The sequence below is a fragment of the Kitasatospora sp. GP82 genome (assembly GCF_029892105.1).
In the GTDB taxonomy this organism is placed as follows: Bacteria; Actinomycetota; Actinomycetes; order Streptomycetales; family Streptomycetaceae; genus Kitasatospora.
Genome location: NZ_JARZAJ010000033.1, coordinates 1 through 57,671 on the forward strand (window position 1 = coordinate 1; position 57,671 = coordinate 57,671).

Below are 57,671 nucleotides of genomic sequence, written 5' to 3' on the forward strand. Positions count from 1 at the left end.
TGACTTTTGGCACGCTGTTGAGTTCTCAAGGAACGGACGCTTCCTTCGAGCCGCCTTCCAGCGGGCCCTCCGGGCGCTTCGTTCTTTCGTGTTTCAAGCTTATCAGATGTTTTCCGCTCCGTTTCCGGCTCCGGATTTCATCCGATTTGCTTCTGCCTTTCGGCGCTCCCGAACTCTAGCAGAGTTTTTCCGGCTCGCTTTCCGCTCCCGAATTTCGTTCGAGAACTTACGGCGGCCCGTGGGGCAACCCGGAGAACATTACGCACCGGGCTGCCCCACGTCAAACCGAGGCGGCGAACCGAGCCGGACGCGAGGCTCAGACCTCGACGACGACCGGCAGGATCATCGGCCGGCGGCGGTAGTTGTCCGCCACCCACTTGCCGATCGTGCGCCGGACCAGCTGCTGGACCTGGCGCACCTCCAGCACTCCGTCGTTCGCCGACTTCGTCAGCGCCTCCTCCAGCTTGGACACGACAGGGACGAACGCGCTGTCGTCGATGCCGGAGCCGCGGGCCTGGATGGTCGGGCCGCTGACGATCTTGCCGCTGCTGGAGTCGACCACCACGAAGACCGAGATGAAGCCCTCCTCGCCGAGGATGCGGCGGTCCTTGAGCGAGGCCTCGGTGATGTCGCCGACCGACGAGCCGTCGACGTAGACGTAGCCCGCCTGGACCTTGCCGACGATCTTGGCGACGCCGTCCTCCAGGTCCACGACCACACCGTCCTCGGCGATGACGGTGCGCTCGCGCGGGATACCCGTCAGGATGCCGAGGTCGGCCGCCGCCCGCAGGTGGCGCCATTCGCCGTGGACCGGCATCAGGTTGCGCGGCCGGCAGATGTTGAAGAAGTACAGCAGCTCGCCGGCCGAGGCGTGGCCGGAGACGTGCACCTTGGCATTGCCCTTGTGGACGACCTTCGCGCCCCACCGGGTCAGACCGTTGATGACCCGGTAGACGGCGTTCTCGTTGCCGGGGATCAGCGAGGACGCGAGCACGACGGTGTCGCCCTCGACGATCCGGATCTGGTGCTCGCGGTTGGCCATCCGGGAGAGGGCCGCCATCGGCTCGCCCTGGGAGCCGGTGCAGATGAGCACCACCTCCTTGTCCGGGAGGTCGTCCAGGGTCTTCACGTCAACGATCAGGTTGCCCGGGACCTTCAGATAGCCCAGGTCCCGCGCGATGCCCATGTTGCGGACCATCGAGCGGCCCACGAACGCGACCTTGCGCTTGTACTCGTGAGCGGCGTCCAGCACCTGCTGGATGCGGTGCACATGGCTGGCGAAGGAGGCGACGATGATACGGCGATCGGCGTTCGCGAAGACATTGCGCAGAGCCGCCGAGATGTCACGCTCGTGCGGGATGAACCCGGGGACCTCGGCGTTGGTGGAGTCCACCAGCAGCAGGTCCATGCCCTCCTCGGCCAGCTTGGCGAAGGTCGGCAGGTCGGTGAGGCGACCGTCGAGCGGCAGCTGGTCCATCTTGAAGTCACCGGTGGCGACGACCATGCCGGCCGGGGTGCGGACGGCCACCGCGAGGGCGTCCGGGATGGAGTGGTTGACCGCGATGAACTCGCAGTCGAACGGGCCGATCCGCTCGCGCTGGCCCTCCACGACCTCCAGCACGTACGGGCGGATCCGGTGCTCGGCAAGCTTGGCCTCGATCAGGGCGAGGGTCAGCTTCGAACCGATCAGCGGGATGTCCGGGTTCTCCCGGAGCAGGTACGGGACGGCGCCGATGTGGTCCTCGTGCCCGTGGGTCAGCACGATGCCGTCGATCTTGTCCAGGCGGTCCCGGATGGACGTGAAGTCCGGCAGGATCAGGTCGACACCGGGCTGCTCGTCCTCGGGGAAGAGGACGCCGCAGTCGACGATGAGCAGGCGGCCGCCGTACTCGAAGACCGTCATGTTGCGGCCGATCTCACCGAGGCCGCCGAGCGGAGTGATACGGAGGGCGCCCTCCTTCAGGGCTGGTGGCGCGCCGAGTTCGGGGTGCGGGTGGCTCAAAAGACTCTCCTCACGACGCACGCCATATGCCCGGGGGTCATCCCCCTCAAGACATATGGCGTGCATACTTCGATGGTTTCCTACATTTCAGGTCCTGGTGCTCTCACGCCTTCGTCCGGTCCAGCGGCGAGCTCGCGAGGAGCCCGGCGAGCCGGGGCGCGCACGTCTGTGTCTGCTACAGGTGTACCCCGCCGGCGGCGAGATCCAGCCTCAGTCGGGCAATCTCCTCCGGTGTGGCGGAGACCAGCGGGAGCCGCAGCGGCCCGGCCGGGTGGCCCTGGAGGTTGAGTGCCGCCTTGCTGAGGATGACGCCCTGGGTACGGAACATGCCAGTGAATACCGGCAGCAGATTCTGGTGGATGGCGGTGGCCTTGGCGACCTCGCCCGCCAGATAGGCGTCGATCATGGTGCGCAGCTCGGCGGCGACCACATGGCCGACCACGCTGACCACACCGACGGCGCCCACCGAAAGCAGCGGCAGGTTGAGGATGTCGTCCCCGGAGTACCAGGCCAGGCCACTGCGGGCGATGGCCCAGGAGGCGGCACCGAGGTCGCCCTTGGCGTCCTTGTTGGCGACTATCCTCGGGTGCTCGCCGAGCCGGACCAGTGTCTCCGTGCTGAGCGCGACACCGGAGCGGCCGGGGATGTCGTACAGCATCACCGGCAGCTCGGTGGCGTCGGCAATGGTGACGTTGTGCTGGTACAGGCCCTCCTGCGGGGGCTTGCTGTAGTACGGCGTGACGACCAGCAGGCCGTGGGCACCGGCCGCCTCGGCCTGGCGGGCGAGCTCGACGCTGTGGTGGGTGTCGTTGGTGCCGACGCCCGCGACGACGTGCGCCCGGTCTCCTACCGCCTCCACCACGGCGCGAACCAGCTGGGCCTTCTCGGCGTCGGAGGTGGTCGGGGACTCGCCGGTGGTGCCGTTGAGCACCAGGCCGTCGTTGCCGGAGTCCACGAGGTGCGCGGCCAGGCGCTGTGCGCCGTCGAGGTCGAGACCGCCGTCTGCGGTGAACGGGGTCACCATCGCGGTCAGGACCCGGCCGAAGGGAGTCTGAGGGGTGGAGGTCGGAGCCATGCGTCCAAAACTACTCGTAGGCGGCCGGAGGGTTACCAGGCCGGTCCAGGGTTCGGACAGGTGGTGCCGCGGCGGGAGCCGGGCGGACGAGTTGCGGACGGGCGGGCACCGGGCCCGAGCATGGGACCCCGGTGCTGCATGCTCGGGGGTTCATGCAGCACCGGAATCCGTGGCTTCGAGCCTAGGGAGCGCCCGGGACAGCCGCAATCCGGACGGGCCCGGCGACCCGCCCATATGCATATCCGCCCAGGTCAGGGCGCGACACGGCCATGAGTGTTGAAGGCCGCATGGGTGAGCGGCATGAGCTTGGCCCACTCCGCCTCCATCTGCTCGCCGACCATCTCGATCTCGCGCTGCGGGAAGGAGGGAACCGCGGAGTTCTCCTTCTTGGTGCGCAGCGAGAGGAAGTGCATCAGCGAGCGCGCGTTGCAGGTCGCGTACATCGAGGAGAAGAGACCGACCGGCAGCACCGCACGGGCCACCTCACGGGCGACACCCGCTTCCAGCATCTCCCGGTACGCCTCGTAGGAGGCCCGGTACGAGGACTCCATCGCCTCGGTGGTCACCTTGTGCTGCTCGGGCGTGCCCTCGACGAACTCGTACTTGCCGGGGCGGCCCTGCTGGATCAGCTTGCGGTCCTCGGCGGGGACGTAGAAGACCGGCTGCAACTCGCGGTAGCGACCGGACTCCTCGTTGTACGACCAGCCGCTGCGGTGCCGGTGGAACTCGCGGAAGACGAAGATCGGCGCACTGATGAAGAAGGTCATCGAGTTGTGCTCGAAGGGGGTGCCGTGGCGGTCCCGCATCAGGAAGTTGATCAGTCCCTTGGACTTCTCCGGGTCCTGCTGGAGCGCCTCCAGGGACTGCTCACCGGCGGTGGAGACCCGCGCTGCCCAGATCACGTCCGAGTCGGCCGCGGCACTGCGCACCAGCTCGACGCTGACGTCGCCACGGAACTGCGGGGCCAGACCCGCTTCGTCGGTCACGCGAAGATCCTCCTGAGATGAACTGAGTTGAGCCATTGATGACGGCGACAGCCTAGCCCGCCGCCACCGGGTCGGAAGCCTCGCGCGAGCCCGCCGCGTCGTGCAGCTTGATGGCGTGCTGCATCGCCTTGCGGGCGCGCGGTACGTCGCCCGCGTCCGCGTACGCGACGGCGAGGCGGAAGAAGACCCGCCAGTCCCCGGGCGCCGCCTCGGCCTCCGCCTTGCGGCGGGCGAAGACCTCGTCGGCCGAGGCCCGGTCGATCCGGCCCCCCGAGGTGCGCCTGAGCTCGTCCACCGGCAGCCCGCCCTCGGCCTCCAGCTCGCGGGCCAGCCGCTCGCTGGCCCGGCCGAAGCGGATGGTCTGGCGCAGGAACCAGACGCCGATCGCCGGGATGACGAAGGCGCAGAGGCCGATGCCGATGCCGAGCGGCTTGCCGGTGGCGATCAGCTGGACGCCCTCGCCGACGCAGACCACGGCGACCAGCAGCAGAACGCCGGAGAGTACGAAGAAACCGGTGCGTGAGGTCATCGACGGCTCACAGGTCCAGGAAGTGTTCGAGGCCGAAGGTGAGGCCCGGGTGGTCCGCCACCTTGCGCACGCCGAGCAGGATGCCCGGCATGAAGCAGCTGTGGTGCAGCGAGTCGTGACGGATCGTCAGCGTCTCGCCGGTGTCACCGAACAGCACCTCCTGGTGGGCCAGCAGCCCGCGCAGCCGGACGGCGTGCACCGGCACCCCGTCCACGTCCGCGCCGCGCGCGCCCTCCAGAGCGTGGGTCGTCGGGTCCTGCTGCGGCTCCCGGCCGGCCGCCGTGCGGGCGGCGGCGATCAGCTGGGCGGTGCGGGTGGCGGTGCCGGAGGGAGCGTCGGCCTTGCGGTCGTGGTGCAGCTCGACGATCTCGACCGACTCGAAGTACTTGGCCGCCGCCTGCGCGAACTGCATTCCGAGGACGGCACCGATGGAGAAGTTCGGCGCGATCAGCAGACCCGTCCCCGGGCTTGCCGCCAGCCAGCCGCGGACGGTGGCCAGGCGCTCGTCCGTCCATCCGGTGGTGCCGGTGACGACATGGATGCCGTTGCGGAGGCAGTGGTCGAGGTTGCCCATCACCGAGTCGGGGTGGGTGAGTTCGACGGCGACCTGGACACCGGCCGCGTCGAGCTCCTCCAGCTTGGAGTCGCGGCCCAGGGTCGCGACCAGTTCCAGGTCGGCGGCGGCTTCGACAGCCTTGACGGCCTCCGAGCCGATCCGTCCTCCGGCTCCGATCACGGCAACGCGCAGCGTCATCTCAAGTCACCCTCTCAGTCCAGCAGGTCGGTCAGTGCAACAGGTCGGCGAGCGCGGCGGCCCGCTTGTCGCTGATCGGGCCGATCAGGGCGAGCGAGGGCCGGTACGCACCCAGCACATCACGCGCCACCGCCTGGACGTCCTCCAGGGTGACGGCCGCTATCTTCGCCAGCATCTCGTCCACCGACAGGTGGTGGCCGTAGCAGAGTTCGGCCTTGCCGATCCTGTTCATCAGCGAACCGGTGTCCTCCATGCCCAGCACGGTGGAACCGGAGATCTGCCCGATCGCACGGTGCAGCTCCTCGGCGGTGATGCCCTCCTCCACCACCTTGGCGAGCTCGGCGCGGCAGATCCTGAGCACCTCCTCGGCCCGCTTGGGCTGGCATCCGGCGTAGATGCCGAACAGGCCGCTGTCCGCGTACGAGGAGGAGTACGAGTACACCGAGTACGCCAGGCCGCGCTTCTCGCGGATCTCCTGGAAGAGCCGCGAGCTCATACCGCCGCCGAGGGCCGCGTTCAGCACGCCCAGCGCCCAGCGGCGCTCGTCGTGCCGGGGGATGCCCGGCAGACCGAGGACCAGGTGGGCCTGCTCGGTCGGGCGGTTGAGGACCTCGATCTTCCCCGCGGTGCGCAGCGCCTTGACGGCCTTGGGCAGCTCGGCCGGGTGACCGGTGGACTTGGCCAGCACCGGGGCGAAGGCACGCTCGACCAGCCGGACGACCTTCTTGTGGTCGAGGTTCCCCGCTGCCGCGACGACCAGCTGCTCGGGCTTGTAGCGACGGTGGAAGAAGCCCGCGATCTGGTCGCGGCTGAGGTTCTTCACGGTCTCCTGGGTGCCCAGGATGGGTCGGCCGAGCGGCGAGGACCCGTAGATGACCTTGGCGAAGAGGTCGTGCACCACGTCACCCGGGTCGTCCTCGGCCATCGCCATCTCCTCGAGGATGACGCCGCGTTCGGCTTCCACGTCCTCGGGGCGGATCAGCGATCCGGTGACCATGTCGCAGACCACGTCGATGGCCAGCGGCAGGTCGGTGTCGAGCACCCGCGCGTAGTAGCAGGTGTTCTCCTTGGCGGTGAAGGCGTTCATCTCACCACCGACGGCGTCCAGGGCGGACGAGATGTCCAGCGCGCTGCGCCGGGCGGTGCCCTTGAAGAGCAGGTGCTCCAGGTAGTGGGTGGCGCCGTTCAGCACCGGGGTCTCGTCCCGGGAACCGACGCCGACCCAGATGCCGAAGGTCGCGGAGCGGACCGTCGGCAGGGTCTCGGTGACGACCCTCAGGCCGCCGGGAAGAACGGTACGGCGTACCGTGCCGGCGCCGTCGACGCCCTTGAGCAGGGTTCGAGTGGTGCCGGGACGCTGAGTCGCCGCCGGGACCTGGGCGGACGGCCGGGCGTTCGTCAACTTGGGGAGCCCTCCATGCATGGGAACAACAGGGTGCGGCCCGCACGCCCAGCGAGGCGTGCGGGCCGCGGAGTCGGCTAGCGGCGAGCCGTCACTCGGAGTCGGAGGCGGCGGCGCCGCTCTCCTCGCCCTCGACGACGGGGATCAGCGAGAGCTTGCCGCGCGGGTCGATCTCGGCGATCTCGACCTGGACCTTGGTGCCGACCGCGAGCACGTCCTCGACGTTCTCCACGCGCTTGCCACCGGCGAGCTTGCGGATCTGCGAGATGTGCAGCAGGCCGTCCTTGCCGGGCATCAGCGAGACGAACGCACCGAAGGTCGTGGTCTTCACCACGGTGCCCAGGTAACGCTCGCCGACCTCCGGCATGGTCGGGTTGGCGATCTGGTTGATCGTGGTGCGGGCGGCCTCGGCGGCCGGGCCGTCGGCGGCACCGATGTAGATGGTGCCGTCGTCCTCGATCGTGATCTCGGCGCCGGTGTCCTCCTGGATCTGGTTGATCATCTTGCCCTTGGGGCCGATGACCTCACCGATCTTGTCCACCGGGATCTTGATGGTGATGATGCGCGGCGCGTTCGGCGACATCTCGTCGGGCGCGTCGATGGCCTCGTTCATCACGTCGAGGATGTGCAGGCGGGCGTCCTTGGCCTGCTTCAGCGCGGCGGCGAGCACCGACGCCGGGATGCCGTTCAGCTTGGTGTCCAGCTGGAGGGCGGTGATGAAGTTGCGGGTACCGGCGACCTTGAAGTCCATGTCGCCGTACGCGTCCTCGGCACCCAGGATGTCGGTCAGGGTGACGTAGTGCGTCTCACCGTCGATCTCCTGGGAGATCAGGCCCATGGCGATACCGGCGACGGCGGCCTTCAGCGGCACACCGGCGTTCAGCAGCGACATGGTCGAGGCGCAGACCGAGCCCATCGAGGTGGAGCCGTTGGAGCCGAGCGCCTCGGAGACCTGGCGGATGGCGTACGGGAACTCCTCGCGGGTCGGCAGCACCGGCAGGAGCGCGCGCTCGGCCAGGGCGCCGTGGCCGATCTCGCGGCGCTTGGGCGAGCCCACGCGGCCGGTCTCACCGACGGAGTACGGCGGGAAGTTGTAGTTGTGCATGTAGCGACGGCGCGTCTCCGGGGAGAGCGTGTCGAGCTGCTGCTCCATGCGGAGCATGTTCAGGGTGGTGACACCCAGGATCTGGGTCTCGCCGCGCTCGAACAGCGCCGAGCCGTGGACGCGCGGGATGGCCTCGACCTCGGCGGCCAGGGTGCGGATGTCGGTGACACCGCGGCCGTCGATACGGACCTTGTCCTTGATGACGCGCTCGCGGACGATCTTCTTGGTCAGCGCGTTGTAGGCGGCGCCGATCTCCTTCTCGCGGCCCTCGAACTCCGGGAGCAGCTTGTCGGCGGCGATCGCCTTGATGCGGTCCAGCTCGTTCTGGCGCTCCTGCTTGCCGGCGATGGTGAGCGCCTGGGCCAGCTCGTCCTTGACCGCGCTGGTCAGGGCGGAGAGCACGTCGTCCTGGTACTCCAGGAAGACCGGGAACTCACCGGTCGGCTTGGCGGCCTGGGCGGCCAGCTGGGACTGCGCGGCGCACAGCACCTTGATGAACGGCTTGGCGGCCTCAAGACCGGAGGCGACGATCTCCTCGGTCGGGGCCTCGGCGCCGTCGGCGACCAGCTTGATGGTCTTGTCGGTGGCCTCGGCCTCGACCATCATGATCGCGACATCGCCGTCCGGAAGGACGCGACCGGCGACGACCATGTCGAAGACGGCCGACTCCAGCTCGCTGTGGGTCGGGAAGGCGACCCACTGGCCCTTGATCAGCGCGACGCGGACGCCACCGATCGGGCCGGAGAACGGCAGGCCCGCCAGCTGGGTGGAGGCCGAGGCGGCGTTGATGGCCACCACGTCGTACAGGTGGTCCGGGTTGAGCGCCATGACGGTGACGACGACCTGGACCTCGTTGCGCAGGCCCTTGACGAAGGACGGGCGCAGCGGGCGGTCGATCAGGCGGCAGGTGAGGATGGCGTCCTCGGAGGGCCGGCCCTCACGACGGAAGAACGAACCGGGGATCCGGCCCGCGGCGTACATCCGCTCCTCGACGTCCACCGTCAGCGGGAAGAAGTCGAAGTGCTCCTTCGGCTGCTTGGACGCGCTGGTGGCCGACAGCACCATGGTGTCGTCGTCGAGGTAGGCCACGGCGGAACCGGCGGCCTGACGGGCCAGACGGCCGGTCTCGAAGCGGATGGTACGGGTGCCGAAGCTGCCGTTGTCGATGACGGCCTCGGCGTAGAACACGTTCTCTTCCACCTGGAAGATCTCCTCTTTCGTACGTCTCCCGAGGAGCGCCCCTGCGCTTTGCCTACCTGTGGCCCGGGCAGTCTGGGCCGGTCTTCGATCGAAGCCTCCGGGCTGTCCGTTCGTGGGACTCCCGGCGGCCACTACCGAGGACCGGCGCCTCTCGGCCTGCTGGTCGGCGGTCGCGTGTGGACGCTCCCTGGGATGCGGGCGGCTTCCGTTTGAAGCCAGCGGCCCGCTCGGTGATGTCGTGCTGCCTCGGTTCTCATGGCGTCTTGCCGACACCATGACCGGGCATGCCCTTCACCTTACAAATTCACACCCTACAGATCCCGCCATTACCACGCGTGCGGAAAGGAGTCTCTGCGGGAGCCCGTGTGCCGGACTCCGCGAGGATGCAGCGAGGGGCGGCTCCCCCGGGAAGGGGAGCCGCCCCTGCGCGGCGGTCTTAGCGGGCGCCGCCGGCGGCACCGCGGCGGATGCCCAGACGGTCGACGAGCGTACGGAAGCGCTCGATGTCCTTCTTGGCCAGGTACTGCAGCAGGCGACGACGCTGACCGACCAGGATCAGCAGGCCACGACGGGAGTGGTGGTCGTGCTTGTGCAGCTTGAGGTGCTCGGTCAGGTCCGAGATACGGCGGGAGAGCATGGCGACCTGGACCTCGGGGGAGCCGGTGTCGCCCTCCTTCTGGCCGAACTCGGCGATGATCTGCTTCTTGACGTCGGCGGCGAGAGCCACGGCATCTCCTTCAAGGTTTCGGCCCGAGTGATCCTGGTAGGCAGCACAAGATCTGACAGAACTCGGACTGCCCAAGCGTACCAGCGCCCGCCGTCGGCCCTGGCAGAGGGGCGGCGGCGGGCGCGGGGCGGTCTGTCCGGGTCAGCTGGTGGCGCCGCGGACCAGACCGTAGATGTCCAGCACGGCGAGGGCCAGCGGGACCAGCGAGATCAGCATCAGGCCGTCCACCATGTCCAGGATGCGACCCCAGAACGGCGAGACGCCCAGGCGCGGCACGACCAGGGCGATGGCCGTCAGCACGGCGGCACCGAGGGCGATGGAAGCGCCGAGCCAGATCGTCCGCAGGTCGGTCTCGGTCGTGCTGGCCGCCTTCAGGATGAACAGCGGGGTGTGCAGCGACAGGCCGAGGATCAGCAGGCCGAGACCGACCAGGCCGGCGATGGTCAGGCTGAAGACCTGCGCGGTGTAGCGGAACAGCCGGGCACGCAGCATGGTCGAGACACCGAGCGCCAGCGCCAGCAGCTCACCGAACATGGTGTCGCTGAAGCCGAGCACCGTGCAGGCTCCGACGATCACCGCGGAGCAGCCGCCGACCAGGCCGACCAGCACCTCGTGGCCCCGGCGGGCCTGGTGGGCGATCTTCTCGTACTGGACGGTCTCGGCGCGGTTGGTGTCCTCGCTGAAGCTGCGGCCCCGGGTGCGGGCCTGGCCGGGGGCGCTGAAGCCGACGGGCAGCCGGGCGAAGCGGGCGGAGAGCGCGGGCAGGAAGCCGATCACGGCCACGGCGGCGACGCCGGTGACGGCGGCGATGTGGGTGGCGGGGGTGCCGGAGAGCAGGACGCCCGCGAAGGTCGCCAGGGTGCCTGCGGCGGCCAGGAAGGAGGAGGCCACGAAGACCGAGTCCTTCTCCGGCAGCAGGCCGACCAGCAGCACCGAGACCACCAGCACGGCCACGCAGCCGACCAGGAACTGGAGCCGTCCGGGGCCGTCGCCGACATGCGCGACCGCGATGATGCCGCTGCCGGCGATCAGGGTGTGCGGCAGGGCGCCGAGACCGAGGGCCAGCCCGGCGTCGTGGTCCTGGTAGACCCGGGCACGCACCGCGGCGAAGGTGACCAGGGTGACGGCGGTCACGCCGGAGAGGATGCCGGGCAGGCTGTGCATGTCGTGGCGCAGGTCGGAGAACCAGAGCGCGAAGCCGAGCAGCACCAGCAGCACGGTCGAGCCGATCAGGCCGAAGGCCCGCATCAACTCGGGGCTCCAGAACCGGCGGTCGGCCTCGACGGCGCTGGCGATGGCGTCGGCCACGTCGTCGTAGACGGCCGGCGGCAGCGACTCGGCGAACGGACGCAGGCTCAGCAGGTCTCCGTCGCGGACCTGCTGGGCGGCCAGCGGCAGACCGCTGTCCAGGACCGTGCCGTCACGGCGGACCAGGTGGAAGCCGGTCGGCGCACCGTCCGCCTGGGTCTGCCCGGAGAGCCGCAGCACCTCGGGGTAGACGTCCGCGAGCGGCACGTCCTCCGGCAGTGCGACGTCGATCCGGCTGTCCGGCGCCACCACGGTGACCCGGCAGAACCCGGTCGTTGCATTCGCGCTCATGCGTCCACCTCGCTGCGCTCGGAGTTCGCTTCGCTCAATGCGCACCCCTCGATGATTCGCTCGCTCAATGCGCTCTCCTCGCAGAACTCGGCGAGCGCTCCGCGCAACGCGCAGCCCCTCGTTGTTCGCTCGCTACGCTCGCTCACCGGAGCTCTCCCCCTCGTTGACTGGCTGTTCGTCAGCTTGCCCAAGAGGTCGACCCGGAACTGGCACGGACCGACCGAGACTTGGCGCGGCGTTACCCTACCGCCAGGCGGCCCCGCGCTCCCAGCGGGCCCCGGCCGGGCCTGCGACGGCTCTGCGCATCTTGGGTGCGCCTTTGGTGGGGCTTTGGTGAGGGGTCACCGCCCACGGGAGCGGGTGCGGCGCACGGTGACGGCCGGTCACCTTCGATCGCCGTGCCGTGACCGTCACAAGGCTTTGCCCCTGTGGTCAACGGACCCGGGCAGACCAGTAGGATCGGCCCCTGCGCAAGGCGTACGGGGGCGAATATGCGCGGCCCTGGGGCGCTTGCGGTCGGCGGAGCGGGGGCGGCGTCATCACACGGGGCGCCCTCACCCGTACGTATCCAGTTGCGTGAGGGCTGATGCCAGTGAGCGAGCGAAGCGAGCGCCCCGTTGAAGGGTGCGCCGTGAGCGAGCGGAGCGAGCGAACCGAGAAGAAGGTGCGCGAAGCGACCGACGAGCGGAGCAAGGGGGTCGTAGTCGCATGAGTGTGGTGACCGTCAAGCGTCCGGCACGGGCATATCCGCCCGCAGTGCCGGAGGAGCCGGTGGAGCTGGTACCTCCACCGGAACTACCCAGGTCGGGTGGCGATGACTGGCTGATGTCCCTGCTCCCGCTGCTCGGTATGGGCGGGTCTGCGGCATTCCTCTTCTCGCCCGGTGCCCAGGGCCCGATGAAGATGATGGGCGTCCTGATGATCGCCTCCACCGCGGGTATGGCGGTGGCTCAGATCGTCAAGGCCCGCAAGGGCGGCAGTGCGGGGACCGCGGACGAGCGCCGCGACTACCTGAAGTACCTGCAGCAGATGCGCCGCCAGGTGCGTCGAACCGCCGAGCGCCAGCGCGGTGCACAGCTGTTCCTGCACCCGGAGCCGGACCAGCTGTGGTCGATCGTGGCCGAGGGCCGCAGGTTGTGGGAACGCAGGCCGGGAGACCCGGACTTCGCGCAGATCCGGCTCGGCCGGGGCCCGCAGCAGCTGTCCACTCCGCTGGTCGCGCCGCAGACCGCGCCGCTGGACGAGCTGGAGCCGCTGGCTGCCGCCGCGATGAAGAACTTCCTGACCTCGCACGGCACCCTGCAGGACCTGCCGCTGGCGGTCTCGCTGCGTGCCTTCTACCACATCACCGTCTGCGGCGACCCGGACACGGTGTACGGCAATGTCCGGGCGATGATCGCCCAGTTGACCACCCTGCACTCGCCCGACGATCTGATGATCGCGGTCGCCGCCGCGCCCGGCGCGGTGGACGAGTGGGAGTGGGCGAAGTGGCTGCCGCACACCCAGCACCGCAAGGACAGCGACGGCGCGGGTTCCCGCCGCCTGATCGCGACCGGGCTCGGCGACCTCGAGTACCTGCTGGAGAACGAGCTGGCCGGCCGCAAGGGCTTCTCCCGGGACACCGTCCCGTCGCCCGACCAGCCGCACATCGTGGTGATCATGGACGGCGCCGCGGTGCCGCACGACTCGATGCTGGCCGGCGCGGAGGGCGTGCAGGGCGTCACCGTGATCGAGGTCGTCCCGGGTGAACTGGACGAGCCCAGCGGGCACTTGGTGATCTCGCTGACCAAGGACGAGCTGCTGCTGGAGTCCGCCTCCGGCGCCTCCTACTCGGGCGCGCCGGACACCCTGTCCTCCTGGCAGTCGGAGGCGCTGGCCCGTCAGCTGGCCCCCTTCCGGGTCTCGGCGGGCGGCGACGAGGGCGACCCCTCGCTGGTCAGCATGGACTTCACCGAGATGATGAGCACCGGCGACCCGGGCTCCTTCGACCCCGCCCGGCACTGGCGTCCGCGTCCGATGGCCGAGAAGCTGCGCGTTCCGCTCGGTGTCGGCACCAACGGCGAGTACGTCTGGCTGGACATCAAGGAAGCCTCGCTGCAGGGCATGGGCCCGCACGGTATGTGCGTCGGCGCCACCGGTTCCGGCAAGTCCGAGGTGCTCCGCACCATCGTGCTGGCACTCGCCGTGACCCACTCCTCCGAGGTCCTCAACCTCGTCCTCGCCGACTTCAAGGGTGGTGCCACCTTCGCCGGTATGGCGGAGATGCCGCACACCGCGGCCGTGATCACCAACCTTGAGGGCGAAGCCACCCTGATCGACCGCATGCGCGACGCGATCGAGGGCGAGATGAACCGCCGCCAGGAGCTGCTGCGCGCTGCCGGCAACTACGCCAACATCAACGAGTACGAGCGGGCCCGCGCGGCCGGTGCCGCCCTGGACCCGCTCCCCTCGCTGCTGATGATCATCGACGAGTTCTCCGAACTCCTCACGGCCAAGCCGGACTTCATCGACCTGTTCATCCAGATCGGCCGAATCGGCCGTTCGCTGGGTATGCACATGCTGCTCGCCTCGCAGCGACTCGAGGAGGGCAAGCTCCGCGGTCTGGACACCTTCCTCTCCTACCGCCTGGGTCTGCGCACCTTCTCGGCCGCCGAGTCGCGGGCCGCGATCGGTGTGCCGGACGCCTACCACCTGCCGCCCATCCCGGGTGTCGGCTACCTGAAGTTCGGCTCCGATGTGATGGAGCGCTTCCGGGCCGCGTACGTCTCGGGCCCCTACCGCCCGCCGGGCCAGCAGCGGACCAGCGGCGGTCAGGTGATCACCGCACAGCCGGTGCTGTTCACCGCCGCCGAGGTGCCGATCATCGAGCCGGTGGTCGAGGAGGTCGTCGACGAGGTCGAGGAGGTCGACGACTCGCTGCTCGACACCATGCTCGACGTCTTCGTCCAGCGGATGATCGGCCAGGGTCCGCCCGCGCACCAGGTCTGGCTGTCCCCGCTGGAGGAGGCGCCCAGCGTCGACCAGCTGGTGCCGCCGCTCCAGGTCACCCCCGAACGCGGGCTCACCTCGCCGGAGTTCGGTGCGCTCGGCCGCCTGGTGGTACCGGTCGGTATCGTCGACAAGCCCCGCGACCAGCGCCGCGACGTGCTGTACCAGGACTACTCGGGTGCGGCCGGTCACGGTCTGATCGTCGGTGGCCCGCAGTCCGGCAAGTCCACCCTGGTGCGCACCATGGTTGCCGGCTTCTCCGTCACCCACACCCCGCAGGAGACCCAGTTCTACCTGCTGGACTTCGGTGGCGGTGGCTTCCAGGGGCTGGAGGGCCTGCCGCACGTCGGCGGGGTCGCCGGGCGCCTGGACGTCGACAAGGTGCGCCGGATGGTCAGCGAGGTGCACGGGGTGCTGAACCACCGTGAGGACCTGTTCCGCACGGCCGGGATCGACACCATCGGCACGTACCGGACCCGGCGGGCCGGCGGCCAGCTGCCGGACGAGCAGTTCGGCGACGTCTTCCTGATCATCGACGGCTGGCTGACCTTCAAGCAGGAATTCGAGATGCTGGAGCCGGTGATCTCGGACATCGCCCAGCGCGGTCTCGGTTACGGCGTGCACATCATCGTGACCGCCGCCCGGTACGCCGAGGTGCGTCCGGCGCTCAAGGACCTGCTGCAGAACCGCACCGAGCTGCGCCTCGGCGACTCGATGGAGTCCGAGATCGACCGCAAGGTCGCGCAGAACGTCCCGGCGGGTGCGCCGGGCCGCGGTCTGACGGCGGCCAAGCTGCACTTCCTCTCCGGTCTGCCGCGCCTGGACGGCTCGTCCGGTACGACCGACCTGGGTGCCGGTCTGGCCGGCCTGGTCGAGGCGGTCAGCTCCGCCTGGACCGGACCGCGTGCCCCGCAGGTGCGCATGCTGCCCGCCGTCCTGGACGGGAACGCACTGCCCAAGGGCTTCGAGCACCCTGAGCTCGGCATCGCCTTCGCCGTGGACGAGACCGAACTCGCGCCGGTCTTCCTCAACTTCGAGAGCGACCCGCTGTTCGTGGTCTTCGGTGAGAGCGAGTCGGGCAAGTCGGCGGTGCTGCGCATGCTCATCAAGCAGATCACCGAGCGCTACACCCCGGACCAGGCCGGCATCGTGATCGGCGACTTCCGCCGTTCGCTGCTCGGCGTGGTTCCGCCGGAGTACCTGGTCGAGTACGCGGCGGCCGCGCCCGCCATGTCCTCGATCGTCGAAATGCTCCGGGGCGCCTGTGCCCGCCGTCTGCCGGGCCCGGACGTCACGCCCGAGCAGCTGCGCAACCGCAGCTGGTACAGCGGCAAGGACATGTTCGTGATCGTGGACGACTACGAGCTGGTCGCCACCGCCTCGGGCAACCCGATGGCGCCGCTGGCCGAGTTCCTCCCGTTCGCCCGGGACATCGGTCTGCGCATCATCATCGCGCGCAGCGCCGGTGGTGCAGGCCGCTCGCTCTTCGAGCCGGTTATGCAGCGGATGCGCGAGCTGGGCGGGCAGGGTCTGCTGCTCTCCGGTGACAAGAACGAGGGCGCGCTGCTCGGCGCGGTCAAGCCCCAGCCGCTGCCGCCGGGCCGTGGCGTGATGGTCACTCGCCGGATGGCCGCAGGTCAGACGGTCCAGGTGGGCTGGCTGCCGACGCCGTAACTCTGAGTGAAAAGAAAAGGCCGGGTCCGGTGCGGACCCGGCCTTTTCCGTCCCACGTGCTGAAACGTTATCGAGTTTCTTGCATGACTTTGCTGCGGTTCTCGTTGCCCGACCGGGCGATTGGACTCCTTGGAGGACCACCTGGCCCAGCCGGTGCCCGTCCGGTAGACGACCTTGGAAACATTGGTCGCAACCGTTAGTTTACCTTCGATTCAAATACCATGTAGCGAAAGTAACAAATAGGACATGCTTGACGATCACTCTGCGCAACCATCGGATCCTCTGTCTCAAGACCCTTGACCTGCGGATTCCGAAGCAGATCGGCCGTTGACGCAATCAATACGGCACGGTTCCATGGCTCTTCGGGAGCGACCAGGACCAGGCACCAGCCAGCGGAGGCGATAGCGCTCCCTCCCCCCTCACCGAGTCGATCGGAACGCCCATGACCGACACGCTTCGCCCGCCAATCGACGCAGCCCCCACTGCGACGACTGACAGCCCCGACGGGGCGCCCAAGAAGCTCAGCCGTTCGCTCGGCGTCGTGGGCGGCACGCTGCTCACGCTCTCCTGCGTGACCCCCGCCTCCTCGCTGTTCGTGATCGTGCCCAGCCTCTTCAACAGCCTGGGCACGGCGACGGCGCTGACCATCGGGATCGGCGCGATCATCTGCATCGCGGTGGCGTTCTGCTACTCCGAGCTGGGCACCCTGATCCCCAGCGCCGGTGGCGAGTATGCGATGGTCGGCACCCTGGCGGGCCGGTTCTCGGGCTGGCTGGTGTTCATCCAGTCCCTGATCGTGGTGATGATCGTTCCCTCGGTCATCGCCCTCGGTACCGCCGACTACCTGGCCCCGATCGTCCACATCGACCCGCAGGTGGCCGGTGCGGGCGTGATGATCGCCGCCACCGTCGCCGGTCTGCTCGACCTGCGGGCCAACGCCTGGATCACCGGCATCTTCCTGGTGCTCGAAGTCATCGCCGCCGGCGTGGTCTCCTTCCTCGGCTTCGCACACAGCGAGCGCGGCTTCGGCAGCCTGCTGCACGGTGTGACCGCCGATGCCAGCGGCGCCACCAGCCCGGTCGGCCTGGCGGCCGTCCTGGCCGCGATGGGCACCGCACTCTTCGTCACCCAGGGCTTCAGCACCGCGATCTACCTCTCCGAGGAGCTGGAGAACCCGCGGCGCAACGTCGCCCGCACCGTGCTGTGGACGCTTGCGCTCTCGGCTGTGGTGATCATGGTCCCGGTCGTCGCCATCACCGTCGGCGCCCCCGACCTCACCACCCTGACCGGTGGCGACATCTCCGCGATGGTGGCCGGCTGGAGCGACTCCGCGCTCGGCACCTTCATCAGCCTCTGCATCGCACTGGCCATCATCAACGCCGGCATCGTGATGGTCATCCAGAACTCCCGGGTGCTCTTCGCCTCCGGCCGCGACCAGGCCTGGCCCGCCCCGGTCAACCGGGCCTTCGGCACCCTCAACCGCTTCAGCGCCCCGTGGGTCTCCACCCTCGCGGTCGGCATCCCCGGCGCGGTGCTCTGCTTCGTCCCGAACACCATGCTGACCAACATCACCGGTGTCGCCGTCGCCGCGCTCTACCTGCTGGTCGCCGTCGCCGCCCTGTTCTCCCGCCGCAAGCACCACAAGCACGCCCCCGCCTGGCGTCAGCCGCTCTGGCCGGTGCTGCCCGTCCTGCTGATCGCTGCGCTGCTCTACGTGCTGACCCAGCTGGACGTCACCGCCCTGCTGTGGACCGGCGGCATCACCGCGGCCGCCAGCCTCTACTGGCTCTTCTACCTCCGCCCCCGGCAGGACACCCACTGGGTGATCACTCTCCCCGAGGACGAGCAGATCTGAGCGCCGAAAACCGAGACGGGCCCGGCCTCCCCATCGATGGGGAGGCCGGGCCCGTCTCGGTTTTCCCGCCTGCTCCTAGGCACGCGGTCCGCCATGCAGAGCCTTCAGCGCGCGGACACCGCGTCAGCCCTCGCTGCGACGGCGGTAGTCGCGGACCACTATGGCGCCACCGGCCAGCCCCGCGACGATCAGCGCGCCCACACCCAGCACATAGGTGCCGGTACGTCGGTCCCGCTGGGCCTGGGTCTCCTCCAGACCCAGCGGCTGCGCGACGATCTTCGTGGTGTCCAGCCTGACCTGCGCGTCCGGGTGCGGCTGGTCGGCCGGCTTGGTTTCGCTGCGGACGGCCTTCACCGGGTCGACCACACCCCAGCCGACGAACCGGTTCGGGCCGCGCTCGGTGCGCTGGGCGGTCTGCTCGATCCGGGTGCGGATCTGCGCGGCCGTCCAGTCCGGGTACTCCTGCTTCAGCAGCGCGGCCACACCCGACACGTACGGCGCGGAGAAGCTCGTGCCGTTGTCCACGCACTGACCCGTCTTGGGGACGGTGGACAGCATCTCCACGCCGGGAGCCGCGATTTTGACGAAGTCGCCGTACTGGGAGAACGAGGCCCGCTCGTTGTTGCGGTCCGAGGCACCGACCGAGAGCACGGTGTCGAAGGCGGCGGGGTAGGTGTCGCCCTCACGCCCGTCGTTCCCGGAGGAGGCGACCACGACGATCTTCGCTTCCTCGGCCTTCTTGATGACCGCCTGGAGATCGGCCTTGCGGTCGAAGTTGCCCTGCTCGTCGGTCGAGCGGACGTCCTGGGAGATGTTGATGACACCGACGTGCTTGTCGATCGCGATGTTGATGGCCGCGATCAGGCTCGGGACGTCTCCGTTGCCCTGGCTGTCGTTCTGCCGGATCGAGAGGATCCGGGCCCCCGGAGCCAGCCCGACGAAACCGGTCTTGGAGTACGGACCGGCCGCGATGATGCCGGCCACCTTGGTGCCGTGGCCCACGGTGTCGTCCGTGCCGGTCCCGTCCACCTTCTTGCCGGTGGACTGGTCGATCAGCAGCGACCCGCCGTCGTCGACCTTGCCCTTCAGCTGGGGGTTGGTGTTGTCCACCCCGGTGTCGATCACCGCGACAGTCACCCCGGCCCCGGTGATCTTGCCACCGTTCCAGAGCTGGTCGAGCAGCACTCGCTGGAGCGCCCACGGGACGTTGGGCACGTCCGCGGCCGGGGAGGCGCACTCCGCCGATGCCGCTATCCCCAGCGGCGACCAGTGCACTCCCGCAGCGTCGGCCGTGTTCGGCGAGGGATCTGCCGCGTACGCCGGAGCGGACGCGATCGTGCCGATCACCCCCAGCGCGACCAACCCGGCGGCAGCCCTGCGGTAGGTACCCAACGACACCTGTCTTCCCCTCTGATCCACCCGATGTCGTGCGCGCGGCACACCACGCGCTAGGGCCTGTCCGGTCGATCGTGTCGGACGCGTGACGCCGCGCGTTGGTCCGACTGGATCGACCGGACAGGCCCTAGGGGCGGGCGCCCGTGTGGACACCCGCCCCGGTGCACTACTGCCGTGCCCCGGAACGGGGCCTTCGGCTCACGCGTTCCAGATACCGGCGTTGCGGCTCTCGGTCGCCTGGTAGCTCTGGGCCGCGTTGTCCAGCGAGGTCGCGATCTGGCTCAGCGCCTGCTGGAGGTCGGCGGCCTTGGCGTCCCACTGCGCCTGGCGGGCCTGGTAGCCCTCCTGGGCCGAGCCCTGCCAGCTGGAAGCGATCCGGCTCACGCCGGCCTTGAGCTCCTCCAGCTGCGACTGGATACGCGAGGCGGTCTGACGGACCTCCTGGCTGGCGTTCTGGATGGTCGAGAAATTAACGAGAATGTGCGCGTCGGACACGGTGTCTCCCTCGGGATCGAATCATGGCGGCCGTCAGCTCGGCCGATGAGTAGCAGCGCGCGGCGTGATGCCGACGGCTCAGGCGCCCCGCATGGACGACTGCTGCTCCTGCTCCGTCTGCGAGTAGGCCTTGGTCGTGGCCTCGATCGCCTGCTTGATCTCGTCGAGCACCTTGTTCAGCGCGGTAGCGTCCTCGTTGAAACGCTGCTGCAGCTGCTGGTAGGCCGCGGCGGCCTGGCCCTGCCAGCCGGCCTTGATCTCGTCGACGAGAGTGTTGAGCCGCTGAATCTCGCCCTGGATCTGACCGTTCACCTCACCGATACGGTTGGCGAAAGCAGTCATTTCCTCAGCGGTCGTCGTAAACTGACCAGCCATGGTCCACCGTCCCCCATGAGACAGACTTCCTGACGGACGGTCTTGGCGCAGAGCATCCGTCGAACACCACGGTGTGATGTCCTCCAGCACTGTAGCCGCCGAGCGCAAGTCACCCAACACCGGGAGCCGGGTAGTTACCAGACCATGACACTGTGCCAGATATCTCCACCTGACACAGCGTCAATCCGTTCAACCGGTCGGTCTGATCAGGCGTTCTGCGGCTGAACTGCGGCAGCGGTGCTGAGCACCGGACCGGGCGAGACCAGGTCGGACCACCAGCGCGGCACCAGGGAAGGCTGGACCTTGTCGTAACCGAGCCTGGCCTGCGCCTCGTTGGCCTGCGGCTGTGCGGAGCCGGCCTGCGGGTCGGCCGGCTGGCTCGGCGCGGCGGACGCCTGACCGCTGGGGCCGTCCATACTGCTGGGCACCGAGTAACGCAGACCCGTCTCGGTGATCAGGAAGGTGCTGCCCGAACTGTCCACGCCGCCGTTGCCGTCCACGGCGCGGTAGAGCAGGCCGTGGCCGGGCGAGACGTGTGCGGTGGCGGAGGCGCTGCTGACCGCTGCCGGGTAGTCGGTGTCGGCCCAGACCGTCCGCTTGACGTTCTTGCCGTCCATCCCCTCGTAGGTGCTGCAGAGCACCGTACGGCCCTTGCCGTTGGCGCTGAAGTTCACCGCGTGCTCGGCGGGCTGCTCCTTCGGCAGGTCCGAGGTGTCCTTGAGGGTCGTGCTGTCCATGCTGCCCTTGAGGGTCGCGTAGTCGCCGGGCGAGAGCTCGGCCAGCTTCGGCGTGCCGTCGTAGATGTTCCTCAGTGCCGGGCTGCTGCGCATCAGTTCGGCCTGGAAGGCGGTGATCTCGAACAGCCGGTCGCTGCCGACCACGTAGAAGGTCTTGTTCTGGTACGTGAGCAGCCGGCCGACCTTGCGCTCGCTCGGCTGGGAGATCCTCACGGTCGAGGCGGCACCGTTCCTGGCGCCGGGGACCTGGGGGAACTTGACCGGCGCTCCGTTGCCCAGGGTGTCCAGCCACTCCTTGGTCACCTGCTGCGGCTTGGCGTCGCTGCCGAACAGCGCGGCCTCAAGACCGGTGCGCTCGATCGCGGTGGTGTCGAAGTCGCCGACCGCGTGCTTCAGGCCCTGCGAGTCGATCAGGTACTCGCTGCCCGGCCGGTCGTCGGTCTCCTGCGGGCCCTGCACGAACAGCCACTGACCGGGCGCCAGCACCAGGTCGGGCCGCTCCAGCTTCTTCTTGTCGGTATCGGCCGCGATGAACAGCGACTGGTTGATGGTCGCCTGGATCTCGCCGTTGCCCGGACGGTCGCAGACCGACCACAACTTCGGGGTGGCGGCGTCCTCTGAGCTGGGCAGCTTGTCGGGCGCGTACTGGATCCCGATGGTCGCGCCGTGGTCCTTGTACGCGTCCAGCGCCGAGTCCACCACCGGTACGACCTTGGCCCCGGCCGGGAGCACCAGCCTGGCCGAGGCCATGTTGAGGACCTGGTGCAGCACCTTGACGTTGGTCTTGGGGTCGACCAGCACCACATAGCGCGTGGTCGACTGCGTGCCCTGGATGATGTTCTTCCCGTCGTCCCAGCCCTTGGGCGCGGTGGGCTTGATGACGCCCCACATCCCGAAGCCGGCCACCACGACGGCCGCCACCACCAGGCTGGGCAGTACGGCCCTGACCGGACGCGGTGCGTCCTCGTCGCTGCCGCCACCGCTCGGCAGCAGAAAGGCGCCCACCATGCGCTTGCGCGCGAAGGTGTAGGCGTTCAGCTCGTCACGGCGTGATGCCATCTCGTCGTCTCCCCTGTTTTGACCGACAGCCGTGCTGGTCCGGCAGCTGTGCGTACGTCAGCACGATTAGTCCATGCGCGAGTCTGCCACCCGCCGGGCACGAGGTGCAGCGAACCCTCTACGATGCAAACCCTCTACGATGCGGCAGCAGACGGTGAGTACGGTACGGGTCCGGTCGGCCGACCAGCCAACCGGGCCGTGATATCTGATCAGAGAGGTTCACGCGGGGGATGCCAAGCCAGACCGCTCCAGAGCGACGCAGCACATCGCACGGCAGGGGCAACGGCAGCCGGCGGAACGGGGGCGGAGGCGCTCGACGTTCGGCGCCGGTCCGTCCGGAAAGCCCGACCGCTGCGGTCGCAGTCAAGATCCACCCACGGCCCGGCCTGCTCGGCACCCGGTTGCGGCTCCAGCAGCTCGTCCTGATCGAGGTCGCGGCAGCACTGGTCGCGGTCGGCTGGACGATCAACCCGGCGATGGCCGGGGTGTTCGCCGTGCCCGCCGTGGTGCTGCTGGTGATCGCCCTGCTGCCGCTCAACGGCCGCAGCGTGCCCGAGGGCCTTCAGGTGCGGATGGCGCACAGCGCCCGCCGCAAGCAGGCGCAGCTCAACGTGCCGCCGCCGGGCACCGACCCGGCCCTGGCACCCGCGCTGGAGGTCGAGCCGGCGCTGCGTACCTACACCCACGCCACCGAGGCCGACCTCGGCGGCGGGCGTCCGTTCCGCCGGGAGACCGGCATGGTCGGCGACGGGACGTTCCTCACCTCCGTCCTGCTGGTGCAGGCCAAGGACGAGCCGCTGCGGCCCGCCCGTACGGCCAGCCCGCTGCCGCTGGACGTGGTCTGCTCGGCACTCCAGGTGGACGACATCGCCCTGGAATCCGTCCAGTTGGTCCAGCACACCCAGCCCGCGCCCGCCCCGCACCTGCCAGAGCAGTCGCTCGCCTCCCGCGCCTACCACCAGCTGCCGGACGGACTCAGCACGCCCGGCCTGCGGCTCACCTGGGTCGCGCTCAAGCTCGATCCGGAGAAGGCGGCCACCGCCGTACTGGCCCGTGGCGGCGGCGAGGAGGGCGCCCGCAAGGCCCTTCAGCGGGTGACCGACCAGCTGGCCGGACGGTTGAACGGGGCCGGGTTCACCGCGACCGCGCTGGACGAGCGCGAGCTGATCGCCGCCCTGGCCATCTCGATCTGCGCCAACCCGATCGCCGTGGCGGGCCGTCAGGGCTCCGGCGGTGGCGGAGGCAACGGCCGCCGCACCCAGGAGAGCCGCAAGTTCTGGCGGATCGACGACCGCTGGCACAGCACGTACTGGATCTCCAAGTGGCCGCAGCTCAGCCGCCCCGGCAGCACTCCGGGCCGGATCGCCGCCCCTGACCTGGTCAACCTGGTCACCGGCACGCCCGCCCTGGCGAGCACCTTCAGCCTCACCGCCAGCCGGGGCACCGGCGGCGCGGTCGGGATCAGCGGGCACGTCCGGGTGACCGGGCGCAGCGAGAGCGAGGTCGCCCAGGTCGGGCGGCTCGTGGAGACCCGCGCGCAGAGCGCCGGGGTCGGCCTGACCCGGCTCGACCAGGAGCAGGCACCCGGTCTGCTCGCCACGCTGCCCCTGGGAGGGACTTCCTGATGGCCTATCAGACCTACCCCGCCCAGCCCGCCGAGCCGGACGCCGACCGCGCCCGTGCCGTGCTGCGGATCCGGCCCGGCTTCGGCCTGCGCGGCCCGCGCCGCGAGCGGCATGTGCTCTCCACCGAGGACCTCTCCGCGCTCTCCTTCCCGGTCGGCGACGACGGTGTGGTGATCGGCGTCGACCCGCACCAGCAGCCCGCCGTCATGGGGCTGTTCCGGCCGAGCCCGTACGAGGTCGTGCTGATCGGCGGTATGTGGACGGCGCAGATCATCGCGCTGCGGGCCGCGGCCACCGGCGCCCGGGTCGCCGTGGAGACCGGCCGTCCGCAGGCATGGGGGCCGCTGGCCCAGGCGGCCGGCGGCGGTCAGCCCTGCGTGACGGTGCACCAGGTCGGCCGGCTGGGAGCGCAGGGCGCCTCGGTGACCTCACCGGTCCTGGTGGTGCGCGACCTCGGTGTCCGTCCGCCGCGCAGCCGGCTCTCGGCCACCCCGTGGCAGACCACGCTCACCGTGCTGCCGTACCTGGGGCCGAACGCCTCCCGGGTCCTCAACGCCGCCGATCTGGTCGGGGTGCAGCGGATCTCCCCGCAGGAGGCCGAGATCGTCGCGCGGATCCTCTCACTCGGCGACCAGGACCTGGAGGCGCTGCCGACGCTCGGCGACAACATCACGCTCTGGGCGACCAGGATGCGTCGGCAGTTCGTGATGACCAACCCCGGTGAGGCGGAGGCCCAGTTGCTGGGCGGACCGCGCCGGATGGACTGAAACACAGGTCGGTTCCCAGGTGGTTCGGGGAGCTTGGAGAGGTCCGTTTCCTCCGGTCTGACGGCCGGGTCGGTACGGACCTCTCCGCCGTTGCCGCCCCGCCTGTGGACAGCTTTGGTGTGAGGGTCCGGGGGACGAGGTGAACAACGAGTGAGATTCACTCCAAAGGCGGTTGTCACCGCCCCTTCGAGCCCTTGTGGGGACCCGTCAACCCTGGCGTGAGTTCGGGCACCGCCTTCAGGTGACCACGAATCACGTCCTAGTCTTGTTGCCCGACGGCACCGCGAATCAGCGGCGGCGAAAACGAGGGAGCCCAAGTGAGCAGCGATCGGGACGGCGTCTACGTCGGCGACAACGCGGCGGAGGACGACGACGACTGGTCGGACGTTCCTGACTACTCACCGCCGTCCTGGTACACCCAGAGTCCCGGCCCCGAGGCGGCTGCGCCGGCTCCCGCCCCGGCTCCGGCGCCTGTTCCTGCGCCCGCCCCGGCGCCCGTCGCGGAGGCGCCCGCGCCACCGGTGGTTCCGGTGCCGCAGCCGGTACCGCAGCCCGCGCCCGCAGCCGAGGCGGCGGCCCCGGTCGCCGTGCCCGGTGAGCATGCCGCCCCGCACCCAGCCCAGCCGCCGGTTGCGCCGCTCCCGCGCGACGAGCAGGCTCCCGCTGCGGAGTCCGCTCCCGCCCCGGTGCCCGCGCCAGCACCCGCACCGGTGCAGCCGCCGCCGGTTGTGCCCGCGCACGAGGAGGCTGCCGCCCCCGCCCCGATGCAGCCGCTGTCCGCCCCGGCCCCGCAGGCTCCGGCAGCCGAGCAGCCGCTTCCGCCGCAGCCCTGGCCGAGTGCCGAGGCCGCTGCGCCGCACGCGCAGCCGGCACAGCCGCAGCCTGTTCCGGTGCAGCCCGCACCGACCCCGGCACAGCCGTACCCGCAGGAGGCGGGAAACCCGGCGCAGCCCCCTCAGCAGCAGACCCCGCCTCAGCAGGCTCCGCCACAGCAGCCCCCGCAGCAGCAGGCTCCGCCTCAGCAGACCCCGCAGGCCCCGCCGCCCGGTCCGTGGCCGCAGCAGCCCCCCGCGCCCGGGCCCACCGCTCCGGTGGACCCGCGTCAGGGCGGCTGGCCGCAGGCCGGTGGCGGCTACCCGCAGCAGCAGGGCTATCCGCAGCAGGCCCTGCCGCAGGCCCCGGCGGCGTTCCAGCAGGCGAGCGGTCAGCAGCCGATGGCCCACGGCGCACCGCTCGGGTACACGGCGGCGGTCGAGCTCTCCTCGGACCGGCTGCTGCGCAACCAGCCGAAGCAGCAGCGGCAGCAGCCGCGCTTCCAGTTCGGCGGCAAGGCCGCACAGGCGGACCGGGCCCGCCGCCTCGAGGTCATCCGGACCCCGGTGATGAGCTGCTACCGGATCGCCGTGATCAGCCTCAAGGGCGGTGTCGGCAAGACCACGACCACCACCTCGCTCGGGGCCACCCTGGCCAGCGAGCGCCAGGACAAGGTGATCGCGATCGACGCCAACCCGGACGCCGGTACGCTCGGCCGCCGGATCAAGCGCCAGACCGGTGCGACCATCCGCGACCTGGTGACGGCGATTCCGCACCTGCGCAGCTACATGGACGTGCGCCAGTTCACCTCGCAGGACCTCAACTCGGGTCTGGAGATCCTGGCCAACGACGTCGACCCGGCCGTCTCGACCACCTTCAACGACTCCGACTACCGCCAGGTCATCCAGGTACTCGGCCAGCACTACCCGATCATCCTGACCGACTCCGGCACCGGCCTGCTGTACAGCGCCATGCGCGGGGTCCTCGACCTGGCCGATCAGCTGATCATCGTCTCCACCCCCAGCGTGGACGGCGCCAGCAGCGCCTCCACCACGCTGGACTGGCTCTCCGCGCACGGCTACGCCGACCTCGTGCAGCGCTCGATCACGGTGGTCTCGGGAGTGCGCGAGACCAGCAAGATGATCAAGATCGAGGACATCGTCGCGCACTTCCAGACCCGCTGCCGGGGCGTCGTGGTGGTGCCCTTCGACGAGAGCCTCGCGGCCGGCGCCGAGGTCAACCTCGCGATGATGCGGCCCAAGGTCCGGGACGCGTACTTCGAGCTCGCCACCCTGGTCGGCGAGGACATCGCCCGCGCCCAGCAGGCCTCGCAGTCCGCCTGGGCCCAACAGCAGCCCTACCCGCAGCAGGGCCAGGGCGGTTACCCGCAGCAGCAGCAACAGCAACCGTATCCGCAGCAGGGCGGCTACCCGCCGCCTCCCCCCGGCGGCTACCCCGGCCAGCCCGCGCCGGGCGCCCCCTGGGCACCCCAGCCCGGCCAGGCGCCTCCGCCCGGGTACGCGGCCCCGCCCCAGCAGGGTGCACCGCAGCTGCCGCCGGACTGGTCCCAGCAGAGCGGTGACCGCCCCGGTTACGGCTACCCGCCCCCGCAGGAGGGCCAGCAGCCCCCGCCGGGCTACGGCTACCCGCCGCCCGGTGGGCCGCAGCACTGAACGAATGGACCCCGCCGACCTGTCCGGTCGGCGGGGTCCACTGCGTCTCAGCGCGTTCTCACGTCAACTGTCAGGCACCGTCGGTCAGTTCACGGGCCCGCTTGACGTCGTCGGCCATCCGGTCGAGCAGTGCCTCGATCGAGTCGAACTTCTCCATCCCTCGCAGATACGCGAGGAAGTCCACCGCGACGTGCAGGCCGTACAGGTCCAGACCGATCCGGTCGATCGCGTACGCCTCCACCGTGCGGCTGGTGCCGTCGAAGGTGGGGTTGGTGCCCACCGAGATGGCGGCGGGCATCCGCTCCCCGCCGGCCGTCAGCCAGCCCGCGTAGACCCCGTCGGCCGGGATCGCGCTGTGCGGCACCGTCTCCACGTTCGCCGTCGGGAAGCCCAGTTCCCGTCCGCGCTGTGCGCCGCGGACCACCACGCCCTCGACCCGGTGCGGCCGTCCGAGCACCTCTGCTGCCCCCGTCATGTCCCCCTCCGAAACCAGTCCTCGGACCAGGGTCGACGAGAAGGGCTTCCCGTCCCCGGCCTCTCCACACACCTGGAGGTCCACCACCTCGACCTCGAAATCGGCCCTTCGGCCAAGCTCCGCGAGCAGCTCGACATTCCCGGCCGCCTTGTGACCGAAGCGGAAGTTCGGCCCCTCGATGACCAGCCGCGCATGCAGCGCGTCCACCAGCACCTGCTGGACGAAGACCTCCGGCGACTCCTTGGAGAACTCCAGCGTGAACGGCAGCACCAGCACCGCGTCCACGCCCAGCTCGGCCATCAGCTCCGCACGGCGCGGCTGCGGCGCCAGCAGCGGCGGGTGGCTGCCCGGACGGACCACCTCGCTCGGGTGCGGGTCGAAGGTCACCACGACGGCCCGTGCGCCCAGCTCGCGGGCGCGCTCGACCGCCCGGCCGATGATCAGTTGATGCCCCCGGTGCACGCCGTCGAACGAGCCGATGGTGACGACGCTGCGCCCCCAGTCCCCGGGGACCTCCTCCAGGCCACGCCAGCGCTGCACCCTGACCGCTCCTTGTTCCGTACCTGGCGCACGCTCTGTACGCTCCTGCGTTCCAAACCTGAACCCCTATAGCGTGCCATGCGCCCGAGTCGGCTTCGGCACCGGAAGGCCCACTTCGCGCGACGGCGGACGCCGGCCGCCGCGTTCGGCCTCGGCGGCGGCGTACTGCGGGTCCCGTCCGGCCGCCACCAGGGCCCGCATCCGGGTCAGCAGCGGGCCGCCGACCGGCGGCCTCTCGGTGGCCGGCCACTCCGCGAGCAGCCGAGCGAACCCGGCCGAACGGCCCGCGCAGCGGACGAGCGCGGCGTCCGCCTCCGCCGTGCGCGCGGCGATCCGGCGGACCAACTCCCTTACCCGGAGCGGGTCGTGCTCCGCACAGCGCTCGGCCAGCCGGTCCAGCACCGCCGTCAGTACGCATCCATCGCACTCGCCGGCCAGCAGGGCGTCCAGCAGCGGACCGCGCGAGGGCAGGCCGGGCGTCGCCAACCGCACGGCGAACACTCGCCGCACCGCCGCCGGCTGCGCCCCGGCCCCCAGCGCCCGCCACAGCTCCCGCGGCTGGGGCCAGCCCCTCTCACTGTGTACGACCCCTTCCTTCGCCGTACCGCCGCCGGGGATACCACCGCCCGCCGCCCGGGCCGCGACGACCGGATCTCCGCCCGTAGCGGAGCGATCGCCCAGCCCGGCCCGGTCGGGCACTGCTGCGGCGGCGTCGCCCCCCGGCGCCGCGGCCAGCAGGTGGTCCAGGTAGTCGGCGATCCGGCCGGCCCGTTCCGGGTGCTCGCGCAGCAGCTCGGCGGCCAGGTCGAGACCTCGGCGGGCCACCGCCGGGTCGGCCACCTCGGCGAGGACCCGAAGCCCCTCGGCCATGGCCGCGCCCGGGGCCGCCAGACGCTGCCGGAACGCCGCCAGGACGGGCTCCGGATCCTCCGCCAGCGCCGGGGCGAGCACCTCGGCGGTGACGAACGGATCGTCGGCCAGGTAGCACGCGAGCGCCGCCGCCAGATGCTGCGCCCGGGTCTGTCCGTCGCGGACCAGCAGCGCCAACGCGGCACCGTGCAGGGCGGGTTCGTCCTCCCGGGCCAGCAGGGCGGTTGCGGTGAAGCGCAGCAGCTCCCGGCCGGATCCGGCCGCGAACGGCGCGGTGCGCAGCGCGTGCACCGCCGCCGCGACATGCCGCTCGGGACGGGGGTCGTGGCTCCAGCGGTCGACGGCCCGGCACAGCGCGGAGGGCTCGTCCGCGGCCAGCAGCGAGAGCAGCGCATCGGCCCGAGGGTGGCCGGTTTCCACCAGGCACTCCGTCAGATCGTCCAGCGCCAGCCGCCTGTGCGCGTACAGCAGGTCGTGAGCGAGGTCGGCGACGGTGCAGCCGGGACGGGCCGGGATGCGGCGGCTGTCCTCGAACCAGTGGCACAGCAGTGGAATGACCACATGCGGTGCGGCGGCCAGCGCATCAGCCGTCGCGGTTCGGAAGCTCTGTGCGGCGCCGTCGGTCCGGACCAGCCGGCGGAGCAGGTCCAGCCTGGTGCCGGACGCCAGTGGCAGGGCTGCCCAGAAGGCCGGGCCGAGGGCGCCGGTCTGCTCACCGCGCTCGGCCAGTTGCTCCAGCAGGGACCGGTGGACGGCGAGGTCGGTGCCGGAACGCAGGGCGGCGGTCAGCAACCGCCCGGCCCACCAGGCGGGTTCGCTGTCGGACGGGGCGGTCTCCAGCGCCCGCCACAACCGGTACAGCCACTGGTCAAGCGCCGCCGCGCCCCAGATCTCCGCCACCCGCGCCAGCGCAACCACCACCGGTCCGACGCGGTGCCTCGGCACCCTCCCCCCGGTCCCGATGTGGGCCCCGCCGACCGCCCCGCCGTCCGTCGCCGGTACTGCCCGCCCACCACCGGGCAGCCGCTCCTCCGCGGGGCCCGCACCGGACCACCATCCGCCGAGGCCGCTCCCGTAGCCGGCCTCCGGTCCGACTTCCTCCGCAGACCACCACTCGCCGGCAGGCGCCTCTCCGGTGGCGCTCCCGGGCCCGTCAGCGGCCGGATGGGCACCGTCCTCCTCCAGGAGCAGCCGCAGCGCACCGTCCAGGTCCAGGTGCTGCCCCTGCAGCCACTCGCCCAGCTCCTCGTAGACCGGCCGGTACCCCTGGCCGGCCGCGACGAAGAGCCGTTCGCCGAGCACCGCCGACGCCCATCCCCCGGCCGTCGGGAACAGCAGCCGGAAGGCTTCGGCCGCCAGCTCTCCATGGCCCGAGCCGAGCATCTGCCGGGCCGCCTCGTGCACCCGTCCGGCGACGACCGCCGCCAGCCTCCGCACCCGAGCCGGTTCGGCCGGGCTCGGCCGTGGACCGCCCCTGCGGTGCGCTCCGGGCCGCCGCAGCTCCTCGCCGTCGGCCAGCCGCTGGGCGATCCGCAGACAGCACAGGTCCAGGTATGCGCCGAAGAGCTCACCGCGTCCGGGCTCCGTCGCCTGCCACCGCACGCCCGCCGCCCGGAGCTCCCCGGCGATCCGCAGGGCCAGGGGGTGTGCCGCCTCGGCCGGGCCCAGCGGTCCCGTTGCCGGGCCCGCCAGCCCGTAGCGCCGCGCGGCCCGCTCCGCGGCCTCCTGCGGCAGTGGCCCCAGGCCGTGCACCTGCACACCCTCGACCACACCCTCGACGTCCGCAGCACCGGCTTCGGCCCCCGGGCGTTCCCACTCCCCCCACTGCTCCGGCCGACAGGCCGTCAGCAGCCGCGCCCCGGACGCTCGCAGCCACCGCGAGGTGGCCCGCAGCCACCGCCCGCCGATCGCCGTCGGGGCTTCCTCCGGTGCGTCCAGGACGACGAGCAGCGGCCGCCCGGCCTCGGCGCAGAGCCGCGCGACCAGCTCGGGACCGGGTGTCTCCACGACGAGCAGCCCGGCTGCCCCGGCCAGGGCCCGGCCGACCGCGTCGGCCGACGAGGTGTCGGTGGCACGCAGGTCTGCGCCGCGCAGCCAGAGGGTGGGCAGTGGATGGCGACCCTCCGCCCGACGGACCGTCAGTGCGGCGAGTTCGGTGGTCCGGCCGCTGCCGGGGGCGCCGACCAGCACGGTGAGCGCCTCCTGCGGCTCCTCGCCGGTGAGCCCGTCCGGCCGGTCCACCCGGTCGGCGGCCAGGTCGGCGATCCGCCCGGGCCCGGCAGCGGCCGAGCCGAGCTGCACGGAGGCCAGCTGCAGCACCCCGGCCAGGTTGAGCGCCTGCCCGTACGCGGGGACGGTGGCCGCGTTCCGCGCGAGCACCTCCGCCAGCCCCGCCGACCGCGTCTGCCCCGCCGCCCCGGCCGACGGAACCGCCAGTGGGACGGCCACCGCCACACCGCCGTGCCCGACCGGCAGCGAGGGGGTGGCGACGCCGAGCACGGCTCCGGTCTCCGCGTCCACCACCGGCGCACCGGCCGTGATCCCCGTACCCGCCGTCGCCAGGTCCAGCCACAGCGCACCGGGGATCAGGTGGAACTCGTCCCGCCACGGGTACATCGCCGTCGCCGTCCCGAGCACCCCGCCCTGCGCCAGCGCCGTATCGCCGCCGGCTCTCAGACAGGGCACGGCGACCGGCTCCCCGCCCCGGGAGGCGGCCCCGATCGGCAGCGGCGGCACCGGCAGCCCGCCGGCCCGCTCCGTCCGCAGCAGCGCGAGCCCGTACGGTGCGAGCGGTTCGATGCAGTCGGCGCCGAGCACCCGGGTCTGTCCGCCGTCGGTGTGCAGCACTAGCCGGTCGAGACCGGCCACCGCCTCGTGCGCGGTGACGACGGTGCCCAGGAGGTCGGCGACGAAGCCCAGTCCTCGCAACCGACCGTCCGGCCCGCAGATTCGCAGCAGCGCCTGTGCCGGATCGGTCGCCCGGGACCATCCGTCACCCGACCCGGACCACCGACCAGCGGCCATCCGCCCGCCCTCCCCCGCCGGGCCGCATCGGGCCCGCCCCTGCGGAGTGGCCCGCCGCGGCTGCCGTACACGTCCGTCGGGAGCCTGCCCCCGGGTGTGGGCGGGGCACCATGGCCACACCCTTCACGCCGAGCGTTCACCTCGCGAGCTCGCTCGTACGGGTGAGATCGCTACAGTGCAGGTTTCACGGACCCGGCGACCGGGCGCGCGGTGCCGTGCAGTCAGCCGACGAAGACGGCGACCGGGCGGGCGCTGCCGCCCTTCTCCTCCACCAGTGCGAGGAAACGCCCTTCCGGGTCGAAGACGGCGATCGGCCCGTCCACACCGAGGCCGGGAGCCTTCAGCCGCATTCCGTTGGAGAGCAGCCTGGCCTGCTCGGCATCAATGTCCCAGCGGGGGAAGGCGGCGGTGGCCGCGTCCGCGATGGGCAGCACCTCCAGCTTCTCCTCCAGCTGCTCCAGGGTGTGCGCCGAGTCGAGTCCGTACGGGCCGACCTTGGTACGGCGCAGCGCGGTGAGGTGGCCGCCCACGCCGAGGTCGGCGCCGAGGTCGCGAGCCAGGGCACGGATGTAGGTGCCGGAGGAGCACTCGACGGTGACGTCGAGGTCGATCACGGGGGTGCCGTCCCCGGCGACCGCCGCCCGCTGCCCGTGCACGGTGAAGGAGTGCACCGTCGTCGCCCGCGCCGGGATCTCGAAGTCCTCGCCCTCCCGGACCCGGGTGTAGGAGCGCTTACCGTCGATCTTGATGGCACTGACCTTGGACGGCACCTGCATGATCTCGCCGGTCAGCTTGGCGATCCCGGTGTCGATCTGTTCCCGGGTGACCGCCGAGGCATCGGCCGAGGAGGTGACATCGCCCTCGCGGTCGTCGGTGACGGTGTTCTGCCCGAGACGGACGGTCGCCTCGTAGGTCTTGGCGGTGAGCATCAGGTGCCCGAGCAGCCGGGTGGCCCGCTCGACCCCGATGATCAGCACGCCGGTGGCCATCGGGTCCAGCGTGCCCGCGTGCCCGACCTTCCGCGTCCCGGCCAGCCACCGCATCTTGGCGACCACCCCGTGCGAGGTGAGGCCCTCCGGCTTGTCGACAATGACCAGGCCGTCGGGGCCGGTTCCCTTACGCTTCATCAGTTCTTCTCTGTGCAAAAGGTCGAAAGAATCGGTAGGTCAGCACGCGGTGCGCAGCGCCGCCCGGAACCGGGCGGCGGCCGTCGGCACGTCCTCCCGGAGGGCGAACCCGGCCGCGAACCGGTGCCCGCCGCCGCCGAGTTCGGCGCAGACCGCAGCGACGTCCACCGCGCCCTTGGCCCGGCAGGAGCCGCGAAGGGTGCCGTCCGGGTCCTGCTTCAGCACCAGCGCGACCTCCGCCTCGGCGGGGCGGCGCAGCACGTCGATCAGGCCCTCGATCTCCTCGATCGTCACACCGAAGAGCGCGAGGTCCTGGTAGGGCACCCAGGTCCACACCAGCCCGAGACCGCCCGCCGCCTCGGGCTCGTACGCGGCGCGGTCGAGCGCGGCGGCGAGCACCTTGAGGTAGCCGAAGGAGGAGGTGTCCCAGAGGGTGCGGGAGATGAGGTCGTGCCGGATGCCGGTGGCGAGCAGGCGCGCGGCGAACTCGTGGGTGGCCGGGGTGGTCGCCCGGTACCTGAACGAGCCCGTGTCGGTGGCCACCCCGGTGTAGAGGCAGGTGGCGAGCTCCTGGTCGAGCGGCACCTGGAGGCGTCGCAGCAGCTCGTCGACGAGGACGGCGGTGGCCGGTGCGCTCGGGTCGATCAGCCGGTGGGTGCCGAACCCGGGGTTGGAGGCGTGGTGGTCGATCACGATCAGCGCGGGGGCGGCGAACGCCTTCCCGTGCAGCAGCCCGAGCCGGCTCTCGGCGGCGACGTCGAAGCAGACCACCAGTTCGGGTACCTGCGGCACCTCGGCAGCCGGGACGATGAGGTCCTGCCCCGGCAGGAAGGCCAGCGACTCGGGGATCACCTGCGGGTCCTCACCGAAGGAGACCCGTACGGTGTGGCCGAGCGCGCGCAGCGCGATCCCGGCGGCCAGCGCGGAGCCGAGCGCGTCCCCGTCGGGGTTGATGTGGCAGATCAGGTCGATCGTGCGGGCCTGCCGGATGGCCGCGACCACGCGCTGCCACTCCCGTTCGACCCCGTCCTGCTCCACGTCCACCGGGCCGGACCCGACGGAACCGACCGGTGACTCAGTGCGAGGCCTCGGAAGCACCGCGAGGGCACCCTCCACCATGTCGGTGGAAGATGCCCCCTGGCCGGCCGTGACCGGCTCGGCTGTCACGGTTACTCGTCCTCGTCGTCGCGCTCGGCGGCCGGTGCCCGGTACGGGTCCGCGTCCCCGGCGTACGTCGCCCCGGCGGCGGCCGTGCGGACGGCGGCGTCGGACATCCGCGCCTTGTCCAGCAGGTCGTCGATGTTCCGGGCGTTGTCCGGAAGTGCATCCGCGACGAAGGTCAGCGACGGCGTGAAGCGCACCCCGGTCTGCTTGCCGACCTCGGAGCGGAGCACGCCCTTGGCGCTCTCCAGCGCCGCGGCCGTCGCCTCGCGCTCGGTCTCGTCGCCGTAGACCGTGTAGAAGACGGTGGCCTCCCGCAGGTCTCCGGTGACCCGGGTGTCCGTAATGGTCACATAGCCAAGGCGGGGGTCCTTGATCCGTCGTTGCAGGGTCTCGGCCACAACCACCTGGATGCGGTCGGCGAGCTTGCGCGCCCTAGCGGTGTCGGTCACGTTGCCTCCTCGTACGGTGGGCACGGTACCCGGGTCAGTGCTGCGCCCGGTGGGGCCCACGCCCCAACGTACCTGCCCGCGCCCAGCCTTGTGGGCGCTGTCGGTCCTCGTCGGTGTGACGGTGGCGACTTCGCGACCACCGCACCCGGCTTCTCAATCATCAGTCATCACCGTCGTGGTGGTAGCGCCTCCTGGCGGAGAGCAGTTGCACCTCGGGGCGGCCGGCGACGAGCCGCTCACAGCTGTCCAGGATCTCGGTGACGTACCCGGCGTTGCCGGACACCACCGCCAGGCCGATCTCGGCCCTCCGGTGCAGATCCTGGTTCCCGGTCTCCGCTGCGCACACGCTGTACTTGCGCTGCAGCTCGGCCACGATGGGCCGCACGATCGAGCGCTTCTCCTTGAGCGAGTGGACGTCGCCGAGGAGGAGGTCGAAGGTGAGTGTTCCCACGAACATATAAGGCAGGTCTCGCCGACCTGTGGGCCTCGTAGGGACCCCCGTGAAGCGGGGGACGTACGAGGACCCTACACAGCGAGACCGGGGCCGGTCGACGGGATAATCATCCCGCCGACCGGCCCCGGCAGCCGACGCTTACGCGCGCGGCTTCTCGCGCATCTCGTAGGTCTCGATGATGTCCTCGACCTTGATGTCGTTGAACGACCCCAGGGTCACACCGGCCTCGAAGCCCTCGCGGACCTCGGTCGCGTCGTCCTTGAAGCGGCGCAGACCCTCGATGGAGAGGTTCTCCGCCACGACCTTGCCGTCGCGGATGAGACGGGCCTTGGCGTTGCGGCGCAGCAGGCCCTCGCGGACCAGGACACCGGCGATGTTGCCGAACTTGGAGGAGCGGAACACCTCGCGGACCTCCGCAGAGCCGAGGCGCACCTCCTCGTACTCCGGCTTGAGCAGACCCTTGAGGGCCGACTCGATCTCCTCGATCGCCTGGTAGATGACCGAGTAGTACCGGACGTCGACGCCCTCGCGCTCGGCTGCGGTCCGTGCACGGCCCTCGGCCCGCACGTTGAAGCCGATGATGATGGCGTCCGAGCCCATCGCCAGGTCCACGTCGGACTCGGTGATGGCACCCACACCGCGGTGCAGGACCCGGAGCTCGACCTCCTCGCCCACGTCCAGCTTGACCAGGGCGTCCTCGAGGGCCTCGACCGAACCGGAGACGTCACCCTTGATGATGAGGTTGAGCTGCTCGATGGAGCCGGCCGCGATGGCCTTGTCCAGGTCCTCGAGCGAGATCCGGACCCGACGCTGCGCGAAGGCGGCGTTGCGGTCGCGGGCCGAACGCTTCTCGGCGATCTGGCGAGCGGTGCGGTCCTCCTCGACGACGATGAAGCTGTCGCCGGCGCGGGGCACCGAGGTCAGACCGAGCAGCAGCACCGGACGCGACGGGCCGGCCTCTTCGAGGTGGTTGCCGTTCTCGTCCAGCATGGCGCGGACGCGACCGTAGGCGTCGCCGACCACGATCGAGTCACCGACGCGGAGGGTACCGCGCTGGACCAGGACGGTCGCCATGGCGCCGCGGCCCTTGTCCAGGTGGGCCTCGATGGCAATACCCTGCGCGTCCTGCTCGGGGTTGGCCCGCAGGTCGAGCGAGGCGTCCGCGGTCAGGACCACGGCCTCCAGCAGCTGGTCGATGTTCAGACCCTGGCGCGCGGAGATGTCGACGAACATGGTGTCGCCGCCGTACTCCTCGGCCACCAGACCGAACTCGGTCAGCTGACCGCGGACCTTGGTCGGGTCGGCGCCCTCGACGTCGATCTTGTTGACCGCGACCACGATCGGCACACCGGCGGCCTTGGCGTGGTTGAGCGCCTCGACCGTCTGCGGCATGACACCGTCGTTGGCCGCGACCACCAGGATCGCGATGTCGGTGGACTTGGCACCACGGGCACGCATGGCGGAGAACGCCTCGTGACCCGGGGTGTCCAGGAAGGTGATCGGACGCTCTTCGCCGTTCACGATGGTGGCGACCTGGTAGGCACCGATGTGCTGGGTGATGCCACCGGCCTCGCCGGCCACCACGTTGGACTTGCGGATCGCGTCCAGCAGGCGGGTCTTACCGTGGTCGACGTGACCCATGACGGTGACGACCGGCGGGCGGGGCGCCAGCATGTCCTCGTCGCCCTCGTTGGCACCGAAGTCGATGTCGAACGACTCCAGCAGCTCGCGGTCCTCGTCGTCCCGGCTGACGATCTCCAGGACGAAGCCCATCTCGCCGGCCAGCAGCTCGAGGGTGGCGTCGGAGACCGACTGGGTCGCGGTGACCATCTCACCGAGGTTGAACATCACCGAGACGAGCGCGGCCGGGTTGGCGTTGATCTTCTCCGCGAAGTCCATCAGCGAGGCACCACGCGACAGGCGGACCGTCTGGCCGTTGCCGCGAGGCAGCATCACACCGCCGACGGACGGGGCCTGCATGGCCTCGTACTCCTGGCGCTTCGCCCGCTTCGACTTACGGCCACGCGCCGGGCGACCGCCCGGACCACGGCCGAAGGCACCCTGCGTGCCACCACGGGCACCCGGACCACCCGGACGGCCACCGAAGCCACCCGGACGCGGGCCGCCGAAGCCGCCACCGCCACCGGCACCGCCACCCGGACGGGGACCGCCGAAGCCGCCACCGGCCGGACGCGAGCCCGGACCAGCCGGACGACCGGCGAAGCCCGGACGGGCGCCACCGGCACCCGGACCACCCGGACGGCCACCGGGGCCACCCGGACCACGGCCCCCCGGGCCGGGACGCGGGCCCGGACCGGCCGGACGCTGCGGCATCATGCCCGGGTTCGGGCGCGGCATACCGGACGGGGACGGGGCACCCGGACGCGGACCGGCCGGACGGGGCATGCCGTCGGGACGCGGCGCACCGGCACCCGGACCACCCGGACGCGGACGGTCACCGGCACCGGCCGGACGCGGACGGTCGCCACCCGGACGGGGGGCACCCGCACCAGGCGCACCGGCGGGACGCGGACGGTCGCCACCGGGACGGGGACGCTCGCCGGCACCGGCCGGACGCGGACGGTCGCCACCGGGACGGGGACGCTCGCCCGCACCGGGCGCACCGGCACCCGGACGCGGACGCTCACCCTGGCCACCACCGGGACGGCGGTCGCCGGGGCGGGCCATACCGGTGGCGCCACCCGAAGTGAAGGGGTTGTTGCCCGGACGCGGACCGGCCGGACGCGGGCCCGGACGGGCACCCGAGGACGGGGCGGCCGCAGCCGGACGCGGGGCCGGAGCGGCCGGACGGGCCGCAGCCTCACCGGCAGGAGCCGGGGAGGAGAACTCGGCCGCCGGGGCAGCCGGAGCCGGCGCAGCGGGACGCGCGGCCGGGCGCGGGCCCGGGGTCGCAGCGGCCGGCTTGGGCGCGGCGGGGGCAGCCGGCGCAGCGGGAGCTGCGGGAACGGCCGGGGTGGCAGCCGCAGCGGCGGCGGCCGGGGTGGGACGGGGGCCCGGAGTCGCCGTGGGGCGCGGGCCAGGGGTGGGTGCACCCGGCTTGGGTGCGGCCGCACCGGCGGCGGGGCCACCGGACGGCTGGGGCGCCGCGGGCTTCCGCGGGCCAGGCTTGGCGGACGAGCCACCAGCAGGCGGCGTCGCTCCCAATGCGTCAGTCAACTTGCGTACGACCGGCGCCTCGATCGTCGAGGACGCCGAACGGACGAACTCACCCAGCTCGGTGAGCTTGGCCATGACGGCCTTGCTCTCCAAGCCAAGCTCCTTGGCGAGTTCGTATACCCGGACCTTAGCCACTTCGCTCCTGTCTATGAGTCCGGGGTAATCGTCCGCCGGACTGTCGCTACTTCATGGGCGTACTCATCGCGTACTCATCGAGTGCTCATCGCAATCTCGACCTACTTCCAACTCGCGAGGTACCTGACGTGTCGCGCGGCGCACGGAGGACTCCGTGCACTGCGCATTGCTGGTGGTGCTTCGCCGCTCCTGAGGACTCAGGGCGCCGAGGTCTCGCCCGCCCGCTCGCCGACGTACGCGCGCAGCGTGCCGGTGTCGAGCACACCCTGGAGCCGGAAGGCCCTGGGGAACGCCCGACGGCGTACCGCGAGGTCGAGGCAGGCCAGGTCGAGGTGCAGATGTGCACCCCGCCCCGGCAGTGCGCCGCGCGGATCGGGGACACAGACGCCCTCGACCGCCACTACGCGCAACAGCTCGTGTTTGGCCGCTCGCTTGCGGCAGCCCACGCAGGTGCGTTCAGGGCATGCACGGACATGCGTCCGGCCAGACACGCTCAAGTCTACCCCTCCGAAGGGACATGGCGCCGCCCCGCCGATCCAGGCGGGGCAGCACGTACGTTTACTACTCGGCCGACGATTCCCCGGAGGGCACCTCGGTGTCCGGGCGGATGTCGATCCGCCAGCCCGTCAGACGGGCTGCGAGGCGGGCGTTCTGACCCTCCTTGCCGATCGCCAGCGACAGCTGGTAGTCGGGAACGATCACCCGGGCGGAGCGCTGGTTGTAGTCGACGATCTCCACCTTCGTCACCCGGGCGGGGGACAGCGCGGAGGCGACCATGTCGGCCGGGTCCTCCGACCAGTCGACGATGTCGATCTTCTCGCCGTGCAGCTCGCCCATCACATTGCGCACCCGGGCGCCCATCGGACCGATGCAGGCGCCCTTGGCGTTCAGGCCCGGCTTGCGGGACCAGACCGCGATCTTGGTGCGGTGTCCGGCCTCGCGGGCGATCGCGGCGATCTCGACGCTGCCGTCGGCGATCTCCGGGACCTCCAGGGCGAAGAGCTTCTTCACCAGGCTGGGGTGGGTGCGGGAGAGGGTCACGGACGCACCGCGCACACCGCGGCGGACGGCCACCACGTAGCACTTCAGCCGGGTGCCGTGCTTGTAGTCCTCACCCGGAACCTGCTCCTGCGGCGGGAGGATCGCCTCCAGCTTGCCGATGTCGACCAGGATGTTCTTCGGGTCGTTGCCCTGCTGGACGACACCGGTGACGATGTCGCCCTCCTTGCCCGCGTACTCGCCGAAGGTCTGGTCGTCGGCGGCGTCGCGCAGACGCTGCAGGATGACCTGCTTGGCGGTCGAGGCGGCGATCCGGCCGAAGCCGCTCGGGGTGTCGTCGAACTCCTTGGGCTCGACGCCCTCCTCCAGCTCCGCCGGGTCCTCCAGGGCCCACACGGTGACATGGCCGGTCTTGCGGTTCAGCTCGACCCGGGCCCGGCGGCGGGAGCCCTCGGTGCGGTGGTAGGCGATGAGGAGGGCCGACTCGATCGACTCGACCAACAGGTCGAACGGAACGCCCTTCTCGGTAACCAGCCCACGCAGGGCACTCATGTCGATGTCCACGGCTACGCCTCCTCTTCTTTCATCACATACATGGCGCAAAGTCGTTCGTTGTTCGGCGGCGGTGTCTCAGGCCTCGTCGGCATCGGCGTCGTCGGCGTCGTCGGCATCGGCGTCGTCGGCGTCGTCGGCGTCCACCGCGAGGTCCTCGGCCTCGTCGAGGAGCTTCTCGTCTTCCTTGCGGTTGAACTCGACCTGGACGCGCGCCTTGGCGACCTCGGCGTACTCCAGGCGGCGCTCCTTGGCCTTGCCGCGGCCCTTGACCGGCTGCACCTCGACCAGCGCGCCGTCCTCGTCGGCCGTGAGCACCCGGGCGACGATCTCGCTGCCGTCCACCAGCTTCGCCTTCACCAGACGGCCCTCGGCCCGGTGCCAGTGGCGCGGCCGGGTGAGCGGGCGCTCCACCCCGGGCGAGCCGACCTCCAGCAGGTAGGGAGCCTCGCCCATCACATCGGAGTCGTCCAGCTTCTGGCCGACCAGGCGGCTGAACTCGGCGATGGCATCGAGATCCACACCGCCGTCGGCGTCCACGTCGATCTGCACCTGGCGACGGCTGCCCGCCTGGGTGACCTTGACATCCTCGAGGTCGAGACCGGCCTCGGCGGCCAGTGGCTCCAGCAACGCGCGCAGCCGGTCAGTGGGGGTGGTGCTCATCCGGGTGACTCCTCGGCCGCGTCTGCTGTTGTCGGTAGGTGCTAAGTCAACGCAGAGCCTATCCGGTCAACCCCGGAACCGCCGATTCCGGCGGGTGGCGGGACGCCCGGGTGCACCCTGTTGCCGGGCACACCCCGGACGGGTTGCGAGCAACATCACATTGACGGCGGGGTGGTGACCCGGCCTCGGCGCGATGTTGATTCTGTAATGATTCACAACAGCGGGGGCTCGTCGGCTCCCCCATGCCCCAGCACCCCCACCCTCGTCACCCTGCGGGAGCCCGACGATGCTGTCCCCCACCCGGCGGACCTTCCTGGCCATCGGCGTGCTCACCGGCGCCCTGGTCCTCTCCGGCTGCACGGGTGGTGGTGGCAGCGGTGGTGGCAGCGGCGGTGGCAGCGGCGGTGGCAGCGCCTCCAGCCACGAGAACCGGCCCGACCCGGACCTGCCGCTGCGATCCCGTGCGGTGGCCACCACCGACACCCTGCTCGCCGGGTACGACGCGGTCCTCGCCGGGCCCGGCGCCGCCCAGGCGGACCGGCTCAAGGCCTTCCGCGCCGACCTGGTCGTCCACCGCGCCGCGCTCGCCGCCGGTCTGCCCGACCCCGGTGCTTCCCCCGGCACGTCCCCCGGCACCCAGCCGGCCGGCACCGCCGTGAAGACGGTGGCCGCGCTCGCCGCCGCCGAACGGCAGGCCGCCGGGACCCGCCTCGCCGACCTGGACGCCGCCTCACCCGCCCTCGCCAAGCTGCTGGCCGCCGTCTCGGCCTCGGACGCCCTGCACGCGGCGGCGCTCGGCGACACCGGTCCGATCACCGTCCCCGCACCCGCGCCCACCGCATCGCCCAGCACCGCATCGGCCACCCCGTCCGGGCCCTCCGCTTCCGGCAGCCCCGGCCCGCTGCCCAGCGCCGCCGCCACCGGACTGCAGAACGCGCTGGCCGCCGAGCACGCCGCCGTCTACGGATACGGCGTGGTCGGCGCGTGGCTGCCCGCCGGACCACAGCGCCAGGACGGCTACGCCTCGTACGCCGCCCACCAGGCCCGACGCGACGACTGGCAGCGGCTGCTCGACTCCGGCGGCGCGACCCCCACCGCCGCCGCACCCGGCTACCGCCTCCCCTTCCAGGTCACCAGCGCCGCCACCGCGGAACAGCTCGCCGCACACATCGAGACCCAGCTCACCGCCGCGTACGCCGACCTCGTCGCCGCCGGCACCGGCCCCCTGCGGGCCACCGCCGCCACCACCCTGCGCGAGACCGCGCTGCGCGCCACCCACTGGGGCGCCGACCTCTCAGCCCTCCCCGGCCTGCCGGAGCAGCCGGAGCAGCCGGGGGCAAGCGGCTAGCTCTTCACGGGCGCGGGGGCTCTTGAGAGATCACTCGTGCGCCTGACCAGCAGTTTCCCTCCCATGCCCGAGAATGGGCAGGCAGTACCAGGGGGAAGCACCAAAGCGAGAGGCCCAGCATGTCGGCAGCACCAGGGCAGTTCACCGTTCCCGAGCGCCTGGCGCAGACCGTCCGGGCCACCGAGGGGGCAGCGGGCGCAGCCTGGCTGGCCGGCCTCCGGAACACCGTCGCCGAGCACCTCGCCCGCTGGGACCTCACTCTGGAGCGCATCGGTGAACCCGGCGGCCGGCTCAGCCTGATCGCCTACGTCCGCCGCCCCGACGACTCCCTGGCCGTTCTCAAGGCCCAGCCCGTCACACCCGCCACGGCCCACGAGCACGCGGCGCTGGCCCACTGGGCCGGGCGCAGTGCCGTCCTGCTGCTGGACGCCGACCCCGCCGCGGGAGTGCTGCTGCTGGAGCGGCTGCACGGCGACATCCCGCTCCGCTCGCTCGCCGAGGCCAAGGCGATGCTGGAGGCCACGAGCCTGCTCCAGCGTCTGTGGGTGCCTCCGGCCGAGGGCCACCCGTTCTCCTCGGTGGCCGACCGGGTCGGCGAACTGGCCTCCGGGCTGCGCCGCCGCCGCGAACTGCCCAGGGCCGCCGACACCCGCCCGCTGATCGACGAGGCCCTGGAGACGGCTGCCGGGCTGCTGGCCGACGAGCCCGAACGCAGGCTGCTGCACGGCGACTTCCACCACGGCAATGTGCTGGCCGCCGACCGGGCGCCCTGGCTGGCCGTCAACCCCGAGCCGCTGGTGGGCGAGCGCGCCTTCGACCTGGCCTGGCTGGCCCAGGACCGGATGGACACCCTGGCGGGTTCCCCCGGGCCGCGCGGCGCCGCCCGCCGCCGTCTGCACCAGCTGGCCGACTCGGTCGAGGTGGAGTACGAACGGCTGCGCGGCTGGACCCTCTTCCGTACCGTCGCGGCCGGTCTGCGCTGTCTGGAGGCCGGTGACACCGAAGGCACCGAGCTCTACCTGGAGTTCGCGTCCTGGCTCTGACCCGGCATCAGCAGCGGCAGCGGCGCACCCATCACCGCGTACGGGCGGACGGTGCTCGGGAAGACCACCTGACGCGCCAAGTCCCGGTAGCCGAGCGAGCGGTAGAGCCGCCGGGCCGGGGTCTCCGCGTCGATCGCGGAGAGGATGCTGCGTGGCAGCCCGGAGCACTCGCAGAGGGACCGGATCAGCGAGCTGCCGACGCCCCGGCCCTGGAACTCCGGCAGGACGTGCAGCTCGGTGACGGCGAAGACGCCGTCCAGCCAGTCGCCGTGCCCCCGCGCGGCCAGATAGGGCTCGATCACCGTGCTCCACCAGTGGTCGCGCCGGTTGGGCATCCCGTACCCGAAGCCGACCAGCCGGCCCTCGCTGAACGCGCCCAGGGCGAGCACCCCGGGCTGCTGGGCGTGCCTGGTGACGATCTGCAGCCGGACCGCCACCTCCTCGGGCCGCAGCCCGAAGGCGACCGCCTGCACAGCCAGCGCGCTCGGCGCCCAGGCCGCCAGGTCGATGGCCTCGATCGTCACCTCGGTCAGCTGCTCCATGACCGGGACGTTACTACTCCGAACGGTAAACGGCGGCCTGCTCAGAACAGGACGCTCATGAAGGCCCCGACCTCGCGGAAGCCGACCCGGTGGTAGGCCGCGCGGGCCCTGACGTTGAAGTCGTTGACGTACAGCGACACCACGGGCGCGACCTCGCGCAACGCGAAGTCCAGCACGGCGGCCATGCCCGACTCGGAGAGCCGCCGCCCCCGGTGCTCGGGTGCCACCCAGACCCCCTGGATCTGACAGGCACCGGTCGCCACCGCACCGACCTCGGCCTTGAAGACCACCCCGCCGTCCTCGGAGAAACGGGCGAACGAGCGCCCCGAGGAGACGAGTTCGGCGACCCTGGCCTGGTAGAGCAGACCACCGTCGCCGGCCAGCGGGGAGATGCCGACCTCTTCGGTGAACATCGCCACGCAGGCCGGCATCAGGGCGTCGATCTCGTTCTTCCTGACCCGGCGGACCAGCGGGTCGGGTGCCACCTCGGTGGCGGACTCGGTGGTGGCGAGCAGCGGCTGGTGGGCACGGATCTCGCGGGGCGGTCCCCAGCTGCGCTCCAGCAGGGCCCAGAGGGCGGCGGTGGGTTCGGCCGGGCCGACGATCGAGGAGCAGCGGCGGCCCTGGCGGCGGGCCCGCTCGGCGAAGGCGCGGACGGCCTCGGGCCCTGCGTTGACCAGGACGAGATTGGCCCCGGCATAGCAGAGCGACTCCAGTCGGCCGTCCTGGTCGTGCCAGCCCCACATCTCGCCGCCGAGCCGCCACGGGTCGAGCCCGACGGCCTCGACCCGGGTGGCGACGAAGGCATTGGCCACCGGGTCGCGGTGCAGGATCTCCAGGGCGTCGTCGAGATCCGGGGTGTCCAGGATCCGGGTGGCGGCAAGGGCGCGGGCGACCTGGAAGGGCCCGGGAAGCATCACACCACGATCGAGCACAGTCACCTCACCAATCGAACACGCTGGTCGCTCGCCTCCGGCTGCCTGGTCCGTTCGACGCAGTGCTCGTTCGGGACAGGACGGGGGCACCCTACTCCGCGGGTTCCGAGGAGCAGGCCGCGGGGCCGTCCGTAGGCGGACGACCCCGCGTCAGCCGGGAGAGGTCACTTCGCGGCGACCACGGTGGGCGTGCCGGACTCGACGCCCTGCTCCTGCATCTGCTCGGCCAGCTTGAGGGCCTCTTCGATCAGGGTCTCGACGATCTTCGACTCGGGGACGGTCTTGATGACCTCGCCCTTGACGAAGATCTGGCCCTTGCCGTTGCCGGAGGCCACGCCGAGGTCGGCCTCGCGGGCCTCACCGGGGCCGTTGACGACGCAGCCCATGACGGCGACGCGCAGCGGCACCTCCATGCCTTCGAGCCCGGCGGTGACCTCCTCGGCCAGCTTGTAGACATCCACCTGGGCGCGGCCGCAGGAGGGGCAGGAGACGATCTCCAGGCCGCGCTCGCGCAGGCCGAGCGACTCCAGGATCTGGTTGCCGACCTTGATCTCCTCCGCGGGCGGGGCGGAGAGCGAGACCCGGATGGTGTCACCGATGCCCTCGGCCAGCAGCGCGCCGAAGGCGACGGCCGACTTGATGGTGCCCTGGAAGGCCGGGCCCGCCTCGGTCACACCGAGGTGCAGCGGGTAGTCGCAGGCCGCGGCGAGCTGGCGGTAGGCGTTGATCATCACGACCGGGTCGTTGTGCTTGACCGAGATCTTGATGTCGCGGAAGTCGTGCTCCTCGAAGAGCGAGCACTCCCACAGCGCGGACTCGACCAGCGCCTCGGGGGTGGCCCGGCCGTACTTCTCCATCAGGCGCTTGTCCAGCGAACCGGCGTTGACGCCGATCCGGATCGGGACACCGGCGTCCTTGGCCGCCTTGGCGATCTCGCCGACCTTGTCGTCGAACGCCTTGATGTTGCCCGGGTTGACGCGCACCGCCGCACAGCCGGCGTCGATGGCCGCGAAGACGTACTTCGGCTGGAAGTGGATGTCGGCGATCACCGGGATCTGCGACTTCTTGGCGATGATCGGCAGCGCGTCGGCGTCGTCCTGCGACGGCACCGCGACCCGGACGATCTGGCAGCCGGAGGCGGTGAGCTGCGCGATCTGCTGCAGGGTGGCGTTGATGTCGGAGGTGAGGGTCGTGGTCATCGACTGCACCGAGACCGGGGCGTCACCGCCGACCGGGACATTACCGACCATGATCTGCCGGGAGTACCGGCGCTTGGCGAGCGGCTTGAGCGGCAGGGACGGAATACCGAGCGAGATCGCGGTCATGTGCGCAGGGTTCCCAAGATTGTGTGTGTGGACCGACCGGTGGCTCTGGCCGGGCCGGGCGCGCTCGATGAACGCGCGCCCGGCGACCAACGGTACGCCACGGCTCCTGTGCCGGGCACATTCGGCCGGTCAGGCCGGACTAGTTGAGCTTGACGGGGTTGACGAGGTCGGCCACCGCCACCAGCGCCGTGAAGCAGATGAAGATACCCGCGACCACATAGGCGATCGGCATCAGCTTGGCCACGTCGAACGGGCCCGGGTCGGGGCGGCGGAAGAGGTTGGCGGTCTTGCGGCGCAGCGACTCCCAGAGCGCTCCGGCGATGTGGCCGCCGTCCAGCGGAAGCAGCGGCAGCATGTTGAACAGGAAGAGCGAGAGGTTGATCCCGGCGAGCAGCTGGACCATGAAGGCGAGCTGCTGGGTGGCCGGGAGGTCCATCGCGAAGACGTCCCCGCCGAGCCTGGCGGCACCGACCATGCCCATCGGCGAGTCCGTCGGGCGCGGGTCGTTGCCGACGATGGCGTGCCACAGACCGGGGATCTTGCCGGGCAGCGCGACCAGTGAGGAGATGCCGTGCCTGGCCATCTGGACCATCTGGTCGAAGCTCTCACCCAGGCTCATCTGGACCACGCCGGTGGCGGGTGAGAAGCCGAGGAAACCGGCCTGCACGGGGGCGCCCTCGGCGGGGCGTCCGTCCTTGTCCACAGGGTTGACGGTGTTGCTGGTGATGCTCGCGGTGAGCGGCACCTGCTGGCCCTTGCGCTCGACCAGGATGCTCACCGTCTCGCCGGGGACCTTGCGGATGTCGGCCTGGAGCTGCTTGTAGCTGCCGATCCGGTCGCCGTTGAAGGACAGGACGGTGTCGCCCGGCTTCAGCCCGGCCAGGTTGGCGGGGGACTTCGGAGCGCTGGCGGGGCAGCTGTCGGTCTTGGAGCCGGCCGGGACGACGCACTCGCTGACGGTGCCGACGGTGGGCACCGCCGTCTGCACGCCGATGCCCATGAACCAGCCGAGGTAGAGCACGACCGAGAGGATCAGGTTCATGAACGGGCCGGCGAACATCACGATGACCCGCTGCCAGGGCTTGCGGGTGTAGAACAGCCGCTTCTCGTCGCCGGGCTGGAGTTCCTCGTAGGAGGCCTCGCGGGCGTCCTCGATCATCGAGCGCCAGGGCGAGCTGCTGCGTTGCGTTATCCGCCCGTCCGCGCCCGGCGGGAACATCCCGATCATGCGGATGTACCCGCCGAGCGGGATCGCCTTGATGCCGTACTCCGTGTCGCCCTTGCGGCGGGACCAGACGGTCTTCCCGAAGCCGACCATGTACTGCGGCACCCGGATGCCGAAGAGCTTGGCCGTGGAGAGGTGGCCCAGCTCGTGCCAGGCGATCGAGAAGAGCAGCCCGACCAGAAAGAGGAGGATGCCCAGCACCCACATCGCCGTTGTCACTGCTCGTCCTCCGTCATGCCGCTCCGCTCGCCGTACGTCGTGTTCAGCCTGCCGCCAGCTCGGTGGCCCGGGCGCGAGCCCAGTCCTCCGCGTGGAGGACGTCCTCGACCGTGAGGGAAGTTCCCGCGGCCGCCCGCCCACCGTGGTGGGAGCCGTGCTCGGCAACCACCTTGGCCACAGTGTCCACGATCTGGGTGAAAGCGAGGCGGCCGTTCAGAAATGCCTCGACGCACTCCTCGTTGGCGGCGTTGAAGACGGCCGGAGCCGTCCCGCCGAGCGTACCCACCTCGCGGGCGAGCTCCACCGCCGGGAAGGCCTCGTTGTCGAGCGGGAAGAACTCCCAGCTCGCGGCCTTGGTCCAGTCGCACCCGGGGGCTGCGTCCGGGACGCGCGCGGGCCAGCCGAGGCCGAGCGCGATCGGCATCCGCATGTCCGGCGGGCTGGCCTGGGCGAGCGTTGAGCCGTCCGTGAACTCCACCATCGAGTGGACGATCGACTGCGGATGGACCACAACCTCGATCCGCTCGAACGGGACGTCGTACAGCAGATGGGCCTCGATCACCTCCAGGCCCTTGTTGACCAGGGTGGCCGAGTTGATGGTGATCACCGGGCCCATCGCCCAGGTCGGGTGGGCCAGCGCGTCCTCGGGGGTGACGGCGGCCAACTGCTCGCGGGTACGGCCCCGGAACGGGCCGCCGCTCGCGGTGACCACCAGCTTGCGGACCTCGGCCCGGCTGCCACCGGCCAGCGCCTGGAAGATCGCGGTGTGCTCGGAGTCCACCGGGACGATCTGCCCGGGCTTGGCCAGCGCCTTCACCAGCGGGCCGCCGACGATCAGCGACTCCTTGTTGGCCAGCACCAGCACCCGCCCGGCCCGCAGCGCGGCCAGGGTGGGGCGCAGCCCGATGGATCCGGTGATCCCGTTCAGCACCGAGTGGCACTCGACGGCGGCGACCTCGGTGGCCGCGTCGGGACCGGCCAGGATCTGCGGCAGCGGGCGGCCCGCGGCCTTGGCCCCGAGCGCCTCGCGCAGGGCCTCGACGGCGTCCTCACGGGCGATCGCCACCGTGTGCACACCGAGCCGGAGCGCCTGCTCGGCGAGCAGCTCCACCCGTCCCCCGGCCGCCGAGAGGGCTACCACCTTGAAGCGGTCGGGGTTGCGCAGCACCACGTCGATGGCCTGGGTGCCGATCGAGCCGGTGGAACCGAGGATCACCAGCTCCCGGGGGCCGGAGGGATCCTTCACCACGGGAGTGAAGTGCAGCTGCGGGTGGGCGAGCGAGTTCATGCGCTCCATTGTGGCCTCTCGGCCACCGTGCTCACCTCCACACCCCGCACCCACCCGTCCCACGGCCCCCGCCGGGCCGCTCGGCCGCCGGTGGGACGCCGGTGGGACTCGGCGGAACTCCGTGGCCGGCCCCCGGAAGAACCCCGGCCGTGTGCCTCCGAGGCCGTGTTCCCGGCAACGCTGCCGCACCGGCAGCGCGCCGACGGCCCGCCACCACGGAACGTGGTGACGGGCCGTCAGGGTCTGGCTCAGAGGTCGAGGCCGGTGAGGACCATGACCTTCTCGTAGGTGAAGTCGCCCATCGCGTACTTGACGCCCTCGCGGCCGACGCCGGAGTCCTTCACACCGCCGTACGGCATCTGGTCGGCGCGGAAGGACGGGGCGTCGCCGATGATCACGCCGCCGACCTCCAGCTCCCGCTGCGCACGGAAGGCGGTCTGCAGGTCGTGGGTGAAGACACCCGCCTGCAGGCCGAAGGCGGAGTCGTTGACGGCGGCGAAGGCCTCGTCGGTGGAGTCGACCTTGTGCAGCGAGAGCACCGGGCCGAAGACCTCGGCACGGGCCAGGATCGCATCGGCCGGCAGCTCGGCCAGCACGGTCGGGGCGTAGGTCGCACCCTCACGGGTACCGCCGGTGAGCACCTTGGCGCCCTTGGCGACGGCATCCTCGACCCAGGACTCGACGCGCTTGGCGGCGTTCTCGTCCACCAGCGGGCCGACGTCCACCGCGTCGTCCTTCGGGTCACCGGTGACCTGGGCCTGGACCTTGGCGACGACCTTCTCCACCAGCGCGTCGTAGACCGAGGCGTCGGCGATCACGCGCTGCACCGAGATGCAGGACTGGCCGCCCTGGTAGTTGGAGAACATCGCGATCCGGGTGGCGGCCCAGTCGAGGTCGGCCTCGGAGGACCAGTCGGCGAGCACCACGGCGGCGGCGTTGCCGCCGAGCTCCAGGGTGACGTGCTTGCGCGGCACCGAGTCCATGATCTGGTAGCCGACCTTGTCGGAACCGGTGAAGGAGATGACCGGCAGACGCTCGTCCTGGACCAGGGCCGGCATCTTCTCGTTCGCCACCGGCAGCACGCTCCAGGAGCCCGCCGGCAGATCGGTCTCGGCCAGGATCTCGCCCAGGACCAGGGCGGAGAGCGGAGTGGCCGGGGCCGGCTTGAGGATGATCGGGGCGCCGACGGCGATCGCCGGGGCGACCTTGTGGGCGACCAGGTTCAGCGGGAAGTTGAACGGGGCGATCCCGAGCACCGCACCACGCGGGAAGCGGCGGATCAGCGCGAAGCGGCCCACGCCGCCCGGGTCGGTGTCCAGGCGCATGGTCTCGCCGTTGGTCCGGCGGGCCTCCTCGGCGGCCCAGCGGAACACCGAGACGGCACGGCCGACCTCACCACGGGCCCACTTGATCGGCTTGCCGTTCTCGGCGGTGATCAGCTGGGCGATCTCCTCGGTGCGCTCCGTCAGGCGCTTGGACACGTGGTCCAGCGCGGCGGCACGCACATGCGCCGGGGTCGCGGCGAAGACCGGTACGGCGGCAGCGGCGGCGGCCACGGCCTCCTCGACCTGCGCGTCGGTGGGGACGCTGACCTTGCCGACCAGGCTTCCGTCGAACGAATGCCGAACCTCGAAGTCCCCGTCGCCGGTCGCCCGGCGGCCGGCCAGCCAGAACTCATGGGTGGTGGTCACAGTCGTACCGGCCCTCTCCTCGTCAACCTCTGAACCCCACGGCCATGGAGCCAGAAACCCAACGGTAGGGGGACCGAAGCGCAAACCTGATTAGACACAGCGTCCTGGTCGGCCCGCATGCCAGTACACCGTGGAGACTTTTTAGGGGCTGTTGATCAAGCAGGGCCCCGCACCCTGGCGCGCCTACTCCTCGCCGGCCCGCAGGGCCAGCCAGAGCTCCATGCGGACGTCGGTGTCGTCCAGCGAGCGGCCGAGCAGTTCCTCGACCCGGCGCATCCGGTACCGCAGGGTGTGCCGGTGCACACCGAGGTCGGCGGCCGCCGCATCCCACTGGCCGTGCCGGGAGAGCCAGGCCCGCAGCGAGGCGACCAGATCACCCCGCGCCGTACGGTCGTGGTCGCGCAGCGGACGGAGCAGACCCTCCGCGAACGCCGTCACCGCCTCCTCGCCCAGCAGCGGCAGCAGCGAGCCCGCGCCGACCTCCTCGTGGTCCACCGCGCGGCGGCCGCCGCGCAGCGCCACCGCCAGTGCCCGCTCCGCCTGGGCGAAGGCCACCCCGGCCTCCTCCAGCGTGGTCGGCGCCGAGACGCCCAGTGCCAGGCCCTCGTGCTCCTCCACCGCGCCCAGGCAGGCCCGGTGGGCCGCTCCGTTGTCCAGCGCCAGCACCGTCAGCCTGGGCCCGTGCGGCCCGTCGTCCCGGGAGACCAGCAGTCGCTCGCCGACCCGGCCACCGGCCTGCTCGGCCCGGTCGCCCAGCTCGCCCAGCGCCTCGGCGGCCTCCGCGCCCGCCGCGGCACCGGCCACCAGCACCCTGGCGGTGCCCTCCGGCAGACCGCCGAACAGCCCTGCCGCGACCTGCCGTGCCGTGCCGACCTCGCCGGCCAGCACCATGCCCAGCAGCGCCGCGCCCATCCGCTCCTCCGCCTGCCGCAGCTCGCGCGAGCGCTCCAGGGTCAGGGTGAGCAGGGCGACGGCGGCGTTCAGTACGTACCGCTCGGTCGGGGTGATCCGATCCTCGGTGCCGACCGCCAGAAAGCCTCGGGCCCGCCGGTCGGCACCCAGCGACTGGACCACCACGTAGTCCTCGTCGGCGGTGTCGATCCCGGGGGAACGGCCCTGCAGCGCGGCACTCGACGGGGCCGGTCTACGGCGCAGCCGGTCCACCTCCGCCGCCAGCCGGCCGGCCCGGCGGGCCGCCCAGTCCGGGGCCACGGCGGAGAGCGCGCCCGAACCGTCGTACAGCGCCGCCCAGCCGCCCAGCCGGGCCGCCAGCCTGCGCACCACGGCGGTGGTGCCGTCCTTGCCCAGCGCGGCCCGGGTGAGCTCCTCCTGGGCCTCGAAGCTGGTCGTCACCGCCTCGTACTGCTCCGCGGCCAGTGCGGCCGAGACCGTCTTGCTGATCGCGATGAACGGCGTCGCCTCGGGGACGCGCAGCAGCGGCAGACCGCGCTGCGCCGCCGCGTCCACCAGCGCCTGCGGCACCTCGGTGTGCGAGAGACCCACTCCCAGGCCCAGACCCACCACGCCCGCGTCGGCCAACCGGTGCACGTACGCCTGCAGTTTCGAGGCGGCCTTGCCGAGCTTGATGCCGGTGGTGAGCAGTAGTTCGCCGCCTTCGAGGAACGGCGTCGGGTCGTCCAGCTCGCTGGTGTGGACCCAGCGGACGGGCCGTTCCAGGTGGTCCGCGCCGGCCAGGACCGTCAGGTGGAGCGAGGTGCTGCGGACGACGGAGGCGAGTGTGGGGGGCATGCCAACCTTCGGTGGTTTCGACCTGGTCGCGCCGTTGCGATCGGGCGAGGGGAATCTGCCTCCATTATGTACGGCTAGGACAAGCCACAAGGCCGAATCCACCGCAGCGGAGTCAGCCGGGCATCCCACCCCCACCCGGCCGGCGCACCGCCCGAACCCGTCGGACCGTCAGTTCCCTTGCGCCCCCTCACGCTCGGCTTCAGTCGCGCAGATCGACCAGCAGCGGCGGGACCTGTTCGCCCGCCACGGTGGTCAGGGAGACGACCGCATGACCGGTGGGCAGGGCGTGGGCGAGGTCGGACGGGGACCAGCGGTGGCGCTCCACATCCCGGGTGGTGACGCTCTCGGTCTGCACGGGCGTTCCCGAGAGCGCCTTGCGGGCGAGGCGGCCGGAGCGGCGGAGCAGCCCGCCGGAGGTGTCCGGGGTGTGGGTCACGGAGGTCTCGGGGACGAGGTGGGTCCCCCACGCCTCGGAGAACAGCTTGCCGTCCCAGGGCGCGATCCCCGGAAAGGCCATCCGGCAGCCGACCGCCCCGAACAGCGGGGCCCGCAGCGCCTCCGGCAGATCGACCAGGGTCCGCAGCAGCAGCACCGCCCCGGCGTTGACCGTCCGCATCCGCTGGAGACCACGCACCGTGTGCGCGTCCACCGCCGCCGAGGCGTCGTCCACCACCAGACCCGCGAACAGCGCCCGCTCCTCCCGTGCGGCCACCGCCTGCGCGAACTGGCCCACCACCAGCCGGGAGAGCATCCGGGCGACCTCGGGGTGGCTGCGCTCGGGCAGCTTGATACGCACCCGTAGCGGGTGGTCGAGCGCCCGCATGGCGAAGGCCGGCCTGCCGGGCCCGGGACCGGCGAAGAAGTCGGCGAAGGCCGGCCGGTCGAGCAGCGCCAACCGGTCGGCGAGCAGGGCACCCGGGTCGTCGGCGCGGCCGTGCTGGCGCACCCGGTGCTGAAGGTCGGGCTGATGGGCGGGCAGCAGATCGGCCTCGCCCAGGGCCGTTCCGAGCGCGACGAAGCTGTCGGGATCGCCGCTGAGCAGCGCGCGCAGCTCGCGCACGCCCGGGTAGCGCCGGTAGGCGGCGTGGAAGGGGCCGACGATCTGCTGGAGGGCCGTCCTGGCGTTCTCCGCACGGGCCGACAGCTCGTCGGGGAGCAGTGCGTCGGCCAGCCTGGCGGCCGCCTCGTCCACCGCGCTCGCCCCGCCGAACAGGTCGAACCCGTACGCGGAGTCCGGGTCGCCGGGGGCGATCACCACGTCGTACCACTCGTCGGGGCCGAGGTCGGCGTCGTCGGCCCCGACCACCACCGCGCAGGCCGTCCCGGCCAGGGCCTGGAGGCAGAGCGCCTCGGCGACCGGGCGGGCGAGCCTGGCGGTCTTGCCGGTGCCGGCCGGGCCGACGGCGAGCAGCGAGGTGCCGAGGACGCCGGGATCGAGGGCGAGTCCGGAGCTGCGGTGGGTGGCCGGGTTCTTGATGACGTTCTGGGTGGTGCCGAGCCGGAGCTGACGGGTGAGCAGGTCGTGCCGTCGGCTGCGCCCCGGCAGGTCGCGGGCCTGGGAGGGGTGGGCGCAGGCGGCGGCGCCACGGGTGGTGATCTGCTCGGTGAAGGCGGGGAGCAGCTCGGGGTCGCCGAGGACGGTCTCCCAGGCCCGGTGGATCCGGATGTAGTCCACGTCGCCCACGGCCTCGGCGTCCAGGTACTGGGCGGCGAGCGGAGCCCCGCCGTGCCGCAGCCGGTGCCAGGGGTCGGCGGGGCCTGCGGGCTGCGCGGCCTCGGCCGGGTCGGGCTGTTCGTGGGTGACGGTGCGGGCGAGCAGCGGGCCGACGTAGCGGCGCCAGACCTCGGGCCAGCGGCCCATCCGGCCGAAGAGCTTGACCGCCCCGGCGACCACGGCGACGTTCACGGCGAGCTGGACGATCAGGCCGACGGTCTCGTCCAGCTCGCCCAGCAGTCCCAGCAGCCTGGCGACGTAGAGCACGAGCTCGACACCGTAGACATAGGCGAACCAGGCGACCAGCAGGTTGAGCGCGGCCCGCAGCAGCAGCGGTCCGGCGGGGACCTTGGCATCCTCGGCACGGTCGGGGTCGACCTGGCGGTAGCCGTACCGGTAGATACCGGCGGCGGCCTCGGGCCGGGGCTCGTTTACCCAGGCGCTCAGGTCGAAGGGGTGGCTGCTGCGCTGCTGCGGGAGCGCGACGGCTGCCCGGTCCGCCTGTGCAGCCCACTTCCCCTGTGTGCCGTCCAGTCCCATGTTCCCGGCCCCGCTCCCTGTTCCCGCCCGGCTGTGCCATACCCATGCCGCCCCTCGGGCGACACACCCGCGCTCAATGTAGTGGAGCCAGGGCCTGGGACAGCCGATCTACGCGCGCTGGCCGGTCAGGACAAGTCGGAAGGCGCAGTGCTACCGAGTGGCGCATGCCCGAGCCTCGGGCACGGCCTTAGCCTGCGAAGACCGCGCCTTGAGAAACTTGGAGAACAGCATGAGTGCTGCAACGCCGCTCCCGCAGGAGCGCCGCCTCGTCACCGCGATCCCCGGCCCGAAGTCGCAGGAACTGCAGGCCCGCAAGCTGGGCGCGGTGGCCGCCGGTGTCGGCACCACCCTGCCGGTGTACGTCTCGCGCGCCAACGGCGGCGTACTGGAGGACGTGGACGGCAACTCGCTGATCGACTTCGGTTCCGGCATCGCCGTGACCAATGTCGGCAACAGCGCCGAGGCGGTCGTCGCCAAGGCGACCGAGCAGCTGGCCGCCTTCACCCACACCTGTTTCATGGTGACCCCCTACGAGGGCTACGTCGCCGTGGCCGAGCAGCTCAACGAGCTGACCCCGGGTGACCACGAGAAGCGCACCGCGCTGTTCAACTCGGGCGCCGAGGCCGTCGAGAACGCGGTGAAGATCGCCCGCGCTTACACCAAGCGCACCGCCGTCGTGGTCTTCGACCACGGCTACCACGGCCGCACCAACCTGACCATGGGCCTGACGGCGAAGAACATGCCGTACAAGCAGGGCTTCGGTCCGTTCGCCCCGGAGATCTACCGCGTTCCGGTCGCGTACCCCTACCGCTGGCTGACCGGCACCGAGAACTGCGCCGCCGAGGCCGCCGCCCAGGCGATCGAGATCATCACCAAGCAGATCGGCGCCGACAACGTCGCGGCGATCATCATCGAGCCGATCCAGGGCGAGGGCGGCTTCATCGAGCCGGCCAAGGGCTTCCTGCCGAAGATCATCGAGTTCGCCAAGGCCAACGGCATCGTCTTCGTCGCGGACGAGATCCAGACCGGCTTCTGCCGCACCGGCCAGTGGTTCGCCTGCGACGACGAGGGCATCGTCCCGGACCTGATCACCACCGCCAAGGGCATCGCCGGCGGTCTGCCGCTGGCCGCCGTGACCGGCCGTGCCGAGATCATGGACGCCGCGCACGCCGGTGGCCTGGGTGGCACCTACGGCGGCAACCCGGTGGCCTGCGCCGCCGCGCTGGGCGCCATCGAGACCATGAAGGAGCAGGACCTCAACGGCAGGGCGCAGCGGATCGGCGAGATCATGCTGGGCCGCCTGCGGGCCATGCAGGAGAAGTTCGACATCATCGGCGAGGTCCGTGGCCGCGGCGCGATGATCGCCGTCGAGCTGGTCAAGCCCGGCACCAAGGACGCCAACCCGGAGGTCACCGCGGCGATCGCCAAGGCGTGCCACGCCGAGGGCCTGGTCGTGCTGACCGCCGGCACCTACGGCAACGTGCTGCGCTTCCTGCCGCCGCTGGTGATCCCGGAGCACCTGCTGACCGAGGGCCTGGACATCATCGAGGGCGCGTTCGCGCTCGAAGGCGCGTTCAAGGGCGCCTGATCCGGGCGTCGGTGTCTCACCGGCTCCCGGAAGGAGCGGGCTCGGTCCTGGCGGCCGGGCCCGCTCCGTCGTTCCGTCGTTCGAGGTCAGCACACCTCTTGCAGCGCCCCGCCAACGACGGCCGGCCTGGCGTGGAGGTTGTAATCCCACTGGTGAAGATGCTGTGCGAAACTGACGGACCGCCTCGGCCCCGCAGCGGCTTTGACGTACTGTCGTGACAGATGGACAGCGAGTTGCAGCCCTCAGTAACACCGCCCGCCGCCCCGATGGGGGCGGCCGGTCCCGAAGACCGATCGACCGACCGTCCGGCCCACACCCCCCGGGGCGCACGGAACGGCGATCACCACAGCCGCCCTGGAGCTCTCCCCCCTGCTCCGGGGCGGCTTTCGCATGCTGTCGTGCCCCTGACACTTCTGCTGGTGCTCGCGGTGATCTCCTGGCAGGTCGCCGCCCACGGTCCACTGCTCGACCTGGACACCGCCGTCCGCCGCACCGTCCACGAGCTGCACCGGCAGCTGCACAGCTCCGTGCTCGACCGGTTCGGAGTGCTCCTCGCCGATCTCGGCAACTCCGTTCCGGCGATCCCCGTACTGCTCGGCGCGGCCGCCCTGGCCGCCTGGCGGCAGTGGCGGTCGGGCCTGCGGCGCTGGTGGCCGCCGCTGCCGACGGCCACCCTGGCCGCGGTTCTGATCCCGCTGCTGGTCGTACCCGCGAAGGCGTGGTTCGCCCGGACGGGGCCGCTCGGACTTCCGCTCACCCCCGGCGAGTGGGGCTGGTACCCGTCCGGACACACCGCCACCTCCGCCATCGCCTACGGCGTGGGCTCCCTGCTGCTCGGACGCACCCTCACGGCGGCAGCCCGGCGGCTGCTCCACGCCGGCACCGCGCTGCTCTGCCTGGGAGTCGGGGCCGGCCTGGTGTGGAGCGACTTCCACTGGCTGCTGGACGTGACCGCCAGCTGGTGTCTGGCCGCAGTGCTGCTGTGGAGCCTGGACCGCTGGGTCAGGCTCCGCTGACCTGGCCGTCCTCGCTGTCGTTGCGGTGGACCAGGCCCGGCTCTCCGCTGTCGCGGCGCCACTCGACCACCAGCTCGTCACGGCTGCCGAAGCGCACCAGGTGACGCCCGACCACGTCCTCCAGACCAGGCAGGCTCTCCGCCGCTCCCTCGACGGTCAGCAGCAGGGCGCCCGGCTCGGCGACCAGGGTGGCGGCCCCGGCGCCGAAGACCACACGGCCGCGGCCGGTCTCCTCGGACCAGTCGGCCTCGACCTTGCGCCCCAGATGGGCCGCCAGCTGCTTGCCGTAGCGCGCCGGACGATCGGTGGCGACACGGGCTTCGGAACGGGACATGAGTACTCCAGCGCTCGGACGGTCGGCATTCGCGAGATCCACCGCGCGGCACGAAAGGGCGGCGCGGGAAGCTTCACGCTTCACAGGAGGCAACTTAGGCTGCCCTCACCTGGATCAGCCTAGCCCAGATACTGAGTATGGCTCAAGATGTTATTGGAGCCGCATACCTCGGACTGCCCGATACCCTGGCCTCACTCTCCCCAGCCTTCGGTCTGGGACACACCTGAGCCGGGAGCCCGACCATGACCATCTCGCCCACCGACACCGCAGCGGAGCTCTCGGACGCGCTGACCCGGGCGATGAAGCGGATCAGGCGGCAGACCATGACCCGGCTGGAGCCCTACGGCATCACCCCCGGCCAGGCACGCGCCCTGCGTGTACTGGCCTTCGCCCCCGGCTGCGAGAGCCGCGAGACCATGCGGCTCAGCCAGCTCGCCGACCATCTGCACATCGCCCCGCGCTCGGCGACCACGGTGGTGGACGCGCTGGAGGAGGTCGGCCTGGTCGAGCGGACCCCGGACCCGGCCGACCGGCGCGCCGTCCGCGTGGTGCTGACCGCCGACGGCCACGCCGCCCTGGAGCGGATCTCCCAGGTCCGCCACGAAGTGGCCCAGGAGTACTTCGCCCCGATCAGCCCGGGCGAGCAGGAG

General features: G+C 71.3%; 43 protein-coding genes (1 of these 43 running past the window's edge). 10 read left to right on the forward strand and 33 right to left on the reverse strand.

Features of this window, described 5'->3' with window-relative positions:
* Positions 1 to 316 precede the first annotated feature (316 nt).
* The 10 genes from P3T39_RS27455 to P3T39_RS27500 all read right to left on the reverse strand — a co-directional run bounded on the left by P3T39_RS27455 (position 317) and on the right by P3T39_RS27500 (position 11,525).
* Positions 317 to 2,002: a ribonuclease J gene (locus P3T39_RS27455; protein WP_280701652.1), complete on the reverse strand. Its 1,686-nt coding sequence runs from the start codon at positions 2,000 to 2,002 to the stop codon at positions 317 to 319.
* Positions 2,003 to 2,177: 175 nt separating this feature from the next.
* Positions 2,178 to 3,077: a 4-hydroxy-tetrahydrodipicolinate synthase gene (gene dapA, locus P3T39_RS27460; RefSeq protein WP_280701654.1), complete on the reverse strand. Its 900-nt coding sequence runs from the start codon at positions 3,075 to 3,077 to the stop codon at positions 2,178 to 2,180.
* Between the two features lie 251 nt (positions 3,078 to 3,328).
* Positions 3,329 to 4,063: an FAD-dependent thymidylate synthase gene (gene thyX / locus P3T39_RS27465; protein WP_280701656.1), complete on the reverse strand. Its 735-nt coding sequence runs from the start codon at positions 4,061 to 4,063 to the stop codon at positions 3,329 to 3,331.
* 52 nt (positions 4,064 to 4,115) lie between these two features.
* Positions 4,116 to 4,592 (reverse strand): tetratricopeptide repeat protein, encoded by a 477-nt coding sequence (locus P3T39_RS27470; protein ID WP_280701657.1) that lies wholly within the window; start codon positions 4,590 to 4,592, stop codon positions 4,116 to 4,118.
* A gap of 7 nt (positions 4,593 to 4,599) precedes the next feature.
* Positions 4,600 to 5,346, reverse strand: a complete 747-nt coding sequence (gene dapB, locus P3T39_RS27475) for a 4-hydroxy-tetrahydrodipicolinate reductase (RefSeq protein ID WP_280701659.1) — start codon at positions 5,344 to 5,346, stop codon at positions 4,600 to 4,602.
* Positions 5,347 to 5,377: 31 nt separating this feature from the next.
* Complete coding sequence (locus P3T39_RS27480; RefSeq protein WP_280701661.1) at positions 5,378 to 6,769, reverse strand: pitrilysin family protein; 1,392 nt, start codon at positions 6,767 to 6,769, stop codon at positions 5,378 to 5,380.
* Between the two features lie 70 nt (positions 6,770 to 6,839).
* On the reverse strand, positions 6,840 to 9,053 hold the full coding sequence (locus P3T39_RS27485; protein WP_280701664.1) for a polyribonucleotide nucleotidyltransferase: 2,214 nt from the start codon (positions 9,051 to 9,053) through the stop codon (positions 6,840 to 6,842).
* 436 nt (positions 9,054 to 9,489) lie between these two features.
* The gene (rpsO, locus tag P3T39_RS27490; RefSeq protein ID WP_033253971.1) at positions 9,490 to 9,780 is read right to left on the reverse strand and encodes a 30S ribosomal protein S15; all 291 of its coding nucleotides are present in this window, start codon (positions 9,778 to 9,780) and stop codon (positions 9,490 to 9,492) included.
* Between the two features lie 141 nt (positions 9,781 to 9,921).
* Positions 9,922 to 11,379, reverse strand: a complete 1,458-nt coding sequence (gene eccD, locus P3T39_RS27495) for a type VII secretion integral membrane protein EccD (RefSeq protein ID WP_280701667.1) — start codon at positions 11,377 to 11,379, stop codon at positions 9,922 to 9,924.
* Positions 11,376 to 11,525 carry a hypothetical protein gene (locus P3T39_RS27500; RefSeq protein ID WP_280701668.1) on the reverse strand — a complete coding sequence of 50 codons (150 nt, stop codon included), beginning with the start codon at positions 11,523 to 11,525 and terminating at the stop codon, positions 11,376 to 11,378. Before P3T39_RS27500 ends, eccD begins: the two co-directional genes overlap by 4 nt.
* Before the next feature lie 562 nt (positions 11,526 to 12,087).
* Between P3T39_RS27500 and eccCa the strand changes: the two genes are divergently transcribed.
* Both eccCa and P3T39_RS27510 read left to right on the forward strand, forming a co-directional pair.
* Complete coding sequence (gene eccCa / locus P3T39_RS27505; protein WP_280701669.1) at positions 12,088 to 16,041, forward strand: type VII secretion protein EccCa; 3,954 nt, start codon at positions 12,088 to 12,090, stop codon at positions 16,039 to 16,041.
* A 442-nt stretch (positions 16,042 to 16,483) separates the two neighbouring features.
* Entirely contained in the window at positions 16,484 to 17,896 is a 1,413-nt protein-coding gene (locus P3T39_RS27510) for an APC family permease (RefSeq protein WP_280701670.1), read from the forward strand.
* 123 nt (positions 17,897 to 18,019) lie between these two features.
* Here P3T39_RS27510 and mycP read toward each other — a convergent pair whose 3' ends face one another.
* From mycP to eccB, 4 genes are all read right to left on the reverse strand, one after another.
* On the reverse strand, positions 18,020 to 19,294 hold the full coding sequence (gene mycP / locus P3T39_RS27515; RefSeq protein ID WP_280701672.1) for a type VII secretion-associated serine protease mycosin: 1,275 nt from the start codon (positions 19,292 to 19,294) through the stop codon (positions 18,020 to 18,022).
* 195 nt (positions 19,295 to 19,489) lie between these two features.
* Positions 19,490 to 19,786, reverse strand: coding sequence for a WXG100 family type VII secretion target (locus P3T39_RS27520; protein ID WP_280701674.1), 297 nt, complete (start codon positions 19,784 to 19,786; stop codon positions 19,490 to 19,492).
* 78 nt (positions 19,787 to 19,864) lie between these two features.
* On the reverse strand, positions 19,865 to 20,161 hold the full coding sequence (locus tag P3T39_RS27525) for a WXG100 family type VII secretion target (protein ID WP_280701675.1): 297 nt from the start codon (positions 20,159 to 20,161) through the stop codon (positions 19,865 to 19,867).
* A 206-nt stretch (positions 20,162 to 20,367) separates the two neighbouring features.
* A complete protein-coding gene (gene eccB / locus P3T39_RS27530; protein WP_280701676.1) occupies positions 20,368 to 21,957 on the reverse strand; it encodes a type VII secretion protein EccB in 1,590 nt (529 codons plus the stop codon).
* Between the two features lie 401 nt (positions 21,958 to 22,358).
* Here eccB and eccE point away from each other — a divergent pair, with 401 nt between their 5' ends.
* From eccE to P3T39_RS27545, 3 genes are all read left to right on the forward strand, one after another.
* Positions 22,359 to 23,582, forward strand: coding sequence for a type VII secretion protein EccE (eccE, locus tag P3T39_RS27535; RefSeq protein ID WP_280701678.1), 1,224 nt, complete (start codon positions 22,359 to 22,361; stop codon positions 23,580 to 23,582).
* A complete protein-coding gene (locus P3T39_RS27540) occupies positions 23,582 to 24,349 on the forward strand; it encodes a hypothetical protein (RefSeq protein ID WP_280701680.1) in 768 nt (255 codons plus the stop codon). The genes eccE and P3T39_RS27540 overlap by 1 nt, the downstream gene beginning before the upstream one ends.
* Positions 24,350 to 24,666: 317 nt before the next feature.
* Positions 24,667 to 26,835 carry a MinD/ParA family protein gene (locus tag P3T39_RS27545; protein ID WP_348534390.1) on the forward strand — a complete coding sequence of 723 codons (2,169 nt, stop codon included), beginning with the start codon at positions 24,667 to 24,669 and terminating at the stop codon, positions 26,833 to 26,835.
* A 70-nt stretch (positions 26,836 to 26,905) separates the two neighbouring features.
* On the opposite strand, the gene P3T39_RS27550 is transcribed toward P3T39_RS27545, so the two are convergent.
* From P3T39_RS27550 to rimP, 10 genes are all read right to left on the reverse strand, one after another.
* Complete coding sequence (locus tag P3T39_RS27550; RefSeq protein WP_280701682.1) at positions 26,906 to 27,850, reverse strand: bifunctional riboflavin kinase/FAD synthetase; 945 nt, start codon at positions 27,848 to 27,850, stop codon at positions 26,906 to 26,908.
* Positions 27,851 to 27,916: 66 nt separating this feature from the next.
* A complete protein-coding gene (locus P3T39_RS27555; RefSeq protein WP_280701684.1) occupies positions 27,917 to 31,744 on the reverse strand; it encodes a serine protease in 3,828 nt (1,275 codons plus the stop codon).
* Positions 31,745 to 31,965: 221 nt separating this feature from the next.
* The gene (gene truB / locus P3T39_RS27560) at positions 31,966 to 32,871 is read right to left on the reverse strand and encodes a tRNA pseudouridine(55) synthase TruB (RefSeq protein ID WP_280701686.1); all 906 of its coding nucleotides are present in this window, start codon (positions 32,869 to 32,871) and stop codon (positions 31,966 to 31,968) included.
* Between the two features lie 39 nt (positions 32,872 to 32,910).
* Entirely contained in the window at positions 32,911 to 33,915 is a 1,005-nt protein-coding gene (locus P3T39_RS27565; protein ID WP_280701688.1) for a bifunctional oligoribonuclease/PAP phosphatase NrnA, read from the reverse strand.
* A gap of 125 nt (positions 33,916 to 34,040) precedes the next feature.
* Positions 34,041 to 34,484 (reverse strand): 30S ribosome-binding factor RbfA, encoded by a 444-nt coding sequence (rbfA, locus tag P3T39_RS27570; RefSeq protein ID WP_280701689.1) that lies wholly within the window; start codon positions 34,482 to 34,484, stop codon positions 34,041 to 34,043.
* Between the two features lie 160 nt (positions 34,485 to 34,644).
* Complete coding sequence (locus P3T39_RS27575; protein ID WP_280701691.1) at positions 34,645 to 34,941, reverse strand: DUF503 domain-containing protein; 297 nt, start codon at positions 34,939 to 34,941, stop codon at positions 34,645 to 34,647.
* A 135-nt stretch (positions 34,942 to 35,076) separates the two neighbouring features.
* Positions 35,077 to 38,250 (reverse strand): translation initiation factor IF-2, encoded by a 3,174-nt coding sequence (gene infB, locus P3T39_RS27580; RefSeq protein WP_280701693.1) that lies wholly within the window; start codon positions 38,248 to 38,250, stop codon positions 35,077 to 35,079.
* 197 nt (positions 38,251 to 38,447) lie between these two features.
* Positions 38,448 to 38,741, reverse strand: a complete 294-nt coding sequence (locus P3T39_RS27585) for a YlxR family protein (protein WP_280701733.1) — start codon at positions 38,739 to 38,741, stop codon at positions 38,448 to 38,450.
* A gap of 70 nt (positions 38,742 to 38,811) precedes the next feature.
* Positions 38,812 to 39,813, reverse strand: a complete 1,002-nt coding sequence (nusA, locus tag P3T39_RS27590) for a transcription termination factor NusA (RefSeq protein ID WP_280701695.1) — start codon at positions 39,811 to 39,813, stop codon at positions 38,812 to 38,814.
* A 66-nt stretch (positions 39,814 to 39,879) separates the two neighbouring features.
* Entirely contained in the window at positions 39,880 to 40,464 is a 585-nt protein-coding gene (gene rimP, locus P3T39_RS27595; RefSeq protein ID WP_280701696.1) for a ribosome maturation factor RimP, read from the reverse strand.
* Between the two features lie 286 nt (positions 40,465 to 40,750).
* On the opposite strand from rimP, the gene P3T39_RS27600 reads away from it, so the two are divergent.
* Together P3T39_RS27600 and P3T39_RS27605 are read left to right on the forward strand one after the other, a co-directional pair.
* Entirely contained in the window at positions 40,751 to 41,812 is a 1,062-nt protein-coding gene (locus tag P3T39_RS27600) for a ferritin-like domain-containing protein (RefSeq protein ID WP_280701697.1), read from the forward strand.
* Positions 41,813 to 41,931: 119 nt separating this feature from the next.
* Positions 41,932 to 42,855, forward strand: coding sequence for an aminoglycoside phosphotransferase family protein (locus P3T39_RS27605; RefSeq protein ID WP_280701699.1), 924 nt, complete (start codon positions 41,932 to 41,934; stop codon positions 42,853 to 42,855).
* Here P3T39_RS27605 and P3T39_RS27610 read toward each other — a convergent pair.
* The 8 genes from P3T39_RS27610 to P3T39_RS27645 form a co-directional block, all read right to left on the reverse strand.
* Complete coding sequence (locus P3T39_RS27610) at positions 42,828 to 43,397, reverse strand: GNAT family N-acetyltransferase (protein ID WP_280701702.1); 570 nt, start codon at positions 43,395 to 43,397, stop codon at positions 42,828 to 42,830. The genes P3T39_RS27605 and P3T39_RS27610 overlap by 28 nt on opposite strands.
* A 41-nt stretch (positions 43,398 to 43,438) precedes the next feature.
* A complete protein-coding gene (locus P3T39_RS27615; RefSeq protein ID WP_280701735.1) occupies positions 43,439 to 44,314 on the reverse strand; it encodes a GNAT family N-acetyltransferase in 876 nt (291 codons plus the stop codon).
* Positions 44,315 to 44,496: 182 nt separating this feature from the next.
* Positions 44,497 to 45,657 (reverse strand): flavodoxin-dependent (E)-4-hydroxy-3-methylbut-2-enyl-diphosphate synthase, encoded by a 1,161-nt coding sequence (gene ispG, locus P3T39_RS27620; protein ID WP_280701704.1) that lies wholly within the window; start codon positions 45,655 to 45,657, stop codon positions 44,497 to 44,499.
* A 139-nt stretch (positions 45,658 to 45,796) separates the two neighbouring features.
* Positions 45,797 to 47,101, reverse strand: coding sequence for a site-2 protease family protein (locus P3T39_RS27625; protein WP_280701706.1), 1,305 nt, complete (start codon positions 47,099 to 47,101; stop codon positions 45,797 to 45,799).
* Positions 47,102 to 47,144: 43 nt separating this feature from the next.
* Entirely contained in the window at positions 47,145 to 48,389 is a 1,245-nt protein-coding gene (gene dxr / locus P3T39_RS27630; RefSeq protein ID WP_280701707.1) for a 1-deoxy-D-xylulose-5-phosphate reductoisomerase, read from the reverse strand.
* Between the two features lie 248 nt (positions 48,390 to 48,637).
* The gene (locus P3T39_RS27635) at positions 48,638 to 50,080 is read right to left on the reverse strand and encodes an aldehyde dehydrogenase family protein (RefSeq protein WP_280701709.1); all 1,443 of its coding nucleotides are present in this window, start codon (positions 50,078 to 50,080) and stop codon (positions 48,638 to 48,640) included.
* A gap of 183 nt (positions 50,081 to 50,263) precedes the next feature.
* Entirely contained in the window at positions 50,264 to 51,829 is a 1,566-nt protein-coding gene (locus tag P3T39_RS27640; protein WP_280701710.1) for a PucR family transcriptional regulator, read from the reverse strand.
* Positions 51,830 to 52,028: 199 nt separating this feature from the next.
* On the reverse strand, positions 52,029 to 54,083 hold the full coding sequence (locus P3T39_RS27645; protein ID WP_280701712.1) for an ATP-binding protein: 2,055 nt from the start codon (positions 54,081 to 54,083) through the stop codon (positions 52,029 to 52,031).
* 229 nt (positions 54,084 to 54,312) lie between these two features.
* On the opposite strand from P3T39_RS27645, the gene gabT reads away from it, so the two are divergent.
* Together gabT and P3T39_RS27655 are read left to right on the forward strand one after the other, a co-directional pair.
* Positions 54,313 to 55,671, forward strand: coding sequence for a 4-aminobutyrate--2-oxoglutarate transaminase (gabT, locus tag P3T39_RS27650; RefSeq protein ID WP_280701714.1), 1,359 nt, complete (start codon positions 54,313 to 54,315; stop codon positions 55,669 to 55,671).
* A gap of 398 nt (positions 55,672 to 56,069) precedes the next feature.
* The gene (locus P3T39_RS27655) at positions 56,070 to 56,687 is read left to right on the forward strand and encodes a phosphatase PAP2 family protein (protein ID WP_280701715.1); all 618 of its coding nucleotides are present in this window, start codon (positions 56,070 to 56,072) and stop codon (positions 56,685 to 56,687) included.
* On the opposite strand, the gene P3T39_RS27660 is transcribed toward P3T39_RS27655, so the two are convergent.
* Complete coding sequence (locus P3T39_RS27660) at positions 56,674 to 57,021, reverse strand: DUF2218 domain-containing protein (RefSeq protein WP_280701717.1); 348 nt, start codon at positions 57,019 to 57,021, stop codon at positions 56,674 to 56,676. The two genes, P3T39_RS27655 and P3T39_RS27660, sit on opposite strands and share 14 nt — an antisense overlap.
* 242 nt (positions 57,022 to 57,263) lie before the next feature.
* On the opposite strand from P3T39_RS27660, the gene P3T39_RS27665 reads away from it, so the two are divergent.
* Positions 57,264 to 57,671, forward strand: partial view of a MarR family transcriptional regulator gene (locus P3T39_RS27665; RefSeq protein WP_280701719.1) — the 5' portion only. It continues 78 nt past the right edge of the window; only the first 408 of its 486 coding nucleotides appear in the window; the start codon lies at positions 57,264 to 57,266; its stop codon lies off the right edge, out of view.

What these genes read in the sequence shown, in the direction of transcription:
- dapA (WP_280701654.1), bottom strand. Translation starts at nt 3,077, where the DNA reads ATGGCTCCGACCTCCACCCCTCAGACTCCCTTCGGCCGGGTCCTGACC.
- P3T39_RS27470 (WP_280701657.1), bottom strand. Translation starts at nt 4,592, where the DNA reads ATGACCTCACGCACCGGTTTCTTCGTACTCTCCGGCGTTCTGCTGCTG.
- dapB (WP_280701659.1), bottom strand. Translation starts at nt 5,346, where the DNA reads ATGACGCTGCGCGTTGCCGTGATCGGAGCCGGAGGACGGATCGGCTCG.
- P3T39_RS27480 (WP_280701661.1), bottom strand. Translation starts at nt 6,769, where the DNA reads ATGCATGGAGGGCTCCCCAAGTTGACGAACGCCCGGCCGTCCGCCCAG.
- eccD (WP_280701667.1), bottom strand. Translation starts at nt 11,379, where the DNA reads ATGAGCGCGAATGCAACGACCGGGTTCTGCCGGGTCACCGTGGTGGCG.
- eccCa (WP_280701669.1), top strand. Translation starts at nt 12,088, where the DNA reads ATGAGTGTGGTGACCGTCAAGCGTCCGGCACGGGCATATCCGCCCGCA.
- P3T39_RS27510 (WP_280701670.1), top strand. Translation starts at nt 16,484, where the DNA reads ATGACCGACACGCTTCGCCCGCCAATCGACGCAGCCCCCACTGCGACG.
- P3T39_RS27525 (WP_280701675.1), bottom strand. Translation starts at nt 20,161, where the DNA reads ATGGCTGGTCAGTTTACGACGACCGCTGAGGAAATGACTGCTTTCGCC.
- eccB (WP_280701676.1), bottom strand. Translation starts at nt 21,957, where the DNA reads ATGGCATCACGCCGTGACGAGCTGAACGCCTACACCTTCGCGCGCAAG.
- P3T39_RS27540 (WP_280701680.1), top strand. Translation starts at nt 23,582, where the DNA reads ATGGCCTATCAGACCTACCCCGCCCAGCCCGCCGAGCCGGACGCCGAC.
- P3T39_RS27555 (WP_280701684.1), bottom strand. Translation starts at nt 31,744, where the DNA reads ATGGCCGCTGGTCGGTGGTCCGGGTCGGGTGACGGATGGTCCCGGGCG.
- truB (WP_280701686.1), bottom strand. Translation starts at nt 32,871, where the DNA reads ATGAAGCGTAAGGGAACCGGCCCCGACGGCCTGGTCATTGTCGACAAG.
- P3T39_RS27575 (WP_280701691.1), bottom strand. Translation starts at nt 34,941, where the DNA reads ATGTTCGTGGGAACACTCACCTTCGACCTCCTCCTCGGCGACGTCCAC.
- rimP (WP_280701696.1), bottom strand. Translation starts at nt 40,464, where the DNA reads ATGAGCACCACCCCCACTGACCGGCTGCGCGCGTTGCTGGAGCCACTG.
- P3T39_RS27600 (WP_280701697.1), top strand. Translation starts at nt 40,751, where the DNA reads ATGCTGTCCCCCACCCGGCGGACCTTCCTGGCCATCGGCGTGCTCACC.
- P3T39_RS27605 (WP_280701699.1), top strand. Translation starts at nt 41,932, where the DNA reads ATGTCGGCAGCACCAGGGCAGTTCACCGTTCCCGAGCGCCTGGCGCAG.
- P3T39_RS27610 (WP_280701702.1), bottom strand. Translation starts at nt 43,397, where the DNA reads ATGGAGCAGCTGACCGAGGTGACGATCGAGGCCATCGACCTGGCGGCC.
- P3T39_RS27615 (WP_280701735.1), bottom strand. Translation starts at nt 44,314, where the DNA reads ATGCTTCCCGGGCCCTTCCAGGTCGCCCGCGCCCTTGCCGCCACCCGG.
- ispG (WP_280701704.1), bottom strand. Translation starts at nt 45,657, where the DNA reads ATGACCGCGATCTCGCTCGGTATTCCGTCCCTGCCGCTCAAGCCGCTC.
- dxr (WP_280701707.1), bottom strand. Translation starts at nt 48,389, where the DNA reads ATGAACTCGCTCGCCCACCCGCAGCTGCACTTCACTCCCGTGGTGAAG.
- P3T39_RS27640 (WP_280701710.1), bottom strand. Translation starts at nt 51,829, where the DNA reads ATGCCCCCCACACTCGCCTCCGTCGTCCGCAGCACCTCGCTCCACCTG.
- P3T39_RS27645 (WP_280701712.1), bottom strand. Translation starts at nt 54,083, where the DNA reads ATGGGACTGGACGGCACACAGGGGAAGTGGGCTGCACAGGCGGACCGG.
- gabT (WP_280701714.1), top strand. Translation starts at nt 54,313, where the DNA reads ATGAGTGCTGCAACGCCGCTCCCGCAGGAGCGCCGCCTCGTCACCGCG.
- P3T39_RS27660 (WP_280701717.1), bottom strand. Translation starts at nt 57,021, where the DNA reads ATGTCCCGTTCCGAAGCCCGTGTCGCCACCGATCGTCCGGCGCGCTAC.